This window comes from Lysinibacillus capsici (genome assembly GCF_003367505.1).
Taxonomy (GTDB): Bacteria; Bacillota; Bacilli; order Bacillales_A; family Planococcaceae; genus Lysinibacillus; species Lysinibacillus capsici.
Genome location: NZ_PXXX01000004.1, coordinates 57,672 through 115,342, shown reverse-complemented (window position 1 = coordinate 115,342; position 57,671 = coordinate 57,672). Strand labels below are relative to the sequence as shown.

Annotated in this window: 53 protein-coding genes (2 of these 53 cut by a window edge); 30 read left to right on the top strand and 23 right to left on the bottom strand. The window is 37.2% G+C overall.

Going from position 1 to position 57,671, the window contains the following annotated elements; all coding sequences use genetic code 11:
- The 6 genes from argH to C7B89_RS01995 form a co-directional block, all read right to left on the bottom strand.
- Positions 1–1,148: the 5' portion of an argininosuccinate lyase gene (gene argH / locus C7B89_RS02020; RefSeq protein WP_115673080.1), read on the bottom strand. Its footprint begins 367 nt before the window's first position; the window shows 1,148 of its 1,515 coding nt (coding positions 1–1,148); its start codon is at positions 1,146–1,148; the stop codon falls past the left edge of the window.
- Between the two features lie 27 nt (positions 1,149–1,175).
- The gene (locus tag C7B89_RS02015) at positions 1,176–2,882 is read right to left on the bottom strand and encodes an ABC transporter permease (protein ID WP_115673079.1); all 1,707 of its coding nucleotides are present in this window, start codon (positions 2,880–2,882) and stop codon (positions 1,176–1,178) included.
- A gap of 12 nt (positions 2,883–2,894) precedes the next feature.
- On the bottom strand, positions 2,895–3,965 hold the full coding sequence (locus tag C7B89_RS02010; protein ID WP_066038451.1) for an ABC transporter ATP-binding protein: 1,071 nt from the start codon (positions 3,963–3,965) through the stop codon (positions 2,895–2,897).
- Between the two features lie 83 nt (positions 3,966–4,048).
- On the bottom strand, positions 4,049–5,155 hold the full coding sequence (locus C7B89_RS02005; protein WP_112117038.1) for an extracellular solute-binding protein: 1,107 nt from the start codon (positions 5,153–5,155) through the stop codon (positions 4,049–4,051).
- A 199-nt stretch (positions 5,156–5,354) separates the two neighbouring features.
- Positions 5,355–6,269 carry an EamA family transporter gene (locus C7B89_RS02000; protein WP_115673078.1) on the bottom strand — a complete coding sequence of 305 codons (915 nt, stop codon included), beginning with the start codon at positions 6,267–6,269 and terminating at the stop codon, positions 5,355–5,357.
- An 18-nt stretch (positions 6,270–6,287) separates the two neighbouring features.
- Positions 6,288–6,851 (bottom strand): GNAT family N-acetyltransferase, encoded by a 564-nt coding sequence (locus tag C7B89_RS01995; RefSeq protein WP_066038452.1) that lies wholly within the window; start codon positions 6,849–6,851, stop codon positions 6,288–6,290.
- A gap of 156 nt (positions 6,852–7,007) precedes the next feature.
- On the opposite strand from C7B89_RS01995, the gene C7B89_RS01990 reads away from it, so the two are divergent.
- The 5 genes from C7B89_RS01990 to C7B89_RS01970 all read left to right on the top strand — a co-directional run bounded on the left by C7B89_RS01990 (position 7,008) and on the right by C7B89_RS01970 (position 10,389).
- The gene (locus C7B89_RS01990) at positions 7,008–7,955 is read left to right on the top strand and encodes a carbohydrate kinase family protein (protein WP_054548551.1); all 948 of its coding nucleotides are present in this window, start codon (positions 7,008–7,010) and stop codon (positions 7,953–7,955) included.
- A 20-nt stretch (positions 7,956–7,975) separates the two neighbouring features.
- Positions 7,976–8,407, top strand: a complete 432-nt coding sequence (locus C7B89_RS01985) for a protein-tyrosine phosphatase family protein (RefSeq protein ID WP_048395783.1) — start codon at positions 7,976–7,978, stop codon at positions 8,405–8,407.
- Positions 8,408–8,525: 118 nt separating this feature from the next.
- Positions 8,526–8,729 (top strand): PLDc N-terminal domain-containing protein, encoded by a 204-nt coding sequence (locus C7B89_RS01980; protein WP_081010918.1) that lies wholly within the window; start codon positions 8,526–8,528, stop codon positions 8,727–8,729.
- Positions 8,726–9,610 carry an ABC transporter ATP-binding protein gene (locus C7B89_RS01975; protein WP_115673077.1) on the top strand — a complete coding sequence of 295 codons (885 nt, stop codon included), beginning with the start codon at positions 8,726–8,728 and terminating at the stop codon, positions 9,608–9,610. Before C7B89_RS01980 ends, C7B89_RS01975 begins: the two co-directional genes overlap by 4 nt.
- Entirely contained in the window at positions 9,607–10,389 is a 783-nt protein-coding gene (locus tag C7B89_RS01970) for an ABC transporter permease (protein ID WP_103117267.1), read from the top strand. The genes C7B89_RS01975 and C7B89_RS01970 overlap by 4 nt, the downstream gene beginning before the upstream one ends.
- Positions 10,390–10,428: 39 nt before the next feature.
- Here the strand turns inward: C7B89_RS01970 and C7B89_RS01965 are convergent, their stop codons facing one another.
- Positions 10,429–11,082 carry a GAP family protein gene (locus tag C7B89_RS01965; protein WP_103117268.1) on the bottom strand — a complete coding sequence of 218 codons (654 nt, stop codon included), beginning with the start codon at positions 11,080–11,082 and terminating at the stop codon, positions 10,429–10,431.
- Between the two features lie 2 nt (positions 11,083–11,084).
- Positions 11,085–11,849: a MerR family transcriptional regulator gene (locus C7B89_RS01960; protein WP_425269269.1), complete on the bottom strand. Its 765-nt coding sequence runs from the start codon at positions 11,847–11,849 to the stop codon at positions 11,085–11,087.
- A gap of 175 nt (positions 11,850–12,024) precedes the next feature.
- Here C7B89_RS01960 and C7B89_RS01955 point away from each other — a divergent pair, with 175 nt between their 5' ends.
- Positions 12,025–12,729 carry a CBS domain-containing protein gene (locus C7B89_RS01955; RefSeq protein WP_048395772.1) on the top strand — a complete coding sequence of 235 codons (705 nt, stop codon included), beginning with the start codon at positions 12,025–12,027 and terminating at the stop codon, positions 12,727–12,729.
- Between the two features lie 24 nt (positions 12,730–12,753).
- On the opposite strand, the gene C7B89_RS01950 is transcribed toward C7B89_RS01955, so the two are convergent.
- A complete protein-coding gene (locus C7B89_RS01950; RefSeq protein WP_115673075.1) occupies positions 12,754–13,473 on the bottom strand; it encodes a DUF421 domain-containing protein in 720 nt (239 codons plus the stop codon).
- A 102-nt stretch (positions 13,474–13,575) separates the two neighbouring features.
- Between C7B89_RS01950 and C7B89_RS01945 the strand changes: the two genes are divergently transcribed.
- Positions 13,576–14,781, top strand: a complete 1,206-nt coding sequence (locus C7B89_RS01945) for an MFS transporter (protein WP_054548546.1) — start codon at positions 13,576–13,578, stop codon at positions 14,779–14,781.
- A gap of 28 nt (positions 14,782–14,809) precedes the next feature.
- On the opposite strand, the gene C7B89_RS01940 is transcribed toward C7B89_RS01945, so the two are convergent.
- Positions 14,810–15,496, bottom strand: coding sequence for an adenine nucleotide alpha hydrolase family protein (locus tag C7B89_RS01940; RefSeq protein ID WP_036075307.1), 687 nt, complete (start codon positions 15,494–15,496; stop codon positions 14,810–14,812).
- Positions 15,497–16,060: 564 nt separating this feature from the next.
- Between C7B89_RS01940 and C7B89_RS01935 the strand changes: the two genes are divergently transcribed.
- The 7 genes from C7B89_RS01935 to C7B89_RS01905 are packed head-to-tail and all read left to right on the top strand — an operon-like array spanning position 16,061 to position 21,836.
- Positions 16,061–18,472, top strand: a complete 2,412-nt coding sequence (locus tag C7B89_RS01935; RefSeq protein ID WP_048395768.1) for a Na+/H+ antiporter subunit A — start codon at positions 16,061–16,063, stop codon at positions 18,470–18,472.
- On the top strand, positions 18,462–18,884 hold the full coding sequence (locus tag C7B89_RS01930) for a Na(+)/H(+) antiporter subunit B (protein ID WP_004233141.1): 423 nt from the start codon (positions 18,462–18,464) through the stop codon (positions 18,882–18,884). The genes C7B89_RS01935 and C7B89_RS01930 overlap by 11 nt, the downstream gene beginning before the upstream one ends.
- A gap of 3 nt (positions 18,885–18,887) precedes the next feature.
- Positions 18,888–19,226, top strand: a complete 339-nt coding sequence (locus C7B89_RS01925) for a Na(+)/H(+) antiporter subunit C (RefSeq protein WP_004233143.1) — start codon at positions 18,888–18,890, stop codon at positions 19,224–19,226.
- Positions 19,219–20,724: a Na+/H+ antiporter subunit D gene (locus C7B89_RS01920; RefSeq protein ID WP_048395766.1), complete on the top strand. Its 1,506-nt coding sequence runs from the start codon at positions 19,219–19,221 to the stop codon at positions 20,722–20,724. The genes C7B89_RS01925 and C7B89_RS01920 overlap by 8 nt, the downstream gene beginning before the upstream one ends.
- Entirely contained in the window at positions 20,724–21,206 is a 483-nt protein-coding gene (locus tag C7B89_RS01915) for a Na+/H+ antiporter subunit E (protein WP_048395764.1), read from the top strand. The genes C7B89_RS01920 and C7B89_RS01915 overlap by 1 nt, the downstream gene beginning before the upstream one ends.
- A complete protein-coding gene (locus tag C7B89_RS01910; RefSeq protein ID WP_004233151.1) occupies positions 21,206–21,490 on the top strand; it encodes a Na(+)/H(+) antiporter subunit F1 in 285 nt (94 codons plus the stop codon). The genes C7B89_RS01915 and C7B89_RS01910 overlap by 1 nt, the downstream gene beginning before the upstream one ends.
- Positions 21,468–21,836 carry a Na+/H+ antiporter subunit G gene (locus C7B89_RS01905; RefSeq protein WP_048395761.1) on the top strand — a complete coding sequence of 123 codons (369 nt, stop codon included), beginning with the start codon at positions 21,468–21,470 and terminating at the stop codon, positions 21,834–21,836. The genes C7B89_RS01910 and C7B89_RS01905 overlap by 23 nt, the downstream gene beginning before the upstream one ends.
- A gap of 229 nt (positions 21,837–22,065) precedes the next feature.
- Here C7B89_RS01905 and C7B89_RS01900 read toward each other — a convergent pair whose 3' ends face one another.
- Positions 22,066–22,788 carry a DNA-binding response regulator gene (locus tag C7B89_RS01900; protein ID WP_231595762.1) on the bottom strand — a complete coding sequence of 241 codons (723 nt, stop codon included), beginning with the start codon at positions 22,786–22,788 and terminating at the stop codon, positions 22,066–22,068.
- A 5-nt stretch (positions 22,789–22,793) separates the two neighbouring features.
- On the bottom strand, positions 22,794–25,802 hold the full coding sequence (locus C7B89_RS01895) for an ATP-binding protein (RefSeq protein WP_115673074.1): 3,009 nt from the start codon (positions 25,800–25,802) through the stop codon (positions 22,794–22,796).
- A gap of 422 nt (positions 25,803–26,224) precedes the next feature.
- Between C7B89_RS01895 and C7B89_RS01890 the strand changes: the two genes are divergently transcribed.
- The 3 genes from C7B89_RS01890 to C7B89_RS01880 all read left to right on the top strand — a co-directional run bounded on the left by C7B89_RS01890 (position 26,225) and on the right by C7B89_RS01880 (position 28,527).
- The gene (locus C7B89_RS01890; protein ID WP_004233155.1) at positions 26,225–27,019 is read left to right on the top strand and encodes a transporter substrate-binding domain-containing protein; all 795 of its coding nucleotides are present in this window, start codon (positions 26,225–26,227) and stop codon (positions 27,017–27,019) included.
- Between the two features lie 133 nt (positions 27,020–27,152).
- Entirely contained in the window at positions 27,153–27,812 is a 660-nt protein-coding gene (locus C7B89_RS01885; protein WP_036075291.1) for an amino acid ABC transporter permease, read from the top strand.
- The gene (locus C7B89_RS01880) at positions 27,805–28,527 is read left to right on the top strand and encodes an amino acid ABC transporter ATP-binding protein (protein ID WP_054548544.1); all 723 of its coding nucleotides are present in this window, start codon (positions 27,805–27,807) and stop codon (positions 28,525–28,527) included. The genes C7B89_RS01885 and C7B89_RS01880 overlap by 8 nt, the downstream gene beginning before the upstream one ends.
- A gap of 50 nt (positions 28,528–28,577) precedes the next feature.
- Here the strand turns inward: C7B89_RS01880 and C7B89_RS01875 are convergent, their stop codons facing one another.
- From C7B89_RS01875 to C7B89_RS01855, 5 genes are read right to left on the bottom strand one after another with little or no spacing between them, the layout of a single operon-like run.
- Positions 28,578–29,621: a saccharopine dehydrogenase family protein gene (locus tag C7B89_RS01875; RefSeq protein WP_115673073.1), complete on the bottom strand. Its 1,044-nt coding sequence runs from the start codon at positions 29,619–29,621 to the stop codon at positions 28,578–28,580.
- Positions 29,618–30,322 carry a class I SAM-dependent methyltransferase gene (locus C7B89_RS01870; protein WP_115673072.1) on the bottom strand — a complete coding sequence of 235 codons (705 nt, stop codon included), beginning with the start codon at positions 30,320–30,322 and terminating at the stop codon, positions 29,618–29,620. Before C7B89_RS01870 ends, C7B89_RS01875 begins: the two co-directional genes overlap by 4 nt.
- 33 nt (positions 30,323–30,355) lie before the next feature.
- A complete protein-coding gene (locus C7B89_RS01865; RefSeq protein ID WP_115673071.1) occupies positions 30,356–31,024 on the bottom strand; it encodes an ABC transporter ATP-binding protein in 669 nt (222 codons plus the stop codon).
- Positions 31,025–31,061: 37 nt separating this feature from the next.
- Complete coding sequence (locus tag C7B89_RS01860) at positions 31,062–31,805, bottom strand: ABC transporter permease (protein WP_115673070.1); 744 nt, start codon at positions 31,803–31,805, stop codon at positions 31,062–31,064.
- Positions 31,780–32,754, bottom strand: coding sequence for an ABC transporter substrate-binding protein (locus tag C7B89_RS01855; RefSeq protein ID WP_115673069.1), 975 nt, complete (start codon positions 32,752–32,754; stop codon positions 31,780–31,782). The genes C7B89_RS01860 and C7B89_RS01855 overlap by 26 nt, the downstream gene beginning before the upstream one ends.
- Before the next feature lie 112 nt (positions 32,755–32,866).
- On the opposite strand from C7B89_RS01855, the gene C7B89_RS01850 reads away from it, so the two are divergent.
- The 8 genes from C7B89_RS01850 to C7B89_RS23185 all read left to right on the top strand — a co-directional run bounded on the left by C7B89_RS01850 (position 32,867) and on the right by C7B89_RS23185 (position 45,078).
- Complete coding sequence (locus C7B89_RS01850; protein WP_115673068.1) at positions 32,867–33,919, top strand: helix-turn-helix transcriptional regulator; 1,053 nt, start codon at positions 32,867–32,869, stop codon at positions 33,917–33,919.
- 677 nt (positions 33,920–34,596) lie between these two features.
- Positions 34,597–35,058, top strand: coding sequence for a GNAT family N-acetyltransferase (locus C7B89_RS01845; RefSeq protein WP_115673067.1), 462 nt, complete (start codon positions 34,597–34,599; stop codon positions 35,056–35,058).
- 65 nt (positions 35,059–35,123) lie between these two features.
- On the top strand, positions 35,124–36,188 hold the full coding sequence (locus C7B89_RS01840) for a hypothetical protein (RefSeq protein WP_115673066.1): 1,065 nt from the start codon (positions 35,124–35,126) through the stop codon (positions 36,186–36,188).
- A 19-nt stretch (positions 36,189–36,207) separates the two neighbouring features.
- A complete protein-coding gene (locus tag C7B89_RS01835; RefSeq protein ID WP_115673065.1) occupies positions 36,208–37,320 on the top strand; it encodes a hypothetical protein in 1,113 nt (370 codons plus the stop codon).
- Positions 37,321–37,347: 27 nt separating this feature from the next.
- Positions 37,348–38,466 (top strand): hypothetical protein, encoded by a 1,119-nt coding sequence (locus C7B89_RS01830; RefSeq protein ID WP_115673064.1) that lies wholly within the window; start codon positions 37,348–37,350, stop codon positions 38,464–38,466.
- A 43-nt stretch (positions 38,467–38,509) separates the two neighbouring features.
- Entirely contained in the window at positions 38,510–38,983 is a 474-nt protein-coding gene (locus C7B89_RS01825; RefSeq protein WP_115673063.1) for a GNAT family N-acetyltransferase, read from the top strand.
- Positions 38,984–39,177: 194 nt separating this feature from the next.
- Positions 39,178–39,828 carry a phage tail protein gene (locus C7B89_RS01820; RefSeq protein ID WP_115673062.1) on the top strand — a complete coding sequence of 217 codons (651 nt, stop codon included), beginning with the start codon at positions 39,178–39,180 and terminating at the stop codon, positions 39,826–39,828.
- A 78-nt stretch (positions 39,829–39,906) separates the two neighbouring features.
- Entirely contained in the window at positions 39,907–45,078 is a 5,172-nt protein-coding gene (locus C7B89_RS23185) for an S-layer homology domain-containing protein (protein ID WP_244205550.1), read from the top strand.
- A 49-nt stretch (positions 45,079–45,127) separates the two neighbouring features.
- On the opposite strand, the gene C7B89_RS01810 is transcribed toward C7B89_RS23185, so the two are convergent.
- Positions 45,128–45,835, bottom strand: coding sequence for a response regulator transcription factor (locus C7B89_RS01810; RefSeq protein WP_048390790.1), 708 nt, complete (start codon positions 45,833–45,835; stop codon positions 45,128–45,130).
- A gap of 516 nt (positions 45,836–46,351) precedes the next feature.
- On the opposite strand from C7B89_RS01810, the gene C7B89_RS01805 reads away from it, so the two are divergent.
- Positions 46,352–47,167 (top strand): metallophosphoesterase, encoded by an 816-nt coding sequence (locus tag C7B89_RS01805; protein WP_054548899.1) that lies wholly within the window; start codon positions 46,352–46,354, stop codon positions 47,165–47,167.
- Positions 47,168–47,182: 15 nt separating this feature from the next.
- On the opposite strand, the gene tatC is transcribed toward C7B89_RS01805, so the two are convergent.
- From tatC to C7B89_RS01785, 4 genes are read right to left on the bottom strand one after another with little or no spacing between them, the layout of a single operon-like run.
- Positions 47,183–48,028, bottom strand: coding sequence for a twin-arginine translocase subunit TatC (gene tatC, locus C7B89_RS01800; protein ID WP_048390786.1), 846 nt, complete (start codon positions 48,026–48,028; stop codon positions 47,183–47,185).
- A gap of 11 nt (positions 48,029–48,039) precedes the next feature.
- Positions 48,040–48,243, bottom strand: a complete 204-nt coding sequence (gene tatA, locus C7B89_RS01795) for a twin-arginine translocase TatA/TatE family subunit (protein WP_048390784.1) — start codon at positions 48,241–48,243, stop codon at positions 48,040–48,042.
- Between the two features lie 28 nt (positions 48,244–48,271).
- Complete coding sequence (locus C7B89_RS01790; RefSeq protein ID WP_004233912.1) at positions 48,272–49,984, bottom strand: GMC family oxidoreductase; 1,713 nt, start codon at positions 49,982–49,984, stop codon at positions 48,272–48,274.
- Positions 49,985–49,997: 13 nt separating this feature from the next.
- A complete protein-coding gene (locus tag C7B89_RS01785; protein WP_054548901.1) occupies positions 49,998–50,747 on the bottom strand; it encodes a gluconate 2-dehydrogenase subunit 3 family protein in 750 nt (249 codons plus the stop codon).
- Between the two features lie 329 nt (positions 50,748–51,076).
- On the opposite strand from C7B89_RS01785, the gene C7B89_RS01780 reads away from it, so the two are divergent.
- Complete coding sequence (locus tag C7B89_RS01780) at positions 51,077–53,074, top strand: methyl-accepting chemotaxis protein (protein WP_115673061.1); 1,998 nt, start codon at positions 51,077–51,079, stop codon at positions 53,072–53,074.
- Positions 53,075–53,658: 584 nt separating this feature from the next.
- On the opposite strand, the gene C7B89_RS01770 is transcribed toward C7B89_RS01780, so the two are convergent.
- A complete protein-coding gene (locus C7B89_RS01770) occupies positions 53,659–54,834 on the bottom strand; it encodes an alanyl-tRNA editing protein (RefSeq protein ID WP_103117282.1) in 1,176 nt (391 codons plus the stop codon).
- Positions 54,835–54,990: 156 nt separating this feature from the next.
- Between C7B89_RS01770 and C7B89_RS01765 the strand changes: the two genes are divergently transcribed.
- The 3 genes from C7B89_RS01765 to C7B89_RS01755 all read left to right on the top strand — a co-directional run.
- Complete coding sequence (locus C7B89_RS01765; protein ID WP_036075918.1) at positions 54,991–55,278, top strand: DUF6509 family protein; 288 nt, start codon at positions 54,991–54,993, stop codon at positions 55,276–55,278.
- Positions 55,279–55,429: 151 nt separating this feature from the next.
- A complete protein-coding gene (locus C7B89_RS01760; protein WP_048390777.1) occupies positions 55,430–56,575 on the top strand; it encodes a VanZ family protein in 1,146 nt (381 codons plus the stop codon).
- A gap of 13 nt (positions 56,576–56,588) precedes the next feature.
- Positions 56,589–57,671 carry the 5' portion of an FAD-dependent oxidoreductase gene (locus tag C7B89_RS01755; RefSeq protein ID WP_066038051.1) on the top strand. The gene runs 252 nt beyond the window's last position, so 1,083 of the gene's 1,335 nt are visible here — the first part of the coding sequence; its start codon is at positions 56,589–56,591; its stop codon lies off the right edge, out of view.

Sequence of the window (57,671 nt, the reverse complement as noted above, 5' to 3'; positions counted from 1 at the left end):
ACTAATGTATCAGCGAGCTCAGTGACATTCGCAAAGCTATTTTCAGCGCGATTTTTTAACTTCTTCTTATTGACATCCATTGTAACAACAAGCGAACCAAACAACTTATAAATACCAATTAAGCGGTCAATGGCACGCCATAAATAAGGCTGCATATCATCCTCAGTGTCTACGATATCGCCAAAAGGTGTATTATGTACCATCTGTAATACTGTACTTGCATCTCCTACAACCGCAGATAGTAATGAGCGTGTATGTTCTATAGAAACAGGATTACGCTTTTGAGGCATAATAGAGCTTATTTGCACATATGGACTTGCGAGTGTAAACGCATTAAACTCCTGAGTAGCCCATAATAAAAAATCTTGAGAAGTACGGCCAAGATTGAGTGCTGCAAGCTGTACAATACTTGCAGCCTCAGCTATATAATCTGCTCCTGCAACCGCATCCCATGCATTTTCGATAATATCATCAAAGGCTAGTAGATCACGCATACGTTCTCTACTAATATTAAAGCCTGTCGTTGTTAAGGCAGCGGCTCCCATACTGCTACGATTGACGGTTTTATAGACATGCTGCATTCGTTCAAAATCACGCTCTAGCTGATCGATGACGGCCTTTAAATAATGGGCGAAGGTTGTAGGCTGGGCCTGCTGTGTATGTGTGTAGCCAATCATAATGGTATCGATATGTTCCTCTGCAGCAGCGATTAAATCATCACGTAATGTTAGTAACTCGCGCATTAATAGTAATAATTTTTTTCTTAATGTCATTCGATAGATGGCAATACCCATATCATTTCGGCTTCTGCCAATGTGAAGATTTCCAGCAACATCACCAGCAAGCTCTATTAATTTATTTTCAATGCGGAAAAATAAATCCTCATATTGGGGACTGTAATCCTCTAAACGATAATAATTTAAGTCAATTTTTTTTAGAGCTATCCCAATTTGCTTTGCTTCATCTTTTTTTACAAGTCCTTGTTCTTCTAACATTTTTAAATGAGCAATATTGATTTGTAGCATAATTGTTAAAAAATTTTTTTTTGCCTCATCATAAGCTGGCTGTAAAACGATTTTTCGATAGATGTTAGAAGGGAATATCATCCCATCTTCCAGCTGTGTTTTATTGCGAAAATCTTCAAACATTGTCATGGCCCCCTAATAGATTGGCAGCTAAATGGCTGTACCAGCACTGCCTTTTGATAGTTTTTCAGAAATAATAAGGACAACTAAAATTAAACAAATTTGTAAGACACCATAAGCACAGGCGGTCCCAAATTTAAATGCATATAATTTTTGGAATATCGCTACAGACAATGGAATAGTGGATGTACTGTAAATTAGAATGGATGCAACGAATTCACCAAAGCTTTGCACGAGGGCTAAGAGTGTCCCTGCTAAAATCCCGGTGAATGTTAAAGGCACGACAATACGTCTAAATGTATACCACCAGTTGGCTCCTAAGCCACGTGATGCCTCTTCAATCGATTGATCTAGCTGTACAAGAGAGGCGGATGTTGATCGAAAAACAAGTGGTAAATGTCGAATAAAGTAGGCTAATGGCAAAATCCAAAATGTCCCGATCAATACTTGATTAAAACTAAAGATACTTTCTGTACTAAAAGCAGCAATTAAATTAACAGCAACAACTGTTCCTGGCAAAGCCCAAGGTACCATTATCAAAATATCGAGCAAGGTTTTCCCTTTAAAATTTAAGCGCACCATAGCATAAGCAGCCGCGACACCAAAGATAATATTGCCCAGTGTTGCAATGACACCCATTTGAATGGAGTTCCAAATAGGTCGCCATGTGCGCTCATCGGTAAAAAGGGCAATATAATGATCAATTGTATAGTCGGTCGGGAGAATTTGCGTTTTCCAAGCGCCATCCACAGAAAAAGAGATCAATATCAACACTAAAATAGGCAGTATCAATATTAATGTGCCAACAAAAGAAGCGATTGTTGCGATAATTTTTACCTTTTTTGAGGATACCTCTGAACGATGAACACTAATTCCCTTACTTAGATTTTGATAATTTCTGCGATTTTGATACCAGCGCATAATGATTAAAAAAGTGATAGATACAAAAGATAATATCATCGACTGTGTCGCAGCCATCTCAAGATTACCATTTGTACGTGATAAATAAATTTGCATCGTCATAGTACGCTCTACACCAAACATCAAAGGTGCAGTATAAGAAGCCATAGAAATCATAAACACCAATAAGGATGAGGCAACAATAGAAGGTGTGAGCATTGGTAAAATAACCTTTGTCCATACGCGAATACGCCCTGCACCCAGACTAGTAGCTGCCTCTTCAAGAGCAGGATCAAGCCCCTTAATAGCAGCAGAGGCAGTCAAATAGAAGTACGTATACATTGTGAATGTATGAACAACGATGACGCCCCATATTCCCTTCAAGGCAAAAGGAACGTGATCCAACCCAAATAGATGCTGAAAAATTCGTGGGAAAATCCCGCTATCACCATATAAAAATGAAAAGGATAAAACACCTACTAGAGGAGGAAGTGCCATTGGAACCAAAACTAAAACAGACAATATCCGTCTCCCAGGGAAATTATAGCGTTCTAGTAAAAAGGCCATTGTTACCCCAACAAGTGCACAGCAAATAACACTGATAAATGAAATATAAATACTGGTCCACAAGGCCTCTAAATTTGCTGGACTAGCTATATCAAAAAATTTCTTATAGTGCAAGAATGCTTCATCGCCAGCAAAGCTTTGGATGAAAGTTTGATAGAAGGGGTAAACCACATAGGCGAATAACACTAAAAATAATGGCGATATTAAAACATAGACAAACCAATTAGCATGAAAAATTCGCGTCCACGTACTTTCAGACTGTTTCTCCATATTGGCTTCCTCCTATTCCCCTAAAAAGTATAGTGAATCTTGTGCCATATGGATTGTAATATCTTCACCGATCTTTTTGATTTGGTCATAAGAATTAATAAGCATTACTTTAAGTGAGAACGCAGTAAAATCTACAATATAATTAACGCTAATGCCTGTGAATTCAACAAATGTAATTTTTCCTGTTAATGTGTTTTCACCAGTTCCAAGTTGAATCGATTCTGGACGAATAGAAATAAATACTTTGTCTCCAATCATATGCGTTAAAGAGGGAGAGCTTTGTTGCTTTCGCCCAGTTAAATTATGTCCATTCACTGTTCGTACTTGTACATTTTCCCCATCAATAGCTTGGATTGAGCATTCAATTAAATTAGTTTCACCAATAAAATTTGCCACAAAACGATCCTTGGGTTGATGATAAATTTCCTGAGGAGTACCAATTTGTTTGATATAGCCATTTTCCATGACCATAATTCGATCCGACATAGACATGGCCTCCATTTGATCGTGAGTAACGTATATCGTTGTGACTCCAAGCTCAGATTGGATTCGTTTGATTTCAATACGTGTTTCCTCACGCAATTTTGCATCTAGATTGGATAGAGGTTCATCAAGCAATAAAATATCTGGCTCTATCACGAGTGCTCTAGCTAAAGCAACACGTTGCTGCTGTCCACCAGATAGCTCATTTATTTTTCTGTTGCCGTAAGCAGCAAGATGCACTTGGCCTCTAATTCGATCAACCTTGTGCTGAATCTCAGCTTTTGAAAATTTTCGAACTTGTAAACCAAATGCAATATTCTCATCAACTGTCATATGGGGGAAAAGGGCATAATTTTGAAATACCATGCCGATATTGCGCTTATTGGGCTGAAGTCGAGTGACATCTCGCTCATCAAAAAGAATTTTGCCTTTAGTAGGGTAATAAAAGCCTGCAAGCATCCTTAAAGTGGTTGTTTTGCCACAGCCGCTAGGACCGAGAAAGGTAAAAAATTCACCAGCTTTTATTTCAAGATTTAAGTCTTTCACGCCATACACTTGACCAAATTGCTTCGAGACATTTTCAATTCTGACACTTCTCAATCATTAGCTCCTCTCTAACAAAGAATCTAGATGATACAGGAAGGTAAAAATTCGCTGTATAAGCCGAATTTTTACCCGTTCTACTATTTACCGCGCCCTTTAATATTGTTATCCCAGTATTCCATCCATTCTGCTTCTTTGTCAGACATTAGCTGCCAATCAATATCAAATGTTTTTAAATCTAATTCCTGATACCATTCTGGCATGGAGGCTTTGTCGATATCAGAACGTGTAGGAATTTGATAGTAATCATTAGCTAATTGTGTTACCATCTCTTTTTCAAATAAAAACTCTACAAATAGTTTCGCATTTTCTAGGTTTTTCGCATTGTTTACAACTGCTACACCGTCTACTAAAATAGGTGCTCCACTTTTAGGATAAATATAATCAAAAGGATAATCTGTCGTATATTTTTTTAACAAAATATCTTGTAGATTCCATAGGGAGACACTGCCTTCTTGACGTGTTAGCTTTAAATACAAGGCATTAGGGTCTTGTGTGTACTCCTTTGTATTGGCATCTAATTGTAGTAACCATTCATAGCCTTTATCTGGTGAATCTGCATCTTGCCGTACAATCATGGAAGAATAAATCGTACGCATTGTGCCTGACGCCAGTACACCTCTGATTAAAATTTGATCCTTCCATTTAGGATCTAATAAGTCATCCCAGTCCTGTGGACCAGTTTCTTTTGTTAGTAAATCACTATTAATCATAATTACTTCTGGTAACAGCATCTCGCCGAACCATCGTCCTTCAACATCTTTGTGTGTAGTATCAATAGCGTCAATAAAGCTCGGCTGCCAAGCATGTAGTAAGTCTTCATTGGCGCCAACAATGAGCGCTGATTGGGTTCCGCCCCACCAAAAATCTGCTTGAGGATTGGCTTTCTCTCCACGAAGACGTTCTAAAATTTGTTGAGCACCCATCGTTAGAAATTCTACTTCAATGTCTGGATATTTTTCATTAAACTGATCGATCACATTTTGCACCATTTCTTCGTCACGTCCAGTGTAAATTACTAGCTTGCCTGAAGGCGACGTTGCTGCTACTTCTGTTTTTTTACCATCCGATGCCTCGTCATTATTTGCTGCATCATTTGTAGAATTTTGCTGATCTTTGCCATTACAAGCAGCTAAAACGAAAAGCATTAACATAAGGAAAAAACCAAGAATATAGGCTTTTTTCATCAACTTCCCCTTTCTTAAAGTAAGTTACTTGCATATTGCAGTATAATACCGAAGGGGAACATTAATGTTAGAATTATTAAAAAATTACATTTGCATTCATCATAGCGAAGTGCATAATGGTAAGCAATGGCATTTCATTAAAGTTCAAAAAAACTCCTTAAAAAGGAATCATTCCATTTTTAAGGAGTTTTTTGTCGTTTTATGAATGTACTTCTAATAAGCTATCCTTTTGTTGACGTTGTGCAACAATGGTTGGCAGCATCATACCAGCAATCACCAGTACAATCCCGATAATTTGTACAGCAGTTAAAGGTTCATGCAAAACAATAACGGAAACAGTAACAGCCACTGGTAATTCAATGGCACTTAAAATAGAAGCAAGCGCACCACCGATTTTAGGGATAGCAATTGAAAATAGATAAATCGGTAAAATGATACCGAAAAGACCTAGTGCTAGTCCGTATTTCCACAGGCCTTGCATGAATAGTTTACCGTTCCAAATAACCTCGGGGCTTAGGAAAATACTGATCAAAATAAGGGCTACAGAGGAAACGATTAATACCCTTGATGTGGTAGTCACGCCCTCGACGGGTCGAGAATTAAATTGAATAAAACATGCAAAAGTAAAGGCTGCTGTAAAACCGAATAGCCATCCTTGAATAGGAATGTCACTTAAATCTACATTTAATACACCTGCAGCTAGAATCGTTCCTATAAATAAGATAACGATTGAAATTACTTCAGGTCTACTTGGTAATCTTTTATGGAGGGCACAATCAATCAGTAGACCAATCCATGTAAATTGGAATAACATGACTACTGCAAGAGAAGCAGGAAGATACTTTAAAGATTCTCCGTACACGATACCTGTTGTCCCTGTAAAAATTCCCGCGCATATTAAAATAAGTAAGCCCTTCTTGGATGGTCTTGGTAATTTTCTGTCAGTAAAAATAAAGATGGATATTACGAGTAAAAAGCCAATAATATATTGGCTTGATACAGCCTCCGCTGATGTAAAGCCATGCTGCATAGCTACTTTGACAATAGTCGACAAGATCCCGTAACTACTAGATGCAATAACAATCAAAAGAGGGTAAATCAAATTGTTTTTCATATATTAGTTATTCACTTCCTAAAACTGTTTAACCATATGGTGAAAAGGCTCATCAATAATTGACCAAGGCTCCGTAATAACAAATCCTAGTCGTTCATAAAGACGGCGAGCTTCTTCTTTTTGGGTTTCAACATTTAATGATAATTTTGTATAGCCACGCTGCTTTGTCAGCTCTTCAGCAAATTGTAATAGCAATGTTCCGATTCCTTTACCACGTGCAGCTGGTGCAACACAAACTGTATCAATGTAAGCCTCATCTTCATGGGCTTCTTGGTCAATAACAATGGATGGCGCATTTTTTGCTTCAAGCCATTTAACAAGGTTAGCGTCCATGTGAACGGCTTGTTCGCCGTGATAATAAACGAGAATCCCCAAAATCTGTTCATTTTCAGTAGCGACAAAAGTATTTAAATAAGAATGTCGATTGTCTTCTTGGTGAAAAAGAACAGTCAGCTCTTGTATAACAGCCTCCGTTGATTGCTCACCAGTTAAGCGATTAGCAATATCGCCAATGGCGTCGATAATTAAAGGCACAACGGCATGGGCATCTTGTGGTTGCGCTTGTCGAATTGTAATACTCATTTTGATAATCCCTACCTTTCTATAGGCAAGTATAACAAAGATAGGGGATGACTCAAGTTATCCATCCGCTCATAAAGAAATCCCAAAAGTAAAAACCTTTATAGAATGACAATTTTCGTGTTAATCTATAATGACTAGACTTTCAGGAGGACTATCATGACAAAGCAAGAGAAGGATTTTATATTAGTCTATGGAGATGCTTTTATTGACTATATTGCTGATGATGTAACAAACACATCATTTACTAAATATATGGGTGGCGCAACGGTCAATGTTGCAGCGGGTATTAGCCGCATTGGTGCGCCTTCCGCATTAATTACAATTACGGGGGATGACGAGGGCTCGCAATTTGTGCGAGATGGGCTTGCCCAAGAGGGTGTGAAACTGGATTATGCCGTATTTGATCCAGCAAAACGAGTAAGTGGTGTATATGTGCATCTAACAGAAGCATGTGAGCGAATTTTTAAGGATTATGTTGATGAAACACCTGATTTACAAGTTGAACCATCACAGCTAAATGAAGCAGCTTTTAAGCATGCCTCTGCTTTAACGGTGTGTTCAGGCACAATGTTCCATCCAACAGCTCTTGCTACAACACGAGCTGCAGTAGAAATGGCTAAGGACAAGGGTGCGATTATTGCAATGGATGCAAATATTCGTCCTTTACGTTGGAGCAGTGAAGAAATTTGTCGAGATACGATTACATCATTTTTTGAGGATGTCGATATTTTAAAGGTGACGGATGATGAGCTATTCTTCCTGACAGAGACAAGTAGCTTAGAAGAAGGTATCGAGCAATTAAATAGCTATTTAGTGCCTATTATTTTAATTACCGTAGGAGAAAACGGGACTTATGCAGTCCTTAATGGTGAAGTTATACATGTACCGACTGAGAAAGTAGTGCCTGTGGATACAACAGGTGCGGGAGATGCATTTATGGCAGGTGTCCTACGTGATGTCCATTACAATGGTTTACCTACAACAAAAGAAGAACTAGTGCGTTGTACAAGCTTTGGCAACAAATTAGGAGCGTTTGCCGCAACAAAAGCAGGTGCTTTAACGGCTCTACCATATTATGAGGATATTAAGCATTTACTAAAATAAACATGTGAGGCGTGGAGAATATGGGGAAAGACTACGATGTTTTAGTAAAGGATCAACTGTTCTTTGGCGGTGCAAAAGATGCAGAGGCTGCATTTACACAAGAATCCGTTGATGTTGTGATAGATGTTCGTGTTCAAGGGCTATCCCCTCAAGACCAGGAGACAGTTCCTTATTCTTATAAACATATGCCTATAGCAGATGAAGATAGTGAGGTAGCATCATCCATTCAACAAGTCGCGCAAGAAGTTGCTATAGCCTTTGAGACAGGGCAAAAAGTATATGTTCACTGTGGAAGTGGTGGTGGACGTGCAGGTGTTGCAGCTACTGCTATATTAATGGAGTTGGGAATGGCTGATTCATTAGAAGCAGCACAGGCAGCTGTCAAAAAAGCTCGTCCATTGGTGACGATACGCCCTAAAATGGAAGACGCGCTGCAAAAACTTTATAAATAATTGAGAAGATGTACTAATTAAGGTACATCTTTTTTTATGATGTAAGAGATACTTTGTTCTATACATATTAGAACAAAGTTGTTATAGTTAATGTATAACAAATAATGAGGTGATCTGTATGATGGAGGAATTAGCAAAAGTTCCATGGGCAGTAATAGCACCGCTCATCATCGTTCAAATTATTTTGATGATTGTAGCACTTATTGATTTACGAAAAATTCATGCAACAAACGGCCCTAAAATTCTTTGGGTGTTTATTATTCTTTTTGCTAATCTATTTGGATCAATTGCGTACTTTATAGTGGGGAGAAAGCAGTCATGACAACTTTACTTCAAGTTATAGGTTTGACCAAGCAATTTGCAGAGCACAAAGTTGTAGATGCTATTCATTTTAACTTAGAGGAAAAAACTTCTACGGCTTTAATTGGTCCAAATGGAGCTGGCAAGACAACCACTTTATCTATGTTAACGGGGCTTTTAAGACCGACTGCTGGAAATGTAAAGATGCTAGGTAATGATTTACGTTCGAATATAGGTTTTTTACCCCAATATCCACAATTTCATCCTTGGTTAACTGCGTTAGAGTTTACAGAAATGGCTGCAAAATTGAATGGTGTAGCAGCCAAAAAGGCTAAATTAGAAGCACAAAAAACCTTAGAATTTGTAGGGTTAGGGGACGTCCAACATAAAAAAATAGCCTCTTTTTCAGGTGGAATGAAGCAGCGACTAGGTATTTCCCAAGCAATAGTGCATAAGCCTAAATTACTGCTATTAGACGAACCTGTTTCAGCATTAGATCCAGTTGGCCGTAGAGAAGTACTTGATTTATTAAAAGGACTACAGCAAGAGACGACTATTTTATACTCAACGCATATTTTAAATGATGCTGAAGAAATGACAGATCAACTATTATTCTTGCAAAATGGAAAACTAGTAGAGCAGGGAACATTACGTGAAGTACGGCAATGTTTTGATGAGCAAAATTATGTCATTGAATTTGGCAGTGAAGAAGAGGCTAAGCTTTTTGCAAATTCCTCTAATCATGTAATAGGTTGTAATGTGTATATTGAGATCGTGAATGAAGAGCCGACGATGAAAATGTTGTTTCAACGGTTAAGTGAATGTCCTTATACAATTAGAAAGGTAGAGCGACAGACAGCATCTTTGGAAGAAATTTTCATGAAGGTGGCGAAAAAGGCATGAGAGGATTCAATGTACTTCTGCAAAAGGAATTTAGAGAAGCATGGCGGAGTTGGAAGTTTCTATGGATTCCTCTAGTGTTTGCTCTGCTTGGAATGAGTGATCCACTAACAAACTATTATATGATGGATATTTTAAATGCTGTTGGAAATGTTCCAGAGGGCTTTGAAATGTTGATGCCAGAATTAATGCCACTGGATTTAATTCAAGCTTCTATCGGGCAATTTCAAACAATTGGCTTATTGGTGATGATGGCTTCGTTTGTAGGAGCTATTAGTAAGGAACGTGCTAATGGTATGGCAACATTACTATATGCTAGGCCTATATCATTTGGCGCATATTTTTTGAGTAAATTTGTTGTTATGAGCACCATTTGTTTTGTTAGTATTTTAGCTGGGTTTGGTGCAAGTGTCTATTATACAACTATTCTATATGGAACGTTGGACGTGGGTGCACTGTTAGTAAGCTTTTCTACGTACTATATTTGGTTGCTATTTGTGATAGCTGTTACGTTAATGATGAGTGCCAGCTTTAAAACAGTTATTGCTACAACATGTGCATTTACAGTGATCTTTGTTGGGCAAATTATCGATATGATTATAGGAATCTTTTGGACAATATCTCCGTGGAAACTAGCAAGCTACGGAATTGCAAAATTTCGAGGAACAATAGAGATGTCAGATTACTGGTGGAGCTTAGTCATTACGCTAGCATTGACAATTATCTGCATCGGCATTGGTATCGTGATGATGAAAAGAAATGCGTCTATGACAAAAATCTGAAGAGAAAACGGTAAAAATCCATTTTTACCGTTTTTTATTTTAAATCATCCTACCATTTATAAGCAAAATCAATCCTACAAAGAACATAATCCAAGAAAGGGTCGAGCTTGTTCTTTGATCAAAAAGCGTTTGAATTTTTCTTAAAGGTTTATTCATAAATCGGCGGAATAATAGATGAAAGCATAGTAGGATGATCCCTGGTGCAATCATTACTAAATTGTATCCTGCCAATAAAGGTAACCATTCATAAAACACTATTTGATTACTCGTTAAAATACCTATTGCCGCGAAATAAGGAAGAGCGGTTGCAACTTCTAAAATAGAAGTTGTGAAACCTAAAGCTACCATAGAGCTCACATGTAAAGATTTTGGTTTAGGGGATCCATTTGCCTTTCTTTTTGGAACTAACCAACTGCCAATAAATAAAATTCCCCCTACTATGGTCATGATTAATCGAGCTGAGTAACTATCTAGCAAATTAGAAATAGGGTTGAATATGACACCTAGACCTAATATTAAAAAAATCCCAGTACTAAAGTAAAACAACCCAACAGTCATTAAATAGGTTAATAAAAGGCGGATCTGCTGTTTTTTAGCCACAAGCAATACATAGACGGATACGCCAATTATAGAAGGACTAAACATGTCTAACAAAGCTAAGGTACCAATCAGTAGCAACATTTCTATGTTCATGATTATGATTTTCCTAACGCCTGTTTTTTTGTTTCATAAACATGAAAAGCCTGCTCTATAAAATGTAGAAATTCTTCCTCTAAAGGATATAATCCAATTTGTTCAGATTTATAAGTAGATTTTCTTATGGTCCACATCTTCTCTAAAAATTCATCATTTCCGTTATATTCTACCTCGGCTTTTTCCATCATTCGTTTAATAATAAACTGAACGGAATCGGCTTCAGGACTTTCCTTATGAAGCTGCTTTAATTGACCTAATAAACCAATCCACTCTAAAGAATTAGGATCATTTTTATTTAAATTGGGTAATTTTCTAAGTAGTTCCATTTCTGTAGCTGCAAAAATCTGCTGGCGGAAGGCTTGCTTATTATCTCGTTCTTGATTTGAAAGCTTAATGTACTTTTGGATAAGGGACTCTGTCAACCCACCTTCGATAGACGAAGCATTCTTTAATCCAAGAATAGTGTTCTTCATTTGCTGTAGTTTCTTTTGCTCTTCTGCTACAAAAGCTAACTGATGGTCTAAACTTGCTTCCCAGTTCCATGAATTATTGATAAGTGTCTGAATTTCTTTCAACTTGAAGCCCAATGCCTTTAAAAATACAATCTGTTGTAACGTTTTGAGCTCGTTCTCTCCGTAAATCCTATGTCCCCCCTCAGTCTTTGCTATAGGAAGTAACAAGCCGATCTCCTCATAGTAACGTAACGTTCGAACAGAAATGCCAGTTTGTTTTGATACATTGTGAATCGTAAGCAAGGTAATCACTCCTCCTCTCTGTTAATGACATTATATAAAATGACGTAACGTCACTTTCAAGAGGGATTGTAAAACTCCTTTCTTGGAATCTCTATAACTTAGGAATATAATGGGTGTGTAACTCGAAATTTGTCAAATAACTCGGAAAATATATAGACTACTATAGAAAGAAGGGACATGAAAAGTGGGAACTGAAAATTCCGATCGTTTCCTGACAGCGTTTAATCGAATAGATCATAGACTGAGAGATATTGTAGGTGCGAAGGATTTTATGCCTTTTTATCGGCTGATTGATCAAGCAAAGAAAAAGGATGTCTTGGTGAAGAAATATGAAGATGATCTCCGCTCATATGCAGACTTACGAAATGCGATTGTGCATCATCGTACATCATTACATTATGTGATTGCAGAGCCACATACTGATGTTGTAGAACGAATTGAATACATAGATGCTACCCTTGCTAAGCCAACGCTTGTGGGGCAAATGTTCCGTAAAAGAGTATTGATTTTTCAAGAAAACGATTCTTTAAAACATGTTTTAAAAGTGATACGTCAGCGCAAATATACACAATTTCCTGTTTATTATAATAAGCAGTTTAAGGGGCTAATCACAACAGTAGGAATCACAAATTGGCTTGCGTCAAAGATGGGTGGTGATCATTTACCGAAAAGAATACCAACACTGCATGATATCTTATTGCATGAGAAAAATAGAGTGAATTACAAATTTGTCAGTAGAACGATATCCATCTATGAGGCTGAGGAAATATTTAAACAAGGAGTCGAAAGAGGGAGACGCTTTGAGGCATTATTAATAACGGAGCATGGTCAACCACATCAAAGATTACTCGGTATTATTACGCCCTTAGATATTGTCAAAATTGATTAACAAAAAAACGAGACTAGACAAGCATTAAGGGCTTGAATGTCTCGCTTTATCTTTTAAGCTGATGTACAAGGAACCATTTGTTTGGACTTGAGCAAAATAAACTTCTTCTACAGAATGCACATTTTGCTTTTTCAATTTCTTTATTACCCAGTCTTCTGTCAGCTCAAGTTCAACAATATTCTCGGTAATAAGTTGACCATTAGAAATAACTTCAGTAGGAAGGTAGGTAGGTGGTGATACATCGGCTTTAACATCCTGCTTTGTAGCCACTTGTTCAGAGGTTTTTTGTAGCACACTGAGCTTTCCATTTGTTTCTAGTAAAGCATACTCAACATCCTGTACGGAGAAAATGGCTTGTTCACGTAACATCATTGTAAGCTCATCTAGATGAAGACGGTTTTTTTGTAGTGCTGATTCTAATATAAGACCCTTTTGAATAACAATTGTTGGTTTATCATCAATGAGAACGCGAGCTTTTTTAGATTTAATCGTAATAACGGTCATCAAATACGTTAAAGCACTCCACCAAACGAGGGAAATCATACCATCTAAAAATGGTGTTTCTTCCTGAGAGGCAATCTCTGAAGCAATCGACCCAAATGTAATACCTGTAATGTAATGGAAAAATGTTAACTGGCCTAATTGTTTTTTTCCAAGTATACGTGCCAGAATTAGTAAGGCAAAAAACGAAAGTGTTGTTCGTAGAATCATTTCCCAAAAGTGAGCATGAATAAAACTTTCCATGCATATATCAACTCCTTTTACAGCTGTCGAACTATAGCTTGTGCAAAAAGGTCGATAGTATGCGACAATCATGTTTAAACAAAATAAGAGTGAGGTGGCAACATGAATAAACATTTAAATGTAACCAATCCAATCTATCCAATAATGATTGCAATCGGTGTTGCTCACCTAATTAATGATACGATGCAAGCTGTTATCCCAGCGATGTTTCCGATATTTAAGAGTGAATTAGGATTGACCTTTACACAAATTGGAATGATTTCTTTTGTATTAAATATATTTGCTTCTGCATTGCAGCCTGCGGTAGGCTTTATCAGTGATAAAAAACCAATGCCTTATGCTTTACCTATCGGTATGATTAGTTCATTTATAGGGATTGCTATTATAGCGTTCACAACGCAGTATTGGATTATTATTATTGCGGTATTATTTATAGGCTTCGGGTCAGCTATTTTTCACCCTGAGGGATCGAGAGTTTCCTTTATGGCAGCTGGATCTAAACGAGGACTTGCGCAGTCTATTTATCAAGTGGGGGGAAATTCAGGGCAAGCACTAGCACCATTAATTAGTGCTTACATCTTTGATATTTTAGGGCAACGTGGGGCTGCGATCATATTAGTAATTGCAACGTTTGGTATTATTTTATTAAGTAAAATTGCTACATGGTATAAAAAACAATTGGAGCAGGAGCGTGCAACTAAGAAAAAGCGTGTACTCGTCTCAACATTGCCTCCATTAACAAAGAAACAAGTAGGAATCGCATTAACATTATTATTTACAATTATTTTTGCACGATCATTTTATACAACAAATATAACAAGTTTTTATGTGTTTTATCTAATGGATCACTATGAGGTCAGCCTTCGACTAGGGCAAATATTAATATTCACCTTCATGGCATTTGGTGTAGTAGGTACCTTTTTTGGAGGTTCTTTATCAGACCGTATTGGTAGGAAAAATGTCATTATCCTTTCTGTAGTTGGCCCTATGCCATTTTGTTTAGCACTGCCATATGTACCATTATGGGCGGCTATGATATTTTTAGTTATTATTGGTACGTTGATTATGATTAGCTTCTCCGTAACGGTGGTCTATGCGCAAGAGTTAGTCCCAACAAAAATTGGCACCATGGCAGGTTTAACAACAGGATTTGCTTTTGGAATGGGCGCAATAGGGGCAATGGTTATCGGCGTTTTAATGGATCATAAAGGCATTGATTTTACAATGATTGTTGTTTCATTATTACCTTTATTATTACTAGTTGCCTTCTTCTTACCGAAAGATAAACCAGCTTCAGCTGCTGTCTAATAAAAAAAACGCGTATCTACGCGTTTTTTTATTGTCTTAATGGAGCTAAAAATTCTGCTGGCAATTTTTCCTGATCAATTACATAGCCCTCTGAAATATGAACTTCATGCATTTTATCGTTGTAAGTAAATTTAAAGATGCCATTGTCAAAATCTGTGCCAATTTCTTTGAAGAATATACCTTCAATTGATACATACTTAGGACATGTAAATGCTACTTTAAAGTTCTCCTGTTCTTTAATTAAGTAAGCACGTACTCCTTTTTCATATGTTTCATTTGCATCATCATCGGTTGGGCGTTGAACAGCTACGATATGAAAATCAACAAAAGGAACTTCCTTTAACAGTACGTTTAAGAACGAACCTTTAGTGATTTCCTCCCAACGGCTTTGTGCGCTTTGCCCTACGATAATTTGTGAAATACTATAATTCTTCGCGACCTCTGCAATAACCTTTTGTATGGGGCGTTTTTCATTATCTTGCAAAATAAATTTTTCAACCTCAAGTTCATCTGATAACTTTTTCCATTGCTCTATATAACTAGATTTCTCTGCGTCAAATGCATCAAGGGGTTGCGAATCGACTGAAAGAATATAGAGTGGGCAATCAAGCATTGTGGCCATCTTATGACCACGACGAATCAAACGTTCGCCATTTAAGCCGTAATAAACACAAACTAATATACTTTCATCTAAACGCCCTTTTACATGCTTCATAAAAAATGTACACCTCTTATCTGTTGGTATTTTGTTAATTTCACTGTTGATTTTGAAAAAATTATCCTAAAACAGCTAAAATCGATGCTGTTACAGTGCATTATGCTCATTTATATTGTATACTTAAAAATGTATAAAAGTTAACGAAAATGTATTGGAAAACCCTTGAAGGATTAAGCTTAAATCGATAATTAGAGATTATTTAATTTATGCATTCTGTGCATCTATGCTAATTTGCTTTCATATGCCACACTATTATGCAGTGAGTTAAATAGATAGTCAAGTGTCTTCATTATGCTGATATTAACTGAGTTGTAACTGTATAAATTATCTGATTTTCCACAAGTTATTTAGGCTTGCATCGGGTTAGAAGTGACTAAATAACTAAAATAACCGTTTTTATAAACAATTAGGCACTTTAATACCCCACCACATTCCATTAAAAAATTTCAAGAATACATCTAATATGTTCCTTAGCTTGAACAAATTTCTAAAGTCTTAGCACTTTACATGCCCATCACCACAAAAATTTGCTAGATGATTTAGATAGTAGGAGGTTTTCATTTGGTCACAGTTCTCATTGCGATACTTTTGCCATTTGTTTGTGCTGCTCTAATTCCATTGCTTTACAGGCGACTAAGGCGTGTCACACATCTTGGCTGGTTTGTTTTATCTGTTCCATTCATCTTGTTTCTTTTACTCGCTCGCTATATTCCTCAATTAGCCGAGGGTAAAACCTTTATTCATACATATGAGTGGATTCCCTCTTTTAATATAAATTTCACAACTTACCTAGATGGACTCAGTATGATTTTTGGTCTGCTGATTACAGGTGTAGGTAGTTTAGTCATTTTATATTCTATTTTTTATTTATCAACGAAAGAATCTCTTCATCATTTTTACTGCTATTTATTACTATTCATGGGCGCTATGCTTGGCGTTGTTTTTTCAGATAACCTAATGGTATTATACACATTTTGGGAATTAACAAGTGTGTCATCATTCCTATTAATCGCATTTTGGCATCATAGAAAGGCTTCACGGGCAGGTGCTAAAAAAGCGATGATGATTACCGTCTTTGGCGGACTCTCAATGCTTGCGGGTTTCTTAATGCTCTATGTAGCTTCTCATACATTTAGTATTCGTGAAATTGTAGCTAATGTAGAGGTTATACGAGATCATACCTTATTTACGCCAGCGCTTATTCTAATTTTACTAGGGGCTTTTACAAAATCTGCACAATTTCCATTCCACATTTGGTTGCCTGATGCTATGGAGGCCCCAACACCTGTTAGTGCTTACTTACATTCCGCAACAATGGTGAAGGCAGGCATTTATTTAGTTGCTCGTTTTTCACCGGTTTTTGGAGGAGAGGCAGTATGGTTCTGGCTAGTTAGTGTTATCGGCCTAGTTACATTATTCTGGGGCTCCTTTAATGCTGTCCGTCAGACGGATTTAAAAGCATTATTAGCCTTTTCAACAGTGAGTCAGCTTGGTTTAATTATGAGTCTCTTTGGTCTTGGGTCTGTTGGTCATTATTATGGCTATGAGGAAAACTCAATTCTTTACACCCAAGCAAGCTTTGCAGCGCTATTTCACCTTGTGAATCATTCGACCTTTAAAGGAGCTTTATTCATGATGGTTGGAATTGTCGATCATGAAGTAGGTACTCGTGATATTCGTCGTTTAGGTGGCTTAATGTCTTTCATGCCTATCACTTTTACAATTGCTGTGATTGGTAGCTTCTCAATGGCAGGACTGCCACCATTTAATGGCTTTTTAAGTAAGGAAATGTTTTTTGCAGCAGTATTGGCTATTCGTGATGTAGAAGCATTCTCTATTGCTGATATAGGGCTGTTTTTCCCTATAGTAGCATGGGTGGCAAGTATCTTTACCTTTGTCTATAGTTTGATTTTAATTAGTCGTACATTTTTGGGTAAACTACAGCCAGAGAAGATTGATAAAAAACCACACGAAGCTCCTCTTGGCATGTTAATATCGCCAATTATTTTATGCTTGTTGGTAGTTGGTATCTTTTTCTTCCCTAATATATTAGGTCATTATATTTTAGAGCCTGCTATGGCTAGTATTTATCCAACATTCCCAACTACAAGTGAGTTAACACCACATATTCATGCATGGCATGGCATCAATGCAGAGTTATTGATGACAGTAGGTGTCATTATTATTGGAATTATCTTATTTAAAACATTAAAAAGCTGGAAGCCACTTTATCGTCTATTTTCACAAAAGTATACGTTTAATACGTATTACAATCGAATGATAGAGATGAGTGAAAATGGCTCACAGAAGCTTACCAATAAATATATGACAGGTAATTTAACACATTATTTTGTCTATATATATGTATTTTTTGTTGCACTTATCGCTGGTTATTTTGTTTGGTCAGATGCCATGACCTTTAATTTTGACAAAGATTCCGCTATAGAATCCTACGAGTTAATCCTTGTGTTTGTCATGATTTTTGCTGCTGTTTGGATGATTTTCGCAAAGGGTCGGGTGACAGCCATGTTGCTAAATGGTGTACTAGGCTATTCTATTGCTTTCTTCTTTGTTATTTTCCGTGCACCAGACCTAGCTTTAACACAATTAGTTGTTGAATCGGTCACAACAGCTTTATTCCTTTTATGTTTTAAATATTTGCCAGATTTAATGCCAGAGCTACCACGTAAAAGGGTTCAATGGTCAAAAGCATTGATTTCTATTTTTGTTGGTGCAACTGTAACTATTGTTGGTTTAGCCGTCGTACACTATGATCGCTTTGAACCAGTGGCTACTTACTTCAATGATGCCTATGAATTGGCTGGCGGTTCCAACATCGTTAATACAATACTAGGGGATTTCCGTGCTTTTGATACGATGCTAGAGGTTGTTGTTCTTCTAATTGCTGGCTTAGGGGTCTATGCTCTGACAAAGCTTAAGCCTCGAAAGGAGGAAGCAGATCATGAAAATTAATGATGTGATTTTAAGAACCGTCACCAAAGCCGTTGTGTTCATTATTTTAACACTCGGCGTGTATTTATTCTTTGCTGGGCATCATGCTCCTGGCGGTGGCTTTATAGGTGGTCTGGTGTTAGCCTCAGGCATTGTTTTGTTATATCTAGCCTATGATATTGAAACTGTTCATAAAGGGATGCCTTTCGACTTCAAAAAAGTTGCAGCTCTTGGTGTATTGCTTGCAACTGGAACAGCAATAGGTTCGTTGTTTTTTGATGTCCCATTTTTAACACAAGCACATACGTATATAGATGTTCCTATCTTTGGGAAAATGGGCTTTTCAACTGTCACTATTTTTGAAGCAGGTGTGGCTTTAACAGTGGTGGGGGTTGTTGTAACAATTATTTTAAGTATAAGTGAGGATGAGTAGCCAATGGAGTCTTTAATACTTGTTTTAGTAGGTATATTAGTAGCTGTTGCGACGTACTTAATCCTCTCGAAGCAGTTATTGCGTGTTATTTTAGGCACCGCTGTTTTATCTCATGCTGCCCACTTACTGATTTTGACTATGGGAGGTTTAAAAAAAGGGGATGTCCCGTTATTAGGAGAATCAGAGGGACCATATACAGATGCATTACCTCAAGCATTAATATTAACAGCGATTGTGATTAGCTTTGCTGTCACTGCTTTTGTTCTCGTTTTAGGGTATCGCGCGTACAAAACAAATGGTTCAGGGAATTTTGATGAATTGAGAGGTACGCCTGATGAGTAATATGATTGTTTTACCATTAATTGTACCAGTAATTACTGCTATTTTACTGGTGTTTTTAAAAGAGCATGTGACGCTACAACGTATCATCAGCTTATTGACATTGAGCTTTATTATTATCATTAGCGTCATTTTATTAGTAGAGATTCAAGAACAGGGTGTGATGCGCATTGATTTTAGTGGATGGGCACCACCATTTGGAATCTCATTTGTAGCCGATTCATTTGCGACACTATTAGTGTTAGTTGCAAATATTGTAGCCCTCATTTGTATGCTATATGCAATTTTTACAATGGAGCTAAGATATGAAAAAATGTATTTTTATCCATTTACCTTGCTGATGATAGCAGGTGTCAATGGCTCATTTTTGACGGGCGATATTTTTAACTTATTTGTGTGTTTTGAAGTAATGTTGCTCGCTTCCTATGCATTGATTAGCTTAGGTGGCGAAAAAATTCAGCTACGTGAAGCATTGAAATATGTGCTCATCAACATTGTTGCCTCTTGGATTTTCTTAGTGGCACTAGCTTTTCTGTATGGAACGGTAGGCACATTAAATATGGCACATATTTCAGTTCGTGTAATGGAGGCAGGAGCTAATCCTCTTATTACAACAGTAGCGCTTATTTTCTTAATCGTCTTTAGCTTGAAGGCTGGACTTTTATTATTCTTCTGGTTGCCAGGATCTTATAGTGTACCACCAACTGCCATTGCTGCTTTATTTGCTGCTTTATTAACAAAGGTAGGGATGTATGCACTTGTACGTTCCTTTACATTGCTGTTCCCTAACAATCCTGAAGTCACACACACAGCTCTTGGCATCATGGCTGGACTCACAATTATAGCAGGCTGTATCGGTGCACTTTCAGGTCGTGATGTTAGAACAATAGCCTCTTACAATGTACTAATTGGCGTTGGTTTTATAATAATTGGGCTAGCTGTAGGCACAGAGTCAGCCTTACAAGGTGTTATCTACTATTTAATGCACGATATGATAGCTAAGGCTATGTTGTTCTTAGCTGTTGGCATGATGATATATCTCACTGGGGAAACAGTAATTGATAAGATGAGTGGACTTATTCGTAACTACCCCTTTTTTGGATGGTTGTTCTTTATAGCAATGTGTTCACTAGCTGGTATACCCCCACTGAGTGGTTTTTTAGGAAAGGTTTTAATTGGACAAGGTGCGATAGAAGGTGGCCATTTCGTTCTATTAGGTCTAGGGTTTTTCTCTAGTTTAATTGTTTTATATTCATTGTTAAGGATATTTCTTTCTTCCTTTTTCGGCGAAACCATTATTAGCTTAGAGGATGAAAAACCTTTACCTAAACGTATATTGTTGCCATTAACATTACTAGCTGTTTGCACATTTGGGTTAGGTATTGGGGCAGAAAAACTGGCACCATTTGTCACAGATGCAGCTGAAACACTTTATACACCATCTATCTATATCGATGCAGTTTTAGATGGCGAACAATGGCAAGGTGAGGTGAATAAATAATGGCGATGCAGTTTATTTTAAATTTATTTATCGCAACACTTTGGTTACTTCTACAGGATGAAGTGACACCACAATTTTCAACATTTTTAATGGGTTTTGTTGTAGGTATGGGTATTCTATATGCGATGCATCGCTTTTATGGTACTCAATTTTACATGAGGAGAGTCTTTTCCATTATCAAGTTATTATGGCTGTTTAACTGGGAGCTATTTTTATCAAGCTATAGTGTATTAAGACAAATCACTACACCTAAGCTAAATATTACACCGGGTATTTTCACATATAAAACTGTATTAGAGGGTGATTGGGAGATTACAGCTCTTGCCTTACTGTTAACGTTAACACCTGGCTCTGTCGTCATGGAGGTATCGGAAGAGGGAGATGTCTTTTATATTCATGCTATGGACATCGAACAGTCAAAGGATGCTGTTATACGATCAATTGGAAAATTCGAACAAGCAATAATGGAGGTGACACGCTAATGATTAACAATATATTACTTCTTGCACTTGCTTTCTTCAGTATTTCCATTGCGCTGTCGTTATATCGTGTTATCCGTGGTCCGTCAATGCCTGATCGAGCGATAGCTCTCGATACAATTGGTGTTAATTTATTATCGGCTATTGCGATTGTCTCTATTATATTGAAGACTAAAGCATATTTAGAAGCTATTCTTATTTTGGGGATTTTAGCGTTTATCGGAACGATTGCATTTACAAAATATATAGAAAGAGGTGTGATTGTTGAACGTAAATCAAATGATTGAATGGGCAGCAGTTATCCTTATTCTTATAGGTTCCATTGTGAGTGTTATTAGCGCATTTGGGATGATTCGCCTACCAGATGTCTATACACGATCACATGCTGCTACGAAAAGCTCTACATTATCGGTTTTAACCTGTTTGTTAGGAGCGTTTATCTATTTCTGGGTGCATGACGGTTTTGTTAGTGTACGGCTCATTTTAGGTATTCTTTTCGTCTTTGTGACAGCACCCGTTGCAGGGCATTTAATTTGTCGTGCTGCCTATCGTTCTCGCGTTCCATTAGCAAAGGACTCTGGTGAAGATGAATTAAAGTCAAAATTGTTCCCTGAAGAGCATACGATAAAATAGAAGGAGGACTGTTTGCCCTAAAGCAAACAGTCTTTTTAGTGCAAAATAATGAAAATAGTAGAACTGCAAAATTGATGAATAGATTCTTCAAAGAGAGTGGCGAAATCCCTGCACAAAAGATGAGAGAGCACTGGCTTAAGATAGCAAACATTGGACATTTCTTAACATTCAAGTGGATTCTAAATAAGTGAAAGGGAAGTTGATTGGTTAAATCAACTTCCTTTTCAAATTATTCTTGAAAAACTAATTGATACCCAGAGCCTCTTACCATAACGATTTTAGCTGTATGACCTGGAATCGTTTCAAGTTTTTTTCTTAAATTGCTGATATGAACTCGTAAGGCTTGTGTTTGTCCAAAGCTATCCTCGTCCCAAATAAGTCGGTACAGCTCAGCAGCTGGAAAAGCTTGATTGCAATGCTGTGCTAAAAAGAATAAAATTTGGAATTCCTTTGTTGATAAAGTTAATACAGTATCACCAATTGAAACTTTTCCTGAGTGTATATGGAAGTGTAATGTATGAATAATTTTGATTCCTTCATTTACGGAAGTATGTTCAATTGGTTGCATCAACTTTTTATGTTGCCTTCGTTCAAGTAGCCGCTCAATTGTTTTTAAGAGTCGGTTGTGGTCAATGGGCTTTAAAATATAATCTATAGCCTGTACATTAAAGGCCTCTAAAGCATAATTTTCGTAAGCTGTAACAAAGACAATATCTATATAGCTTGAGACATCTTCTATTTTAGAAGCAAATTCAAGTCCAGTCATTTCAGTCATTTCAATGTCTAAAAACAATATATCAGGTTTTAGCATATCAATATTTACTAAACCATCTTTTGGATTCTGGAAGGTTCCAATAATCTCAATAGAGCCACTTGCCTTTAGCATGGATTCTAATAAACGAATGGCTAAAATTTCATCATCTATAATAACTGCTTTTAACAAGCTGCTCACATCCTCTATAAAGTAATTATTGGAAATCTTATTTCAACAGTCGTTCCTTTGTTTTCGTGGCTATCAAAATGGATAGTAGCGTTGTCGAATTTTTTTAATCTTTTGGAAATATTTAAAATACCAATGCCTTGACTAGCTGTTTTCTCACCATTTTGAATTTGCCTTAAAAGCTCTGAAGATATCCCAATGCCGTTGTCAATCAGTTGGAAAATCACCATATGCTCTTCCTGCCTTATAACTAATAGTAGCTCGCTAACCTCTTTTCTGACTTTCAAACCATGAAGAAGGGCATTCTCTACTAAAGGCTGAAGCAGTAAAGGAGGAATAAGACATTGGATAGGCTCATCCATGCAAATATTAAATTCTAATTGCTCAGGATATCTAGTACGATGAATATTTACATATGCCTCAATAAGACTAAGCTCCTTTTCCAAAGGGACAAGACTGTTGGCATTTTCAAAGGCAAAACTGTTACGTAAAAATGTAGCAAAATCTGTAATCATTGCCCGTGATTTATCTAAGTCTAAATAGCTTAGGGACAGAATGGAATTTAAGACATTATAAATAAAATGCGGTTTTATTTGTGCTTGTAAAAACGCAGTTTCCATTTTCACAGCTGTTTCTGCAGACTCCTTCAATAAAAGAAGATTGCGAACCCTTGTCATTAGCTCGGTAGCATCTAAAGGTTTATGTAAAAAATCATTTGCTCCAGATTGAAAGGCTGCAATCATATCCTCTGGGCGAACCGCCGCAGTCAACATTAGAATAGGTAGCTCTGTAGACGTGTAATGTTGCCTAACCTGTTGACAAATCTCATAGCCAGAAATTGTGGGCATCATTATATCTAAAATTAATAAATCAATACTAGGTTGTTGTGTAAGGTACTCAAAAACATGGTGTCCATTATCAATTGCTATAATGGAATAGTTTTCTTGTGTCAATATATCTATTAGTACTTTTAAATTAACAGCATCGTCATCTACAATAAGAATTTTTTTCTTTCCTATTTTCTCAACAATATGTGGGAATGTTAGGAAAGGATGCTGGTATGTTTGGATTGGCATGGATGGTAATTCCTCATTTGTCGGCTGACCTTTTCGTAATTTGAATGAAAAGGTAGCGCCTTGTCCGACAATAGAATCAACAAATATTTTCCCACCCTGCCGCTCGACAAGCTCCTTTGTAATATGTAAACCTAATCCACTGCCACCAATTGAATAATTGAATTGTTGGAACGGGTTAAAAATGGTTTTTAAATTTTCTGGTGCTATCCCACACCCAGTATCCTTAACTTCAATCACAAGGAATGACTGTTTCTCATAACAAGTTATATCAATTTTTCCTTCATTTGTATACTTCACTGCGTTATGAATTAAATTATATAAAATTTGGCGAAGACGGTTTTCATCAGCTTGGACAAAGGTTCCCCGTTCTATATGATTATAAATTTTGACATTCTTGCTAATCGTGTAGGAAAGCACTTCTACAGTCATATGTGTAATGGCATATAAATCAACAGATGCCATCCGCAATGTTAATTCATTCTCCTTCAGCTTTGAAAAATCAAGTAAATCATTGACTAAATAGGATAGACGTTCTGCAATATTGAAAATAAGTGATACTTTTTCTTTTTGTTCGTCCGCTGAGATAGGTAAACTATTATCCTTCAGCATAGATTGTGAAATGCCTATAATGCCATGTAAGGGCGTTTGGAATTCATGAGATGTTTTAGCGAGAAACTCATCCTTTAATTTATCTACACGTATCAGTGCCTCCGTTAGCTTGCCTTTTTCTAAATAAGAATCTGCAAAACGATGAGAAATATATAGGGAAAGCATTGTCAGGCAAATAAATGGCAACAATGGTGGTAAAGCACTCAGTTCAAGATTAATATTTGTATTTAAAGTAGCAACGATAAAATAAAGCAAAATGGCTAGAGAGCTTAATGTTAAATACATTACTCCAGTAGCACGTTTGTAAATTGCTATAATTTGTACATAGAAGATATAAACAATATTTGCGAATACATACAATGAGTTGATATTCTGAAATAGTGAATTAATGGATGTTGGAAGTAATGCAACCAGCATTAGAAGGATACCTATTGCGCAAAACACTTTCACAACTAAACGATTCATATGTTTTATTAGAGCACGGTAAAAATACAACAATATAAAAAGGCCTACAGCTATACTAGAGATCATTTGCATTTTCTGAAATGGAGCATAGGAAATATTTATAAAGTCTAGTAATAGCTTTTCGCCATGAGTAAGGGTGTAAACCCCACTTGCGAAACAAAATATAGAGAAGTAAAGCTGTTCTATACCAAATTTTGAATAAAGATATGAGCCAAAAAAGTAGATAAACATTGTTAAAAAACCTGCTAAGGTAATTAAATCGTAGAATATGGCACCCTCTCGAAGCTTTGCAATACTAGATTGATCCCCCAAAAAAATGGAGCTAATAATTCCTCCTCCTGGTGCATAATCAAAATTGGCTACATGAACAATCAATTCAAGTTCTTTTTTATCAGGCGAAAAATAAGCGGTATATGGGGTATTGTGGGGTATATAGCTGCTATCCTCAGCTGGCTCTCCACTATGTCCAACTCGCTTTCCGTTAATATACAATGCGTTCGACATTCGAATGTTACTCGTTTTAATTCCTAAAATATCTTCGGTATCATCGATTAAAACCTTGAGACGATAAGTCCCACTTTCAAATACAGGTATTTGTTGCCCATCAATTGTATATTTTGTCCAAGCTGAAGGGACATTAACAAGATAGCTTTGATAGGAATCAAAGGCTTCACCGTCCACTAAATGATTCGGGATAAATTCCCACTCCCCATCTAATTTGATAGGCGTATTATCGTGAAATGAATGATGACGTAAATCCATCACACCTTCAATCGCTTGCGGCCCATGCGACTTAGGTTGAGTTAAGAAAAAGGTAATGCCTGCTATCAGCACTGAGCCAATAATAATTGCGAACAATAACGATAATTTTTTCATCGTAAAAATCCCTTTCAAATGATTTATTTGGATTATACAAGATAACTTACGGCATTAATACAAAATTCCTACTAGCGATGAAATCTAAATATTGCGAGCTTAAAGGATGGCGATAATCTCTATCTCTGAACTGTTGAAATTAAGTTGTTTTTATGATGGAGGAATAAATAATGCTAAAACGGAAAATAGTAAAGTTACTTTGTAAAATGAATGAAAACAAAAATAAATTGACTTATCAGAAAATTATGCATATAATATTTAGCTAAAATTTTTTTAGTTTATCTTGATTATTATTTCAAAAGAGTATATCTTAATTAGCAGATAGATTTTTTATTCTTCAACATGAATAAATATCCAATCAACTATATTCGAGAAATGTATTCTCATACACAATAAATTATAAATAAAAGGAGTTACAATTTATGAAGAACAAGTTATTCATCATGATGCTGGTACTAGTAATAGGTGTACTTGCAGCATGTGGCACTAAAGACAATAATGCAAGCGATACAGGATCTACTACGGATACAGAGGGTAAGCAAGTATTAAAAGTTGGTACATCAGCTGACTATGCGCCATTTGAATATGTGGATGCAGCAAAAGGCGAAGAAATTATTGGATTTGATATTGATCTAATCAAATTAGTTGGAGAAAAAATAGGCGTTGATATGCAAGTGCAAGATATGGACTTTAACAGTTTAGTGCCAGCACTACAAGCAGGGAAAATTGATGTCGTTATTTCTGGTATGACACCGAATCCAGAGCGTGAAAAAGTGGTAGATTTCTCAGATAAATATAATGAAACAGAGCAAGTAATCCTTGTTAAAAAGGATAGCGGTATTAAAAAAGAAGCTGACTTAGCTGGTAAAAAAATAGGTGTACAAACTGCATCTATTCAGGAAAACTTAGGTAATGAAATTGCGAAAAAGGTTGATGTAACAGTAGAAGGACGTACGCGAATCCCTGAGATTGTGCAAGATATGATGTCTAAACGTTTAGACGCAGGTATTTTAGAGGGTGGCGTTGCGAAAGGCTATTTAAAAACGAATGATCAATTAGAGGCTTTCCCAGTGGAAGAACAGCCTGAAGATTTCAAAGCAATCGCTGTTCCAAAAGGGAGCGATTTAAAAGATAAAATTAATAAAGCTTTAAAAGAGCTAGCTGAAGAAGGCAAAATCAAAGAGTTAGAAGAAAAATGGTTAGAAAAAGTTGAATAATAATTGCGTGCGATAGCTCTACTTTTGGGCTATCGCTTGTGCTTTTCATTATTATCCTTTAAGCCTCTTCTAAATTTGTGTTTGGTACAAAAAACAAAGCTACATCATGATGAAAAAGAAAGGAGGGAGCGCTGTGAATTTAGATTTTACAGCTATCGTTCCCTCTATTCCTTATATTTTAAAAGGGATAGGTGTTACACTTCAAATTGCAATCGGTGCATCCATCATTGGTTTTATCGTAGGTATACTTTTAGCATTATGTAAAATTGGTAAAGTGAATTTTTTACGTTGGTTTGCTGATTTCTATACGTCGATTTTCCGCGGTACACCTCTTGTATTACAATTACTAATTATTTATTATGCAGTACCGCAATTACTAGATATCCAAATTGAGCCTATTCCAACAGCTATTATTGCTTTTGGTTTAAATTCAGGTGCATATATTTCGGAGATTATCCGTGCTGGTATCAATGCAGTTGATAAAGGACAAATGGAAGCTGCACAAGCATTGGGTATTCCATATGCAAAAATGATGAAGGATATTATTATTCCGCAAGCAGTAAAAAATATTTTACCATCCTTAGTAAATGAATTTATTACATTAAATAAAGAAACAGCAGTTGTGACAGTAATCAGTGCATTAGATATTATGCGTCGTGCCTACATTGTAGGAGGTTCGACATACCGTTATCTTGAGCCACTACTTTTTGCAGGGGTAATCTATTACATCATGACGCTTGTTTTAACGTTCCTTGGTAAACGAATCGAGAAAGGAATGAGAAAAAGTGATTAAAATTGAAGATTTACACAAATCTTATGGGCAGAATGAAGTATTAAAGGGTATATCAACTGAAGTTAAAGAAAAAGAAGTAATTGCTATTATTGGACCTTCAGGATCAGGTAAATCGACATTTCTTCGTTGCTTAAATTTATTAGAAACTCCGACAAGTGGGAAGGTAACGATTGCAGGGGATGTCCTGACAGATAAAGGGACAAATATAATGAAAATACGTGAAGAAGTAGGTATGGTATTTCAGCATTTTCATCTTTTCCCTCATAAAACTGTGCTTGAAAATTTAACATATGCGCCAATCAATGTGAAGGGTTTGGATAAGGCTACAGCTATCAACAAAGCAGAAGAGTTACTAAAGAAAGTAGGTCTGTTTGAGAAGCGTCTAGAATATCCAAATCGTTTATCGGGAGGACAAAAGCAACGTGTTGCTATTGCGCGAGCACTTGCCATGGACCCTAAAGTTATATTATTTGATGAGCCTACATCGGCACTTGACCCTGAAATGGTTAAAGAGGTATTGGCTGTTATGAAAAACCTCGCAGATTCTGGGATGACCATGTTGATTGTGACACATGAGATGGGCTTTGCTCGTGAGGTTGCTGATCGTATTCTTTTCCTTGATGGCGGCAAGCTCATTGAGGATGCTCCTCCAGAACAGTTTTTTTCAGCGCCATCAACACAGCGTGCAAAGGATTTTTTAGAAAAGGTTTTATAAAAAATAAAAGGCATTTAGCTCCCCGTCTAGGCGAATGCTAAATGTCTTTTTTATTGAATGGACAGTTCAAATTGAGCCTGTAAGGTTTCTAAAGTAAATAGCTCCTCAATATGATAGGCTCCTGATGGATGATTGTTGTTAAGGAGTTCTTTCGCAATAAATGCTGCAACTTTCGCTGTTACGAGAGATTCATCGCGTTCTAGAAAGTCTAATGTATAACTTGTTTCTTTGTGATGTTTTTTTCCAATGGCTTGTATTTGTATACCACATACATCAGAACCAATTTTAATTTTTTGAATAAGTGAAGCGAGCAAGGTTTGGATACGGTCAAATTTTAATAAGTAAGCAATTCTACTTTTTTGTAAAAAGGATACAAATCTATTGAGCGACTCTACATCAAAACCTAATCTTGTTTCGATAGGAATAGAAGGAAAATGCTTTGTTAATGTGTGCTGGTCAGAGAAATTAAATTGATACACACTACGCTTTCCAAATTTCTTAAATTTCACGGTTCTCTTATTAGTGAAATTAGCAACTCTCTGATTGTTGTAGCTACTGAACGGTGTATTTAATTGATGCAATATCCAAAGAATTGCTGCAGTGCCATGCGTATCGCCTGCGCCGAGTAAGATAGAAATATGCAGCTCCTCTACGGAGGATAATTGCTTTGCAGCATGCATGGCCATTAAATTTGTCAATCCTGGAGCCATACCAACACTAAATACGGCTGTGGAATGATTCTGTTCAGCTAGTAAGTGGAGTGCCTCTAACTTTTTAAGAAAGGTATAGCTTGCAGTAATATCGATATACATAATCCCTTCATTTAAGCAAAGCTGCGCAAATGCAGTATCTTTTTGCTCTAAACACATAATGACCAGTGCTACATTATCTAATTGCTCTGGGTGCACTTTTTTCGACACATCCAATTGTAGAGGTCTTACTAAGTTATTGTGCTGGGCGCAGAAATGCTTTGCCTTTTCTATATTTCTTCCGGCAATCCATATTCTGTTAGGATAGCTTTGCAACAATAATTTTGCAATTTTCCCTCCCACTTCACCATAGCCTCCGATGATTAAGATATTCCCATTTTTCATAAAGTAGTTTCTCCCTTAATAGCGACTAAAGCGTCAATCATATGTGTTTTAAAATATGGAAGGATTGTCGTAAAACCAGCCTCTTTCAGCAAATCAATAAGCAATTCAAGAGTAATCGGGTGAGTTGTCATGCGAAAGGATTGTTCAAAGCGTTCCCAATGATCCTCGCTTATTCCGTTATGAAGCATGGAACTTCGCCAATAACGAAGCTCGTGTTTGAATGTTTGGGAAGTTAAATCAGCATTAATCGATGAGATAAATAACACACCATTTTCATTTAAGCTATCCGCAATTTTTTGAAGCATTGCCCTCTTCTGGTCCAAGTCTTCAATAAAATGTAAAACTAAATGACAACTAGCTACATCGAATAACTCATTCACTCTTAGGGAGAGTAAATCCTTCTCAAGCCACTTAATAGTAAGCTCGTGTGGTAGCGATTCAATTTGTTTAGCAGCCAGATCCAGCATTACCTTTGAGATATCGACTGCTGTGAAATGGGCAGAAGGAAAGGATTTGCCTAATGTGAGTAATTCCTGTCCGCCACCAGCACCTACTACTAAAAATTTATTTGCAGCAGTAAAATTGTGAAGTATACTGGCCATCATGTCATAGATAAGATCATAGCCTATGATTTTTTGTCGAATGGACTGTTGATATGTGTTGACAGAAGGACTGTCCCAGTTATGTAAAGATCTATTCATTAAAATACCTCCAAAATAATTAATTTCTATGCGTTAAGATTCCGAGAGCAATTCCTTCATCTTTAAGCAATCATTCGGATGAAAGGCTGATGATTGTTTAGTGAAGTCACCCAGTATTTGTGTAGGACTATTCCCAAAAATAAGTATTCGTTGTCCAAGAAAAAGAGCCTCGTGTAAATCATGTGTCACTAATAAAACGGTTGGTTGATAGTCCAACCAAAGTGTATGGACTAACTGCAACATTTCCTTTTTTAAACGGACATCCAGTGACTGGAATGGTTCATCCATTAATAAAAGAGCTGGTTGATTAACCATCGCTCGAATAAGTGAGACTCGCTGTTTCATACCTCCACTTAATTGATGCGGATAGTGTGCTTTATTGTGATAGAGCCCTGCAATTTTTAATAATTGATTTATCCGTTCCACATCAACTGTCTCACTGACCCATGCAATATTTTCAAATACGGTGAGACTAGGAAGAAGACGTGGCTCCTGAAAAACATAGCCTAAAGATCCAGTAGGAGAGCTTATTAGCCCTGAATCGGGTGATATAAACTTTGCAATAAGCCTTAATAATGTCGTTTTTCCGATACCTGAAGAGCCTAAAATACATGTCACTGTTTGAGGGGCAATTTGTAATTGAAACTGCTTAAAAATTTCCTTTTGATTTCTTGAAAAGGATAGATTCTCAAGGATTAACATAGGCTAAGCTCCTTTCTAAAGATGTACAGGAATAATACTAGATAGATTGCTTTAGTAGTCTTTGTAGGAAAAACTCCATAGCTAGACCAACTAATGCAAGTATGATCGTCCAGGCAAACACTGTTGGGGTATCAAAGAAAACACGTGCTTGACTAAGCTGCTGACCAATCCCTCCATGACCCACAATTAACTCTGACATGACAATTGTCTTCCACCCCATTCCAACTGCTATTAATAGGGCTGAATGTAAGTAAGGTGATAATTGTGGAAAATAAATATCTCTTATCACTTTCTTACGAGAAACTCTAAAACATTGAGCTATTTCGAGCAGTTCTTGAGGAGTTTGAAGTATCCCTTTCATGACATTAAAGAAAAAGATAGGCACTAAAGTGACGAAAATAATAAAGATTTGAGCACCACCCTGTTCTCCAAACCATAAAACCGTAAATAACATCCATGAAACGGGAGGGATGGATTGAGCTAATGTAATAAGCGGTTTTATAAAATCCTTTAACTTATTTGATAAACCTGCTGCGATTCCTAAAATACTACCCAATAACAAAGACAGCAGTATTCCAATAAGAAAGGACAGTATTGTAATAAAAAAGGCGGACCAAAACACAGGGTTTCCTAATAGTTTGAATAAGACAGAAACAACTACAATAGGGCTAGGTAATAGTACGTCAGGATAATTAGTAGCTAATATAATCCAGAAAAGTATTAGTACGATCATGCTACCTGTTGAACGAAGTAGACTATTCATTGTAATAGAAGTCTTCATTAGGTAATGCACCACCTATAGAGTCAGGTGCAATCTCTAGTAAAATCTTAAAATAAGCTTCTGTTTCATTCCGCGCTTGTTGAGCTGTTTGAAAGTGTAAGGAGCTATTTGTTAATGCACTTTCCATGATTTTTTCATTGCTTTTGAAAAAATCACTCAATAAGGGCAAGGAAACATCAGGCTGTTGATATAAATCAGTAATTGCTTGTTCAGAAAGCGCTTGAAATTGTTTAATAGCATGTTGGTTACTAGATGCCCAAGCCTTATTTACAAAAATACCGGTTTGAGGTAATTGTTTGCTAAATTGTTTCTGCCATACTTCTTCAAAATTGATGGCAATATGTAAATCTGTCTGTAAATTAGCTTGCACTATACTTAACAATGGCTCTGGAATAACAACATGTTGAATAGCTCCTGATGCTAGTTGTTGACCAATTTCAGATAGATTGACAAAGGAGAGCTTAACACCTGGGATATTATTTTGAGCAATTAAGTAATTTGTTAAAATATCTGGTGGACCACCTTGACTAGGTACGAAAATAGTTTGATGTGCTAAATCTTCTAATTTTTGAACCTTGTCATACGTAGAAACAAGAAACATAGAGCCAAATGTATTGACTTGAATAAGCTGTAAAGGCATACCTTTTGCATATAGATTTGCCCCCATATTAAGAGGAAGTGCAATAAATTGTGCTTGTTTTTTTTGTATTTGAGCTAAAAGGGTATCTGCTGTTTCCCAGGTAATAAGTTCAATATCCTTCTGTTGCTCTGCCAATAAGATACTTGGAAAAATAGCTGGCGATTTAGGTGCACTAATAGTAGCTTTAAGAGTTTGCTGTTCTTCTGAATTCTGATCCCCCGTGGTTGCTTGAGATGATTTCTCTGAGCAGCCACTAATAACGGCAGTTGTTAGTAAGACAATAAAAAATAAAAAATAAAATTTCTTCAAAATAGTATTCCTCCTTGTTGAACTTCTGTACAATTCAATTAAGAATTATTCTCAATTATAAACTTTCGGAAAAAAAGAACTATCCCATATTTCTGGGGGGAGGTAGGTTTTTATGAAGGAAGCACACTATTGGCAAAGAAAATCTGAACAATGCTTCAAGCACAGCAAAAATTCATTTGAATATCGTCAATTGATGATAGAAGCTCTAAGAACACATATAAATTTTGATGCTTATTGCTGTACATTAACGGATGCACATACACTTTTTTCAGTAGGAGCAGTCACAGAAAAATCAATAGAGGCGATTCATCAGAAGATTATGGAGTTGGAATATACGACAGAAGATGTAAATAGATATGGATTCTTAGTTCAAAGTGGGCAAAACATAGGCAGGTTAAGCGATTCCTCAAGTCGAAGCTTTCGCTATAGAGAAGTTTTAATGCCCAATGGTTTTAGTGATGAAATAAGAGCTGCATTAATTTATCAAGGACAATGCTATGGTTTTTTAACACTATTCAAAAGAGCTGAAAATGAACAGCCTTTATTTAAAGATCAAGATGTGATGCTTATAAAAAGACTGATGCCAATTATGGGTGAATCATTAAAGAAGTTCTATCATTATATTATTGAGGAGAGGATTCCAGCTGTAGAACGGGAACAAGGCATTGTTATTTTTGATAAAGGGTTAAAAATTCTTTCAAGTAATACCAAAGCTTGTGAATTGCTAGCCATTTTAAGAAAGTATGAAAGTTTAGCAGAAATTCAAGTTCCTAAGCCTATTCAAGCTATCTGTGCAAAATTACTTGCTGACAAGTACAATTCAAATACTTCTTTAATAGTACCTATCAAAGATACAGGCTATATTGCTATTCGGGCTTCACTTTTGCTGACAAGCCAACAAGAACAGCAAATTGCTTTATTAATAAATGAAGCATCATCAAGAGAAATGCTCAATTTCTTAATAACAGCCTATAATCTTACCACTAGAGAAAAGGAAGTAGTATTTGAAGTTATTAAAGGGATTCCTACAAAAGAGATTGCTTATAATCTTGATATTTCAATCTACACGGTACAAGATCATTTAAAGGTAATTTTTCAAAAAGTAAATGTCTCAAATCGAAATGAGCTAGTATGGAAGATCTTTTCCCGATTCCAATTAGATTAATAAGGTGAACAATCAAAAGAATCTGCTAGCTTTCTAGCAGATTCTTCATTGTGTTGAAAAAAATGATGTCAACTTTTCCCTATCTTTCATACTTAGCTGTAGTGAACAAAATAGCCCGTTATTTGTATTACTAGAGAAAGAATAGGCTTTTTTTCATTGTAGAGAAGTGATGGGTGACAACACCTCTTCATAAAGAGTAGTGAAGACCTCCACCTTATTTGAAAACCTTTGCTAAAAAGGTAACACTTTTGTGGGGCGGATTGGAAGGCTACTTGACTCCGGTGGGATAGCGAGACAGGCGAACCCTGCATGGAATGGAAGCGGATCAGCGCTCGCCTACAGGAAAGTAAGTATAAAGGAATTAAATCCATTTGATAGTTAAAAAGAAGCCAATAACTATACTTTAGCTACTAGTATCACTAATCATAATAAAAGGTTAAGAAAAATTAACCTAAAAAATGGAATAAATTCATAGTGAAATCTATTGACCTATAATATAATGAAAAAAAGGCTAAAAGCCACAAAATAAATGCAATAACAGACTTTTTATTTGGGTATTAAGTATTATTTATTACTAGGATTTTAAAAATCTGAATTTTGCGATAAATGAAGTATGGGAGATATAGGATATGACTCTATAATTAGTAAGCTATTCAAGAAAAGAAGGGGGCGAAAGGATGGAAGTAGAGCTTAAGTCTATTACGAAAGACGACGAGCCATTCCTTTACGAAGTCTATGCTTCTTCTCGTAGGAAAGAAATAGATTCATGGGGATGGTCTGCTGAACAAATACAGCACTTTTTAGAAATGCAGTGGTGCGCACAGCAAACCTCATATAGACAACAATTTCCACATGCAAGCCATTGTATTATTACTTCAGATGAGCAATATGTTGGAAGATTATTAACAGAAGATTTACCTGAGCAACTACATATAATTGATATTTCTATTTTGCCAAGTTTTCAAGGTAATGGAGTAGGATCTTATCTCATTAGCAATCTTCAGCAAAAGGCAAAAGAAGAAAATAAACCAGTGATATTACAAGTTCTTCATACAAATCCTGCAAGAAATCTATATGAGAGACTAGGATTTCATGTAGTGTCAACTGATGAACTCTATTTAAAAATGAGGTGGCAATAAACGTATCAAGTCTTTTAAAGCTGATTCCCGTCCATTATGAAAGACTAAAGAGAGGTGAATGTGGAGTGCCAATATCAAATTCGGCTTTACAGACATATGAAGAAAATTTACGGCAAACGATTCAGTACTTTTTTAATTTAGAGGGACAAATCGAAAATGTCATTGTACACATTGACAGCAGTATCAAAAACTATATTCAAAAAAAAGAAAGGAGATTTTTATTAGCAAGTAAAAAGAAAGAAAAACATCTCGAAGAAGTAAGAATACTACAATCGGATTTACAAAAATCTTTAATTGGTATGGCACATATTAAACAGCTACTTGTCAATGAAATAAACACTTTGCAAAAAAATAACAGAGAATTACAGCAAACTTTTAAGGAAATGCTTCCCCTACTTCCATTTGCAGTATCAAGCATCCCTTTTGAGACAAGTTTTTCTTCAAATGTTCAATTCAACATATTGCTGTCCCTCTTAATTGAAAAAGAGATAGTAACAAAATTACCCCTTCTAACTGCAACAATTGAATCGAGTCAAGTAAATGAAATAATAGTAACCCTAGACAATTTTGATGTGAACATAAAAGAGCAAATAAATGAAGCAAAAAGCAGTGTTGCTAAATTAATGTCAATCATTATGGATACTGAAAATGAATTGGACAAACTATTTGGCGATGTCGTCTCTAATTTAAATCAAAGTGATAAGTTGTCAGAATCGCCCTATACGCAACAGGATGTCATTACAGAGATTAAGAGCAAGGGAGAGCAGTTGAAAATATGGGCGGACCATTATCAAATGCTTCATACAATGTTTGAAAAAGATATGGAATTCCAAGAAGCTATACATCTAACGGCAAAAGTATTAAGCGAAAGTTTAGAGGAACCAGCACAAATCTATCAAAACCAGAGAGTTTTACAAGGAGCTTATCTACTCGAAACAGGTGCGAACTATGTGACATTAGCACAAGATGTAAAGCTATCAGAACAACAGGCAAAGCTGTTAGTAGCAGCATACTTATTGCTAAACCAAGAGAGCATAGCAGTAGTTGCTGAAGAAGTGAATTTAGAATTTATGGAGATTGAAGCTTTTTATAAAGAAAATAAAGAATTATTTTCTTTAATTATTTCCTAATCAGAAAGGAGAAAATGCTATGCCAATTTCGGAATATCAATTAGACAACTATGTAAAGGAACTTCAACCCAGTATTAAAAATATAATTGAACTAGAAGACAAGCTTGGAAAAGCCGGTGGAGATATAGACAGTATTTTATCTAAATTAAAAGATGAAGGATTTGACCTAGGTGCATGGCTTGGTGACAATCTATTTCGGACAGATAACCCGAAAAGGAAAGAAACAGCTATTCAACTGTTAAATGACTTAAACAATGAATTAAGTAATGCAAAAATTGATTTAAATATTTTAAAGCATGATATCCAAGATGAATTAAATACTTTATTAAAAGAGTATGGGGATTGGAAAACTTACTTTGATAATAGGTTACCATTTATTGCGTTTTCCATAGCTGTACCTAAATTCCAGGCTTTTAATCCCTTTCATCGATTAATGCTAGGGTTTGTATTAACCGTCGTATTGAAAGATATATTACTACCAATATTTGAGGTATTAGGGTTAGGTGTTGTAGGTCTTATTGTTGTGGTGGTGTTAATAGATGGAATAATTCAAGGCGAAAAAAGAATGGAGCTATTTGAAAATATCCAAAAAGAAACAAAGGCTGCGATGGAGGATGTTAAAAAGTTAAGACAGGATATCAATGATGTGCAGGTGCAAGTAAATGCCTTTTTTGAAGATGTGGCAAAGAGCTTTCAAGAAACAGGCTTGTTAACAAAGCCATATACAAACCATCAGGAGCTAGTATCGTTCGTTAAACAACAGGCTGGCACATTAAGACGTTGGTCGGATCAATATGATTCGATGAAGCGAATGATTAATAAAGGCTTAGATATTGAATTTTCAGCAGAAGTTGTTGCTGCAAATCTAGTAAATAAACAAGATGATGAAAATGAATTAGACAATTACAGCAAACTGTTAATGGGTGCCTACCTTATTGAAATGGGAGAGCAAAATAGTGTAGTTTCTCAAAAGCTTGATATGTCCCTAGAAAGAATTAAAAAAGTAAAAGCAACCTACATGTTATTTAAAATGCATACACCAGATGAAATTGCACAAGTCTTGGAAATGGATGTAAACGAGGTCATGACAATTCAAGAGACAAATAGCGATTTAATAGCAATTGTTAGCTAAAAAATAATTTTAGAATGGATGGATAATATGGCGATTACAGAAGCGACATTAGCAACCTATGTAGAAGAATTACAACCTTCCCTAAAAAATATTTATGAGGTAGAAGACAAGCTGGCTGAATGTAAAGAGGGAATTGATAGTATCATTTCTAAGCTATTGGACGAAGATTTAGAGATTAGTGCTTGGATTGGAGACCATATATTTCGTACAGATAATCCAGAGCGAAAGGCACAAGCAATTAAGCTTTTAAAAGAGCTGAAAAGTGAGTTAAGTGGAACATCAATTGACTTAAATATTTTAAAGCATGATATCCAAGATGATTTAAATAGTTTGCTAATGGAATTCCTAGAATGGAGAAAGTGCTTTAAAAATACGTTGCCATTGATTTCTTTATCAATCGTTGTGCCTTCTTATAAAAAAATCACTTTAGATAAATATGTTGCGCTTACATTATTTGTTGTGAATCAATGGATTGGAAAAATAAAAGTGCTGGATAGCTTAGTAGCAAAACTTGGTACGCTTGGCGCAATAGCAGCTGTCCTTTATCTTATTACAGGAATTATTCAAGGGGAATTACGCAAAGAGTATTTTGAAAATATTCAAGCAGAAACGAATAAGGCAAAAGAGGATTTAACTAAGACAAAAGAAGAGATTAATCGTGGCCAAAGTCAAGTTAATGCTTTCTTTAAGGATCTTGCAAAGACTTTTAAGGAGACGGGACTTTTACACGATACGGATGTAAATCATCGAGAGCTTGTTTTCCTAGTAAAGGAACAAAACTATACATTACGCAAATGGGCGGATCAATTTAATGCTATGAAAAGGATGCATGAAAAAGGGATGGATTTATCCGTAGCAGCGAGTATAGCTGCAGAAGCATTATGTAAAAACGTTGTGGACCAAAATGAGTTACAAAAAGTCACTAATACTTTATTAGGTTCGTATTTGATTGAGAACCATACGGATTTAGCTGAAATCTCCAATATTTTAAAAGTCTCTGGAGATCAAGCAAAGAAAATAAAAGCTATGTATATGTTATTTACAAAGCATACACCATCCGAGATAGCAAGAGTTTTAGAAATGGAAATTCAAGAAATCGAAGCTATACAAGAAGAAAATAAGGATATTTTAGCGAGTGTTGCTTAATATTGTTTGAAATTTCAGGAAAGAGGTGAGTGGCAAAGCAAAAATGAAAGATAAAGTGAAATTGCGAGTGGCATTAAGTGAAGAGGAAGATACCCTTTATTCATTATTTGTATCTACAAGAAAAAATGAATTTGCCATATTAGAATTGGATGAGCAACAAATAGAAGGTTTATTACGTATGCAATACGATGCTCAAAAAGCTTCTTATCAGCAACAATTTCCTAATGCCAAATATGAAATCATAATGTATGAAGGTGTAGGTATTGGTAGATTAATAACCGAGGTACAGCAAGAAGCAATACGTCTGATTGATATTTTCATACTTTCTGAATTTAGAGGTAGAGGAATCTGTACAGTGCTATTGAGGGAATTTCAGCATGTAGCTGCTGAATCTAGATTGCCAATAGAATTAACTGTGTTGATGGGGAATCCTGCACAGAGGTTGTATGAGAGATGTGGGTTTGTTGTTACCGGAGAGGTAGTGCCGCATGTGATGATGGCGTGGCATAGGAAATAATGAATGTTTCTTTGAACTTACTAAGTAGTTTTGTCATTGGAGTTAAAGTGAGGGAACTGCCGATTTTTAAATGATTGGAATACTTATACGATTTTTAAGTTAACTATGAGTGTCGGAGAACCTTTCAAGCGTATTTGTATTAAAGGAAATTTCCCTCAGTAAGAATAAATAAAATTAAAGTGAGGTATAAAATTATGGCCGAAATGTATATGGGATCTATTGTTGCATGGCCAGCACCATTTGCTCCAAAGTACTGGGCATTTTGCAACGGTCAAGAACTTCCAATTCAACAGAATCAAGCTTTATTTGCTGTATTAGGAAATCGATATGGTGGAGACGGAAAGAATACTTTTTGTTTACCAAACTTAAATGGACGTGTGCCAGGAGGCGCGTGTGGGAATGGGGGAATGGGAGGAACTATACCACAAGGAGTCACTCCGTGTAATCTAGGACAGACTGGCGGTGTGGAGAAAATAACCCTTTCTCCATTAAATATGCCACAACATACTCATAGTGCAACTACGTCTACATCTAATCTAACAGTAAGTAATATGAACGTTGCAATCCCAGCCTCCTCTCAAGGGGGAGGAAGTAATTCACCAAATAATGCAAGCCTTGCAGCCTCTGTAGATCAAGGTATGGGAACAGCAGATTTTTATACAGCGGGAACTACGGATACAAACTTGAAGCCATTTTCTGTCTCAGGTGGAACAGTGAGTGGGAATGTAACAACCACGATTGCGCCAGCGGGACAATTGGCGCCTTCTGCATTGGATATTCGGCAGCCTTTCCAAGCATTGAATTTTATCATATGTATTCAGGGGATATTTCCTAGTCAACAGTAGGTGTTGCAAAATGCTAGGTTCATATAACATTTCTTTATTTGATACATAGAAGGAATAGTTTTGTTGGAGGAGATATTTATGAGACAACGTTATAAGAAAATAGTAAGTATCCTACTAATCTTTCTATTATTTTTTCAATGGATACCCAGTACATTTGCTGATTTTACACTAGCAACACCACCAAGTGTAAACTATAAAGCAGTGGCTTATGGTGATGGTAAATATGTAGTTACTGATACTACTGGTAAGGCTTATTATTCAACAAATGGATCATCATGGACACAATCAACTATTATAACTTCCTTACAAACAATTAACTCAGTAGTTTATGAAAATAATCATTTTATGGCAGTTGACAATTCATCTAATTTTTATACGTCATCAGATGGGCAAACATGGACAACAGCTACTTCAGTAGATAGTAGCACCCCTCTTCATTCAGTAACATATGGATATAATAAATATGTTACTGTTGGTAATTTAGGTAATATGTATGTTTCAAGCAATGGGGTGACATGGCAAAAAAAAACCCCACAGACAAATCATCTTTATGGTGTAATATACGCTAATAATCAATTCGTCGCAGTAGGTGCTGGTGGAACGATATTAACATCTCCAGATGGGGAAAATTGGTTATTGCAAACCTCTAATACCAAAAATATTTTAAGATCTGTAATTTATGCAAATGGTCAATATGTGGTCGTTGGTCAAAATGGAACGATTCTCACCTCACCAGATGGGGTATATTGGACAATTCAATACAATTTACCAGTAGATGCAATGTCTTTCCTCTTAACTAGTGTATCTTATGGAAATGGTCATTATGTAACAGTTGCAGCTTCTGGTAAAGTATATTACTCTAAAAATGGAATAAATTGGTATGAACAAGCGGTTGGTTTAGGTAAAACTATTTTACAGGGGGTTACTTATGGAAATGGCCAGTTTGTAGTAGTTGGTAATAGTGGAACTATACTGTATGGGAATCCAGATGTACCGACTCAAGCACCCGCAGTTATAACCTTAACCCCAGCGACAAATATTACGAGTACAGGTGCAACGGTAGGTGGGGAGGTAACTTTTGATGGAGGGGCCGAGATTACAGAACGTGGAATTGTGTATTCAACGAGTACCGAACCAACTACGGAGAATAGTGAGAAAGTAACTGCTATTGGAACAACGGGAGCGTTTAGTGTCGATCTATCAGGTCTTAATCCAAGTAGTACTTATTATTACCGAGCGTACGCGAAAAATTCGGTGGGGACTAGTTATGGTGAAAATGAGATGTTTGAGACACTAACTGTTTTGCCAGAATTGGGAGGCACGGTAAGCATCACAGGAGAGGCTAAGTATGATGGTGTGCTAACCGCGGATATTAGTGGTATCACGTATACACCAACAACGACAGCGGATGTGCCAACCTATCAATGGTATAGAGGGAACACGGTAATTCCAGGAGCGACCTCATTCACATATACGTTGGCAGAGGCCGATATCGGTGAGAAACTCAAGGTTACAGTTAGTGCCGATGGAACGCATGCGACAGGAAGTGTAACGAGTGGAGCGACGGCAACTGTGGAAAAAGCGAATGGTCCAAGTGCACCGTCAGCACCAACTGAAGCCAGTAAAACGCCGACAAGTATTACGCTAAATGGAGTAGCAGATCAAGAATACAGTAGAGATAACGGGACGACCTGGCAGGATAGTCCAATCTTTAGTGGACTCACTTCAGATACGGAATATATTTTTATCACGAGAGTGAGAGAAACTGCGACTCATAAGGCATCACTAGTAAGTGCAGAGGCACCAATCCAAACTCAACCTGTAGCGATTCCAGTAATAGGAGGCACGGTAAGTATTGCAGGAGAGACACAGTATGGAAACGTATTAACCTCGGATATTAGTGGCATCACGTATACACCAATAACGGCATCAGATGTACCAACCTATCAATGGTATAGAGGGAACACGGTAATTCCAGGGGCGACCTCGTCCACGTATGCATTGGTAGAGGCGGATATTGGTGAGAAACTCAAGGTTACAGTTACTGCCGATGGAACGAATGCGACAGGAAGTGTAACGAGTGAAGTGACGGCAACTGTGGAAAAAGCAGATGGACCAAGTGCTCCATCAGCACCAACTGAAGCCAGTAAAACAACAACAAGTATTATGGTACATGGAGTAGCAGGTCAAGAATATAGTAAAGATAACGGGACGACCTGGCAGGATAGTCCGATCTTTAGTGAACTTACTCCTAATACTGGGTATATGTTTATCACGAGAGTGAAAGAAACGGCAACTCATAAAGCTTCGTCAGTGAGTATAGGAACACCGATCCAAACTCAACCTGTAGCGATTCCAGTAATAGGAGGCACGGTAAGCATCGCAGGAGAGACAAAGTATGGCAGCATGCTAACCGCAGATATTAGTGGGATCACATATACGTCAACGACGATAGAAGATGTGCCAACTTATCAATGGTATAGAGGGAACACGGCCATTTCAGGGGCGACCTCACCTACGTATACGTTAGTTCAAGCAGATATTGGTGAGACGATTAAAGTTACAGTCACTGCCGATGGAACGAATGCGACAGGGAGTATAACGAGTGGTGAAACAGCTTTCGTGGAAAAAGCGGATGGACCAAGTGCTCCGCCAGCCCCAACCGAAGCCAGTAAAACATCGACAAGTATTACGCTAAATGGGGAAGTAGGTCAAGAATATAGTAAAGATAACGGGGCAACGTGGCAGGATAGTCTAATTTTTAATGGACTAATCCCTGAAACGGAGTATACATTTATCACGAGAGTGAAGGAGACACCCACTCACAAGGCATCACTGGTAAGTACAGGAACATCGATCCAAACACAAACTCAACCTGTAGCGGTTCCAGAAATGGGAGGTACGATAAGTATCACGGGAGAGACGAAGTATGGAAGCGTGTTAACTGCAGATATTAGTGGGATCACGTATACGCCACCAACGACAGCAGATGCACCAACCTATGAATGGTATCGAGGGAACACGGCCATTTCAGGAGCGAACTCTTCCACATATATGTTGGTTCAAGCAGATATTGGAGAGACGATTAAAGTAAGAGCCAGTGCCGATGGAACAAATGCAACAGGAAGTGTAATGAGTGGGGAAACAACTATTGTGGAAAAAGTGGATGGACCAAGTGCTCCGCCAGCCCCAACTGTAGCCAGTAAAACATCGACAAATATTACGCTAAATGGGGTAGTAGGTCAAGAATATAGTAGAGATAACGGAACAACGTGGCAGGACAGTCCGATCTTTAGTGAACTAACGCCTGATACAGAGTATACGTTTATCACGAGAGTGAAAGAAACGGCGACGCACAAAGCTTCATTAGTAAGTGCAGGAACCCTAGAGAATACTTCTGTGATTAGTACGTTTACTATCACCTACAACGGCAATACAAACACAGGGGGCACTGCTCCAACAGATAGTGAAACGTATGAGCAAGGAGAAACTGTAACAGTTCTGGGTAATATAGGAAATCTAGTAAAAGTGGGTTACACGTTTGAGGGCTGGAACACGCAAGCAGATGGAAGAGGAATAGATTATGCATCAGCTTCAACTGTCCTTATGGGTAGTGGAAATATCATATTATATGCAAAATGGAATCCAGTGACTGTAACACATACGGTAAGCTTTGATGTAGCAGGGGGAAGTGCTGTCTCTAATCAGACGGTAGTACACGAAGGAAAAGCAAGTCAGCCAACAAAAGCGCCAACGAAAGCTGGCTATACATTTGGTGGCTGGTATACAAATAATGCCTACACAACACCATATAACTTTAATACTGTAATTACAGCAAACACAGTGATCTATGCAAAATGGATTAGTAATAATACAGGTGGCGATAATACTGATCCTTCACCAAATCCTGATTCAGGTTCATCAACACCTTCAACCAATGTAGAGGAAATTGTAGTAGATGTAGAATCTGGAAATGGTGATGTAGTTTCAAAAACAACGATAAAACGAGCAAAAAATGTAGAAAACACGATGAATGATGATGTCACATTAACAGCAGTAAGCGCCACAGAGACAATTAGGAAATTAAAGGAACAAGGGAATGATAAAGCAAGGATTATCATCCCAGACGAGAAGGATCAAGTAAATCAAGTCCAAGTGTCCATTCCGAAAAATGTGCTGTCAATTTTGCAAAATGGAGCAGTCCATCTCGAAATTGTTACCGATAACGTTAGAATTGAAGTGCCAAAAACTTCATTGGAAATGTTTAATGAGAATCTATACTTCCGACTCGTTCCTATAAAAGGGCATGATAAACAGCTAGAGATTGAAGAACAAGCCAAAAGGGAAACCGTTGTGCAGCAATTGGTAGAAGGTGGGGTTGTAAAGTTGCTTGGTCGTCCAATGACCATCGAAACCAATATGCAAAGCCGTCCTGTTAAATTAACAATGCCGTTGCCTACAGATTTAACAGATGGACAACTTGCCAATTTGGCGATCTTTATCGAGCATAGTGATGGCACAAAAGAAGTTGTACGTGGGAAGATTGTAGAATATCAAAAGGGAATAGGTTTACAGTTTGAGGTGAATAAGTTCTCCACCTTCTCCATTCTCTACTTACCAGAGAAGGAAGAAGTGAAGGAACCAACTACTGAGGGGGTTACCCATCTACCTTACATTCAAGGCTATCCAGATGGTACCTTCCGTCCAAATGCTCCTGTTACAAGGGCACAGATGGCAAGTATGTTTGCTCGTCAATTAACAGGTAACGCCATACCGCAAGCAAAGGCAACCTATACAGACACATTCCAACATGATGCTAAAGATGCAATCGAATTTGCGAAGGAAAAGGGTCTGTTTAAAGGGGTTACAGCAACGAACTTTAATCCAAACGGCTTGATTACGCGTGCACAGATGGCTACAGTGGCAGCCCGCTGGATAGAACAGCAATGTGTAGAACGTCCTGATGCAGATTTCTGTCCACCAACCTCACAAAGTGCAGTATTCAAAGATGTGAGTGTCCATCATTGGGCAGGGCAAGCAATTGATACTGTCAATGCAGCGGAAATTATGACAGGAATAACAGCAGATACATTCAATCCAGATGGATTTTTAACACGTGCACAAGCAGTGAAGGTATTAAATCGACTGTTTGAACGTCAAGTTCTTATTGAAGATCAAACACCATTATTTAAAGATGTTCCAAAACACCATTGGGCATTTTATGAGATTCAAGAAGCCGCAAAAAAATAACCAAAAAGAGGGTACGCGATTCGTAATGTAATCGCAGTGCCCTTCTTTTTCATGGCTCGAAATGGAATTTATATCCCGAACCCCTCACTGTTATAATCTTTGCTCTATGGCCAGCAACGGATTCTAGCTTTTTTCGTAAATTACTAATATGAACCTTCAATGCCTGTGTATGCCCGATACTTTCCTCTGCCCAAATAAGCTTATACAGCTCTGATGGGGGAAAAATTTGTCCTGGTCGTTGTGCTAGAAAGAAAAAAATTTGAAATTCCTTTGTAGATAGGGCTAATGCTGTGTTACCGATATATACTCTTCCAGAATGAACATGAAAGTGAAAATCCTCTATTATATGAGCTTCTTCCTCTATGTGGTGTACAGCAGCTTTAACATGAAATTGCTTTCTACGCATGGATATTCTCTTGATTGTCTTCATTAAACGCTCTTTCTCAATAGGCTTTAAAATATAGTCAACAGCCTGTACATTAAAAGCTTCTATTGCAAAACGTTCATATGCAGTGACAAATACAATGTCCATTAAAAAAGGAAGGTCTGCAATCTTACTAGCAAATTCAATACCATTCATTTCGGCCATATCTATATCTAAAAAAAGAATATCAGGTTTGAGTGTAGGGATGTTTGCAATAGCTTCTAGTGGATTTACGAATTTTCCGATAATAGTAACATCGCTATTATCATGTAACGTGGCTTCTAATAAATTGATTGCTAAAATTTCATCATCTACTATGATGGCTTTCAACATTTTTTCACCTCTTATCATCTAAATTTAGAATATTATGTAGCGCAACTGTACTAAATAAATTTTTCGTCATCAGTTTTATACTTGCCTGTAGCAATGGAAGCTGGATTCTGAAATTATTCGATTCTGTAAATTATGTAATTTATTAGTATGTAAAACACATTTATCGTCCAATCTAACTGGATCATTACTTACAATAAAGCAATTTTTTTCTCCTTTAACTGATTTAAGTTTATTAGTATTCTCGTACTTTAGTAAATGAGATGCATTTCCCATATCGTGATGTATTATGAGGGGATAATAAAATATGCCTTTCTACCCATAGTATAGCATGCCAATAGTTAACAAATAATAGATTAAAGCGTGTATCATAATCTAATGATAAAAATTTTAAGCTAAGTGTATTTGTGCATTTTGTGTATTTAAAGTGCATATACTTACAATCACTCTGTTTTTTGCTTATAATGAGAAAGTCAGAATTATTTCTGAAAAAAGTAGCCACAAAGTGAGCGATTGCGATTGAAAAAATTATTATATGGTATCTTCTTTGTTGTTTTTATAGTCATTTTTTTGTACGTAAACAATCACTGGCTAGTCGTAAGTAAACATGTGTTTGAATCAGATAGTGTGCCTGACAGCTTTGATGGGCTACGCATTGTACAAGTTTCGGATTTACATGACGCTGTCTTTGGTGACAAGCAACAAAAATTGATTGCTAAGGTAAAGGATACAAAGCCTGATTATATTTTTATCACAGGTGACGTGATCGATAGTAATCGCTATAATTTAAAACAAAGCCTACAAGCAGTGGAAGGACTAGTTAAAATAGCGGATGTTTATTATGTACTAGGAAACCATGAGGTAGCGACGAATAAGGTGAATGAAATTTATGAGGCGCTGTCATCGTTAGGGGTACATATTATGGCCAACGAATCGACCGTGTTAGAGCGCGACGGGGAGCGCTTGGCGATTGTTGGTATTGAGGATCCGTTAATGGGTAGAACAACAGAAGATATGCTGGACATTGCAACGGCCTATTTGCCAGACGATATGTTTAAGTTGTTACTAGCACATAGACCAGAATTATTTAATACGTATGTAAATTATCACATAAATTTAGTATTTTCGGGACATGCGCATGGTGGGCAAGTTCGTATTCCTGGGCTTGGAGGACTTGTGGCACCAGGACAGGGGCTGTTCCCAAAATATACAGCTGGTGTCTACGAAGCAGGCGCGACGAAAATGGTAGTTAGTAGAGGGTTGGGTAATAGCACAGTACCATATCGTATTTTTAATCTACCAGAAATTATTGTGATGGATCTAAAGAAAAAATAAGCACTGCGTAAAAATTTACGCAGTGCTTTCAATTTGTTTGCGTTCTATACGTTTAACGAGGTAAATACTTATTTCATATAAAATAATCATCGGTATTAATACGAGTAACTGACTTATAAAGTCTGGTGGCGTGATAACAGCGGAGCCTACGCCCATTGCGATATAAGACCAGCCTCGTATTTTTTTCATGGATTCAGCAGTCAGTACACCAATGGCTGATAAGAATAGGGCAACAATCGGTAACTCAAATAATAGACCAAGCGGTACTGTAGTCATGATTAAAAAGTGCATATATTCATTTGCTGATACCATGACATCGAAATTGGTAGCCCCAATGCTTACTAAGAATGTATAGCTAAGTGGGTTAACGACGAAATAGCCAAAAGCTACTCCTACTAAAAATAGAACTAACATGATTGGTGCATAGAGGCCTAAAAATCGACTTTCCTCTTCTTTTAAGCCTGGTTTAATAAAGCTCCAAAGAAAGTGGACGAGGAAAGGCATTGCAAGACCAAAAGCTAAAGTTGTTGAAATCGTCATGTAAAATTTAACTACTTCTAGTGGTCCTAAAATAACGAGTGAGTGACCTCGCGTTATGAATGGAAACCAAATATTAATAGTAGAAAAGACAACAATGAAAAATAAAATAAAAACTGTTAACCCTTTGATAATTTGCTTACGTAAATCACTAAGATGCTCCAATAATGAGGTAACAGGTATCAGGGGTTCATCTGACACATGATCCTCTTCAATTGCTACCGTAGGTATTTCAACTAAAGCCTCCACTGGCTTTGGAGGCTCGGCTTGTGGTTTATCTAGAGGGCTTAAATATTTTCTTTTTCCGTCTTCATATGGATCCATAGGAAACCCTCCTACGAAGCATCAGATTTTTTTTCGACCTTTTTTACGGTATCATCTTCATCATCCATAAGTCCCTTAGTAGACTTTTTAAATTCTGCAAACGTTTTGCCAACTGCTCCACCGATTTCTGGTAATTTTTTTGGGCCAAATACAATTAATACAATCACTAAAATAATGATTAATCCAGGTACTCCAATTGCTCCTAGACCTCCCATAAGTCTTGCCTCCTTTAGAATGATTTTTTTATACTAATGAACCACCTGATTGACTGTATTTGATGACTCCCTCAGCACAACGGTAGGCAAGTGCCCCTAATGTGCCTGTTGGATTATAACCACTATTGTGTGCAAAGTTGCCTGCACTTACTGCGAAAAGGTTATCAACATCCCAGTGCTGTAAGTAATTATTCACAACCCCTTGTTCTGGTGTTAAGCTCATCACCGTACCACCTGTATTATGCGTTGTTTGGTAAGGTACGATATTGTAATCGGTAATTTCCGCGTTAGGGACAATAGTTTTTGCACCCATTTCCTTCATAATGTCAGCTGCACGTGCAGAGATATATTTATGAAGAGCTCGATCCTGATCAGTAAAATTGTATGTTAACTGAGTTAATGGCAGCCCGTAAGCATCCTTATAGGTAGGGTCCAGTGATATATAGTTTTCCTTATGTGGCATAGATGCTCCTTGCGCACCAATCCCAAATGAGCGTGTATAGTAATAAATAGATTGCTTTTTAAATTCTGGTCCCCAAGTAGGCGTATCAGGCGGAGTTGGATTTGAGCCGATTGGTCGCGTACCTGTCTGTGTAAGTGCAATATTACCTCCGTGAATAAAATCTAAATCACTATGGTCAAAATTATCACCATTGTAATCGTCTATACACATGCCTAACGAACCTGCACCCATAAATGTATTGTATTGTTCCTCGAAGAACCCAGCAGCACCAGGCAAAATTTGATAGCAATAGTTTCTGCCAAGTGTTCCTTTGCCAGTAGTAGGGTCATATCTTTCACCAATGTCAGAGACCATTAATAGCTTGGCATTATTAAAGACATAACTAGTTAAAACAACAGCATTAGCTGGCTGAATGAATTCTTCTCCCGAAACAGTATCGATATATCTTACACCTGTAGCCTTGTTACCCTGCTTTAAAATTTCAACAACATTGGAATTAAAGCGTAAATCAAAATTCCCTGTCTTCAGGGCTGTAGGGACAACAGTAATTTCTGCGGACGACTTTGCACCATATTCGCATCCAAAGCGTTCACAAAAACCACAATATTGGCAAGCGTTGATTGTTTCGCCATCTGGATTTTTATAAACCTCTGATACATTAGCTGATGGAACCATATAAGGTGTTAGCTTCAGGTTTGTTGCAGCTTTTTCGAATTGTGCAAGCATAGGCGTTTTTTTCATAGGCGGTGTTGGATAGGGATTCGAACGCTTTCCACTAAATTTATTTTTATCATCACCCGAAATACCAGCTGTTTTCTCGAACTTATCGAAATAGGGCTCAAGCTGATCATATGTTAATCCCCAATCCTGAATCAGATAATCTGGTCCAAGCTTATTTGGTCCATAACGTTTATCTGTTAATGTCTTGATTTGAAAATCATAGGGTAAAAATCGATAAGTCATTCCATTCCAATGTGTTCCTGATCCACCCAGACCCTCTCCAAGTAAGAAGGAGCCAAGCTGACGCATTGGTAATGCCTTCATATTGCGATCATTCCGAAAGCTTACGGTCTCTTTAGAAAGATTTTGCATTAAATCATATCGGATGGCATAACGGTATTCGTCATGAACATTTAAATAATCCTCGGTCCCACGCTTTTGACCTCGCTCTAAACCGACTACCTTTAAGCCAGCTTTAGCACATTCAGCAGCGACAATACCGCCAGTCCAACCTACACCAACTGTTACAACGTCTACACTCGGTAATGTTTTAGCCATTTTGTATCCCCCCCTAGTGGTTGCCTAATGGATTAGGCTCAATTTTTTGGAACTTGGCATCTTCTATCTGTGTAATATAAGCCATCTGGTGACCAGGGAAGCCCTTCATACGCCAGCCATCCATATTGCGATTTCCTCCATACATAGGGTCAGAATAAGCTCCCTCTAATGTAGCTGCTCGTAATAATGTAAAAAAGAACGCGGAAGTAACCCCAACCATTTCTATGTCACCTTTTTGGAAGGCAGTTAATATTTCATCCATTTGTTTGCCATCTAAATCGTTAAAGCTTTTCTTATAACGCTTTTGTGCTTCATCCTCCATTTTTTGAATACCCTGTCTAAAAATTTCCGCTCGCGTTAAACGGCTTTGATAGCCTTGAGTTGGGGCACCAACATCAAATGGACCTTGCATATATTCTTTAGAGTTACTTCCATAATTTCCTGCAAGTTGATGATCGATAAAATAGGGAACGTCTAAACCAATAGCTCCTGGTCCCAAATCGTCCTCTGGGAAGATACGTTCAGTGGCCTTTGATAAGATACTAAAATCTTTTTCATTTCTGAAGAACATCTTAGCTTTTGGTGAGCCTGTGGCCTCATTCGTTGTTTCATGACCACCATGCTCTAGGGTAGAAGTACCTTTACCATGGATGTTGTAACCAACTAATCCTCCAATTAAACCACCACCGACTAATGTACCAGCAGCAATACCTGTAGTTTTTAAAAAGTCTCGACGAGAAACATTATTTTTGTCTGAACTCATGGAAATCCTCCCCTCAAAATGTGTTAAACGGATCCTATCTTTAATAATCAGCAAAAAATGTGAATTATAATCAATTTTTGTTGGAAAATGTTTTAATTACCTCTATTAGCATGGTGTACTCTCCTTTTTAATGACAAGAGGGATCTATGAATTGAAAATTTTGTAGAAAATTGTTAGCACTATAAAGGTAGTGTAAATGGTATTATTATACATTTATTAATCATATTGGAAAACTTTTGTTGACTTCTACTTTTAGTGACTTTACTCTGAAGTTATGCAAAAATATGCGGATTGTATAGCTAAAAATGGAAGAAGTGAGAAAAAGAGAAATGTGGTTAAAAGGTATTGGTGGTAAATTAATTGTTGCAATTATAGCTCTTGTATTTGTAACATGTGGCACGCTTGGGCTATCTACTTGGATAAATAGTACAAAAGCTGTGAATGAGCAAGTGGAATCTAATTTGGTATCTAGAGCAGAGGATGTTTCCCAATACATAGAAGAACACTTCCAATTAACACTAGTGGAGGTGGAAGCCATTGCAGAGCAAGAGGCAGTTCGGAGCATGGACTTTGAAAAGCAGAAGCAGTATCTATCGAAACGTCTTGCCAGTAATGAAAATTACTTAGGTTTTGGCATTATCAATGCTAATGGAGTTGCCCATTATCTGGATGATACAACAGCTGATCTAGGGGATCGTGATTACGTAAAAGAAGGTTTTACTGGTAAGTCGGTCATGTCTGACATTACGATTAGTCGTGTAACAGGTGAACCAGTCATTTTAATCGTTTCTCCAATTGACACAGTGACAGGTGAAAAAGCTTTATTATTAGCACGTATTGACGGCTATTACCTATCTAAAATTGTAGAAGGCATTAAGGTTGGAGACAGTGGCTATGCATTTATGTTAGATGCTAACGGAACAATTATTGGACATAATAATCATTCGTATGTGAAGGAGCAATACAATCCAATTAAGGAAGCAGACGAAACAGGTATCAAGACAGGAAGAGCAATGGCTGCTAAAGAAATGATTGCTAATGATAACGGTTATTTTTCTTTTGAAACGGAAGATACAGGAACTAGTCTAATGGGCTATCATACCCTCGATAATGGTTGGAAAATGGGGGTTATCGCATTAGAAGATGAGATGTTTTCAGGGCTTTCTAAGCTTAAGACGAACTTCATTGTCACTACGATCATAGTTTCAATACTTGGGCTATGCATCTCATTTGCCATTTCTCGCTCTGTTAGTAGACCACTTCGACATGTACTTCGCATTAGTGAGGGCTTATCGGAAGGAGACTTTACACAGGAAATTCCAGAAAAATATTTGAAACGTATTGATGAAATGGGAACGATGGCACGTGCATTAGATCGTATGACTGATAATATGCGGGAAATGATAGCCAAAGTGAGTCAAGAAGCAACGGCAGTGAATGAAGCTGCGTGTGATTTAATGGGAGATGTAAATGGAGTAACAAAGCGTTCAAAGCAAATTGCTGGTGCAATAAGTGAAGTAGATCGAGGGGCACAAAGCCAAACTGTGATGGCAGAGGAAAGTGCCTCAGCAATGGAACAAATGGCGATAGGGATACAAAATGTAGCTGAAGTTGCCTCCACAATTGCTTGTAATACAGATTTTATTTCCCAGAAAATTAGTGAAAGCAATCATGCAGTTCAACAATCCGTTTTACGTATGAATGAGATTCAGCAAGGCACAACAGATGAACTATCAATTATTCACAAGCTAGAAAAAGAGTCAGAAGAAATTAGCTTAATTTCAAAAATGATTACCGATATCTCCGATCAAACAAATTTATTGGCATTGAATGCCTCTATAGAAGCAGCACGGGCAGGAGATGCTGGTAAAGGCTTTGCCGTTGTAGCAGAAGAAGTTCGCAAGCTATCGGAGCAAACAGCAGAATCAGCTACTAAAATTAATGTGCTCATTGAAAGAGTTCAATCTTATACATTAGAAGTAGTAAAAGCAGCTGAATTTGGTGAAGATAATGTTGAGCGAGGTTTAGCTTCTATTGAGGCAGTGGGAGAACGCTTCGAGGAAATGGTTCAAGCAGTAGGAGAAATAGCAGGTCAAATTGAAGAAATGAATGCTTCAGCTGAACAAATGTCTGCCAATACGGAGGAAGTTTCCGCGTCTATGGAAGAAATGGCAGCTACTGCACATGCGGCAAGTGATTATGTGCATGAGGTAACAGATGCAACAGCGGAACAGTTGAAGACGGTAGCAGTAATGAACAATCAAACTGAAAAACTATCAGAAATGGCAAAACGTTTATATGAAGCCATTCAAAAATTTAAATATTAAATTAGAGAGGAGCTGTCTATTAATGACAGCTCCTCTCAGAGTGTTGAAAAACAAAACCATCCATACAATTTTTGTGAAAGGTCAAAATGGATTACCTCTCCATGCAGAGGATCGTCTGTCTAGCTATCCCACGAAAGTCAGGAATCCATCCACTCCACCTCATAAAAATGTTACCTTTTTAGCGAAGGCTTAATTGAAGGTGTTCACTACTCATTTTATGGAGAGGTGTGGTCAATCATCATTTCTCCCATTGAAAATAAGAGTCTATCCTTTCTCAAATTATACATTTGCTATTTTGTTCACAACGACTGTATGAAAGATAAGGAAAAGCCACTTTTACAGAATGGTTGATTGGAGTGGAGCCAGTGTCACTCCTAGGGGATTTAGCGTCACAGGTGAGACCCTGGAGCGACCGTAAGTGAATGAAGCGGCTCACCGGACGCCCCCTGGAAAGGACGCTGGCGTAACGGAAATCAATCACTTACCTTGTCAAAAAGTCTTTTTCGGCTAGTGACATTGTCTTTTTTCAATAACATAGGAGGAGCTGTCTATTAATAACAAACAGCTCCTCTATTATAATGTAATTAAGCGTCTTGCATCGCTGCTAGTAATTCTTCTTTCGAAACGGTGCAATCGCCACCGCCTTGTACCATTTGGTCACTTCCGCCACCCTTACCATTAATAAGCGGCAGTGCCTTTTGGGCAACATCCTTCATGCTTTTTGAAACATTATTACCTCTTGCTGCAACGAATTGTAGTTTGCCTTCATTTTCAGACACAAGTAGAGCTATTACATCTTTCTGTTCCGTAACAATCATACGGGCGATTTTTTGTAGCTCTTGCATTGTTCGCTGATTAAAAGCAGCCGTTACGACACCTTCGCTATTAACAAGTGCCTTTGCTTCATACGTGAGTAATTCCTCTTTCGCAGCAGCGAGTGCTTTTTCTGTAGTTTTTTGAGTAGATAAAACTTTTGTAAGTGCTGTGGCAGCATCAATCTCAGGGACACTTAATTGACGAGCAACGTCCGCTAATACTTTTTTCCGCATGCCAAGCTCAGTCAAAACGCGTTGACCACACACAAAAGAAACGCGCACATTGCCCTTCATTTTTTCAGTCCCTAATATTTTGATGGAACTAACTTGCCCTGTGGATGTAGGGTGAGTGCCACCACAACCGTTGTAATCAAAATTAGGGATAATCACAAGTCGAATGTCTCCCGTCACTGCAACTTCTTTACGAAGATTATAGTTGCCCAGCTCTTGCTCTGTAACCCAGATAGTTTGAATGGGGCGGTTCTCTAGAATAATGTCATTGGCTCTTGCTTCTGCCGCTGCAAGCTGTTGCTCAGAAATCGTTTCTATAGCAAGATCAATTGTTACTTGCTCACTGCCTAGATGAAAGCTTACAGTCTGCGCATTAAAAAGCTCTACAAAAGCAGCTGTTAAAATATGTTGCCCAGCATGCTGCTGCATATGATCGAATCGTCTTGGCCAATTTAGCTTGCCATGTACCACACCATCTAAAGTCGATAGATCACCTTCAATATAGTGACGAATTTCATCATCCACTTTTTCAACATCTATGACCTCCAACGCATTCAATGTACCTGTATCGTGAGGTTGACCACCACCAGTTGGATAGAAAGCGGTGTTCGATAGTACAACATAATGACGGTCGGATTCGTCAGTTCCTTTACTAATAATAGTTGCATCAAACTCTTGTAACATAACGTCTTGATAATATAATAGCTCTTTCATGAAAAAGCCTCCTCGTATGTAGGGAAATTTAGTTCTAAATTAATTCCATTTCATTGTGGCATAATTACTGACAGGTGTATACGAGTTTTCTAGTTGACCCATGCTGAAATTGATTTAATATAGAAAAGAACAGCTAAAGAAAAAGGAGCAAATATAATGGAAATTACACAATTCTCAATGGAAGAGATTTTAGACCCAACAAATATTATTGAAGGTAAGCGTTATGAATTTATTCTGGATGTAGAAATTGATGAAGAGGATGAGCTTTACCACGAAGCTGGCATTGAAATTCGTGTCCTAATTGGTGAAAAAGACGAAGAACCATTTATATTAAATTACTTCATCATGGAAAAGGCTGAAGGTGAATATTTAGACTTTGCATTAGAGGATGATGAACTAGAAGAAATTTTGACATTCTGTAAAGAAGAAATAGCGAAAGCATAGTAAGTAACAGGTAGAGAGTATAGATTCTTTACCTGTTTTTTTATTGAATTAAGGATTATGTAAGCTTGATGAAATATACATGTAGTATTGAAGGACTAAACTTAGTTTTAGTGTTCAGAAAATAGGGCAATTTAAAGAGAGAGGTGTTTCTATGTCAACGTACACGCAATCCATTTTTATAGCATTTTTCATAACTATTATTTTATCCTTTGTACTATTTATACCATGGCTGATTTATACGTATCGTAAGTATGGATACTTATCGATGTCCAAAACCATTATCATGTTCTCATTTATTTTTTACTTTTTATCAGCGCTTTGTTTAGTATTACTACCATTTCCGTCTACAAGAGATACTTGCTCACTTCAATCCGCGGACACCGTTCATACTAATTTGCGACTTTTTCAATTTGTTGATGATGTTTTAAAGGATAGTGGCGTTGTTGTCACAAATCCATCTACATGGCTTGCTATCACAAAACAGCAGGCATTTTTTCAAGCCTTCTTTAATTTCTTACTACTAATGCCATTCGGCGTTTACTTGCGATATTTTCTTAAAGAAAGAAGGTACTGGAAACGTGCATTTTTAATTAGCTTTTTGCTAACATTGTTTTATGAGGTCACACAAAGAACAGGCATTTATGGCATCTTTAATTGCGCATACCGAATCTTTGATGTCGATGACTTATTACTAAACAGTGTAGGTGCGCTCCTAGGTTTCTTCTTAGCACCAATTGTTTGGGCATTATTCCCCTCTCATGAAGAGGTTGAGGCTAAAGCTGCTGAAATGGAAAAAAATGATATTGTTAAGCCGATTTCTATTTTACTAGCATTGGCCATTGATTTATTTATCGTCCAATCAGTTTGGATGATTATTGGTGTTCTGACAGGGTATAGCGGTACTTTTGAATTCTTAGTGAAAATGGCTCTGTACGTGGTACTCTTTGGGGTGTTACCAAGTATGATGAATGGTGCAACACTCGGTATGAAGGTGATGCGTTTTACAATGGTCAACAAGAATGGCAAAAGTATTGTAAAGCAATCATGGCGTCGTTGTATTGCTATTATCGCTACCTTGTGTTTATCAGAAGCCATTACAACATTAGGTGACATCCAATTAGATATGGATTCACCATTTTATGTTCTACAAATTGTCATTTCTCTACTTGCCGCAATAGCAGGTTTTGCACTTACAATGATAATAGCTATTCATGTGGTACGGGTCATCGTAAGTGGTGGAAAACGACGTTTGTATATCGATCAATATGCAGATTTAATGGCAACAAGGAAAAAATAAGGGGGCTTGTAGAATGAAATACGTCATCATTGGTGGAGATGCTGCAGGTATGTCTGCAGCAATGGAAATCTATCGGAATGTTCCAGGAGCAGAAATAACTACTTTAGAACGTGGTTTTATTTATTCATATGGGCAATGTGGATTGCCTTATGTTGTAGATGGTCGTATTTCATCAACCAAACGTTTAATTGCAAGAGATGTCGAAACTTTTCGAGATAAGTATGGCATTGATGCAAGAGTTGGCTATGAGGTAGAGAATGTAAACATAGAGAAGAAGGTTATTACAGGTACACAAGCAAGTGGTGATAAATTTGAGATTACCTACGATAAACTTCTTATTGCAACGGGGGCTAGTCCAGTCATGCCTGTGAAAAGGGGGAATGAGCTAGATGGTATCCATACGGTAAAAACAATTCCTCAACTGGAAGATTTGATGGCAGATTTAACATCAGAGATTGAGCAGGTAACAATCATAGGTGGTGGCTATATTGGTTTAGAAATGGCTGAAACCATACATGCCTGTGGGAAAAAGGTAAGGCTTATTCAGCGCGGAAGTCATGTGGCCCGTATTTTAGATGAAGAACTTGCTCAGCATGTTCATGAGGAAGCGAAAAAGAACGATGTAGAGCTGTTATTAAATACGAGCGTTGAAGCTTTTGAAGGAAATAAACGAGTGGAACGTGTTATTACAGATAACGGCGTTCTAGAGACGGATTTAGTCATTGTCGCTTCAGGCATAAAACCAAATACACAGTTTTTAAAGAATACTGGGATTGCACTTGCAAAAAATGGAGCAATCATTGTAAATCGCCATTTAGAGACTTCCCTTGAAAATATTTATGCAGCTGGCGATTGTGCAACTCACTTTAATATTGTGAAAGAACGTTTAGATTATATACCTTTAGGAACGACTGCTAATAAGCAAGGTCGTTTAGCAGGTCTCAACATGTCAGGCAAATTTGCTCCGTTTAGAGGAATTGTGGGCACTTCTATTTTAAAATTTTTCAATTTAACTATTGCTACAACAGGTATTAATGAGCGCGATGCTAAAGAGCTTGGTTTTGACTATGAGGCATTTAAATTATCTGCACGCCAT

Coding starts and splice junctions, on each gene's coding strand:
- C7B89_RS02015 (WP_115673079.1), bottom strand. CDS start 2,882: ATGGAGAAACAGTCTGAAAGTACGTGGACGCGAATTTTTCATGCTAAT.
- C7B89_RS02005 (WP_112117038.1), bottom strand. CDS start 5,155: ATGAAAAAAGCCTATATTCTTGGTTTTTTCCTTATGTTAATGCTTTTC.
- C7B89_RS02000 (WP_115673078.1), bottom strand. CDS start 6,269: ATGAAAAACAATTTGATTTACCCTCTTTTGATTGTTATTGCATCTAGT.
- C7B89_RS01995 (WP_066038452.1), bottom strand. CDS start 6,851: ATGAGTATTACAATTCGACAAGCGCAACCACAAGATGCCCATGCCGTT.
- C7B89_RS01990 (WP_054548551.1), top strand. CDS start 7,008: ATGACAAAGCAAGAGAAGGATTTTATATTAGTCTATGGAGATGCTTTT.
- C7B89_RS01985 (WP_048395783.1), top strand. CDS start 7,976: ATGGGGAAAGACTACGATGTTTTAGTAAAGGATCAACTGTTCTTTGGC.
- C7B89_RS01980 (WP_081010918.1), top strand. CDS start 8,526: ATGATGGAGGAATTAGCAAAAGTTCCATGGGCAGTAATAGCACCGCTC.
- C7B89_RS01975 (WP_115673077.1), top strand. CDS start 8,726: ATGACAACTTTACTTCAAGTTATAGGTTTGACCAAGCAATTTGCAGAG.
- C7B89_RS01970 (WP_103117267.1), top strand. CDS start 9,607: ATGAGAGGATTCAATGTACTTCTGCAAAAGGAATTTAGAGAAGCATGG.
- C7B89_RS01965 (WP_103117268.1), bottom strand. CDS start 11,082: ATGAACATAGAAATGTTGCTACTGATTGGTACCTTAGCTTTGTTAGAC.
- C7B89_RS01950 (WP_115673075.1), bottom strand. CDS start 13,473: ATGGAAAGTTTTATTCATGCTCACTTTTGGGAAATGATTCTACGAACA.
- C7B89_RS01945 (WP_054548546.1), top strand. CDS start 13,576: ATGAATAAACATTTAAATGTAACCAATCCAATCTATCCAATAATGATT.
- C7B89_RS01940 (WP_036075307.1), bottom strand. CDS start 15,496: ATGAAGCATGTAAAAGGGCGTTTAGATGAAAGTATATTAGTTTGTGTT.
- C7B89_RS01930 (WP_004233141.1), top strand. CDS start 18,462: ATGAAAATTAATGATGTGATTTTAAGAACCGTCACCAAAGCCGTTGTG.
- C7B89_RS01925 (WP_004233143.1), top strand. CDS start 18,888: ATGGAGTCTTTAATACTTGTTTTAGTAGGTATATTAGTAGCTGTTGCG.
- C7B89_RS01920 (WP_048395766.1), top strand. CDS start 19,219: ATGAGTAATATGATTGTTTTACCATTAATTGTACCAGTAATTACTGCT.
- C7B89_RS01915 (WP_048395764.1), top strand. CDS start 20,724: ATGGCGATGCAGTTTATTTTAAATTTATTTATCGCAACACTTTGGTTA.
- C7B89_RS01910 (WP_004233151.1), top strand. CDS start 21,206: ATGATTAACAATATATTACTTCTTGCACTTGCTTTCTTCAGTATTTCC.
- C7B89_RS01895 (WP_115673074.1), bottom strand. CDS start 25,802: ATGAAAAAATTATCGTTATTGTTCGCAATTATTATTGGCTCAGTGCTG.
- C7B89_RS01890 (WP_004233155.1), top strand. CDS start 26,225: ATGAAGAACAAGTTATTCATCATGATGCTGGTACTAGTAATAGGTGTA.
- C7B89_RS01875 (WP_115673073.1), bottom strand. CDS start 29,621: ATGAAAAATGGGAATATCTTAATCATCGGAGGCTATGGTGAAGTGGGA.
- C7B89_RS01870 (WP_115673072.1), bottom strand. CDS start 30,322: ATGAATAGATCTTTACATAACTGGGACAGTCCTTCTGTCAACACATAT.
- C7B89_RS01865 (WP_115673071.1), bottom strand. CDS start 31,024: ATGTTAATCCTTGAGAATCTATCCTTTTCAAGAAATCAAAAGGAAATT.
- C7B89_RS01860 (WP_115673070.1), bottom strand. CDS start 31,805: ATGAAGACTTCTATTACAATGAATAGTCTACTTCGTTCAACAGGTAGC.
- C7B89_RS01850 (WP_115673068.1), top strand. CDS start 32,867: ATGAAGGAAGCACACTATTGGCAAAGAAAATCTGAACAATGCTTCAAG.
- C7B89_RS01845 (WP_115673067.1), top strand. CDS start 34,597: ATGGAAGTAGAGCTTAAGTCTATTACGAAAGACGACGAGCCATTCCTT.
- C7B89_RS01835 (WP_115673065.1), top strand. CDS start 36,208: ATGCCAATTTCGGAATATCAATTAGACAACTATGTAAAGGAACTTCAA.
- C7B89_RS01830 (WP_115673064.1), top strand. CDS start 37,348: ATGGCGATTACAGAAGCGACATTAGCAACCTATGTAGAAGAATTACAA.
- C7B89_RS01825 (WP_115673063.1), top strand. CDS start 38,510: ATGAAAGATAAAGTGAAATTGCGAGTGGCATTAAGTGAAGAGGAAGAT.
- C7B89_RS01820 (WP_115673062.1), top strand. CDS start 39,178: ATGGCCGAAATGTATATGGGATCTATTGTTGCATGGCCAGCACCATTT.
- C7B89_RS23185 (WP_244205550.1), top strand. CDS start 39,907: ATGAGACAACGTTATAAGAAAATAGTAAGTATCCTACTAATCTTTCTA.
- C7B89_RS01810 (WP_048390790.1), bottom strand. CDS start 45,835: ATGTTGAAAGCCATCATAGTAGATGATGAAATTTTAGCAATCAATTTA.
- tatC (WP_048390786.1), bottom strand. CDS start 48,028: ATGGATCCATATGAAGACGGAAAAAGAAAATATTTAAGCCCTCTAGAT.
- tatA (WP_048390784.1), bottom strand. CDS start 48,243: ATGGGAGGTCTAGGAGCAATTGGAGTACCTGGATTAATCATTATTTTA.
- C7B89_RS01790 (WP_004233912.1), bottom strand. CDS start 49,984: ATGGCTAAAACATTACCGAGTGTAGACGTTGTAACAGTTGGTGTAGGT.
- C7B89_RS01785 (WP_054548901.1), bottom strand. CDS start 50,747: ATGAGTTCAGACAAAAATAATGTTTCTCGTCGAGACTTTTTAAAAACT.
- C7B89_RS01780 (WP_115673061.1), top strand. CDS start 51,077: ATGTGGTTAAAAGGTATTGGTGGTAAATTAATTGTTGCAATTATAGCT.
- C7B89_RS01770 (WP_103117282.1), bottom strand. CDS start 54,834: ATGAAAGAGCTATTATATTATCAAGACGTTATGTTACAAGAGTTTGAT.
- C7B89_RS01765 (WP_036075918.1), top strand. CDS start 54,991: ATGGAAATTACACAATTCTCAATGGAAGAGATTTTAGACCCAACAAAT.
- C7B89_RS01760 (WP_048390777.1), top strand. CDS start 55,430: ATGTCAACGTACACGCAATCCATTTTTATAGCATTTTTCATAACTATT.